This is a genomic window from Streptomyces albus subsp. albus, from assembly GCF_000719865.1.
Taxonomy (GTDB): Bacteria; Actinomycetota; Actinomycetes; order Streptomycetales; family Streptomycetaceae; genus Streptomyces; species Streptomyces albus_E.
On record NZ_JOID01000003.1, the window covers coordinates 57,304 to 112,101 of the forward strand.

General features: G+C 72.8%; 59 protein-coding genes and 1 pseudogene (2 of these 60 cut by a window edge). 47 read left to right on the top strand and 13 right to left on the bottom strand.

The window, feature by feature from the left end:
- The 24 genes from rpsQ to pip form a co-directional block, all read left to right on the top strand.
- Window positions 1-118: the end of a 30S ribosomal protein S17 gene (rpsQ, locus tag IF83_RS0103785; protein WP_030542569.1), read on the top strand. Its footprint begins 167 nt before the window's first position; only the last 118 of its 285 coding nucleotides appear in the window; its start codon lies off the left edge, out of view; it ends in the stop codon at window positions 116-118.
- 125 nt (window positions 119-243) lie between these two features.
- On the top strand, window positions 244-612 hold the full coding sequence (gene rplN / locus IF83_RS0103790; protein WP_019707831.1) for a 50S ribosomal protein L14: 369 nt from the start codon (window positions 244-246) through the stop codon (window positions 610-612).
- A gap of 3 nt (window positions 613-615) precedes the next feature.
- A complete protein-coding gene (gene rplX, locus IF83_RS0103795; protein WP_019707832.1) occupies window positions 616-939 on the top strand; it encodes a 50S ribosomal protein L24 in 324 nt (107 codons plus the stop codon).
- On the top strand, window positions 939-1,499 hold the full coding sequence (rplE, locus tag IF83_RS0103800; protein WP_019707833.1) for a 50S ribosomal protein L5: 561 nt from the start codon (window positions 939-941) through the stop codon (window positions 1,497-1,499). Before rplX ends, rplE begins: the two co-directional genes overlap by 1 nt.
- 2 nt (window positions 1,500-1,501) lie before the next feature.
- Window positions 1,502-1,687: a type Z 30S ribosomal protein S14 gene (locus tag IF83_RS0103805; protein WP_003956452.1), complete on the top strand. Its 186-nt coding sequence runs from the start codon at window positions 1,502-1,504 to the stop codon at window positions 1,685-1,687.
- Window positions 1,688-1,977: 290 nt separating this feature from the next.
- Complete coding sequence (gene rpsH / locus IF83_RS0103810; protein WP_019707834.1) at window positions 1,978-2,376, top strand: 30S ribosomal protein S8; 399 nt, start codon at window positions 1,978-1,980, stop codon at window positions 2,374-2,376.
- 19 nt (window positions 2,377-2,395) lie between these two features.
- The gene (gene rplF / locus IF83_RS0103815; RefSeq protein ID WP_030542570.1) at window positions 2,396-2,935 is read left to right on the top strand and encodes a 50S ribosomal protein L6; all 540 of its coding nucleotides are present in this window, start codon (window positions 2,396-2,398) and stop codon (window positions 2,933-2,935) included.
- 3 nt (window positions 2,936-2,938) lie between these two features.
- Window positions 2,939-3,322 carry a 50S ribosomal protein L18 gene (rplR, locus tag IF83_RS0103820; protein WP_030542571.1) on the top strand — a complete coding sequence of 128 codons (384 nt, stop codon included), beginning with the start codon at window positions 2,939-2,941 and terminating at the stop codon, window positions 3,320-3,322.
- Between the two features lie 44 nt (window positions 3,323-3,366).
- Window positions 3,367-3,969 (top strand): 30S ribosomal protein S5, encoded by a 603-nt coding sequence (gene rpsE, locus IF83_RS0103825; RefSeq protein WP_019707837.1) that lies wholly within the window; start codon window positions 3,367-3,369, stop codon window positions 3,967-3,969.
- Complete coding sequence (gene rpmD / locus IF83_RS0103830; protein WP_019707838.1) at window positions 3,969-4,151, top strand: 50S ribosomal protein L30; 183 nt, start codon at window positions 3,969-3,971, stop codon at window positions 4,149-4,151. Before rpsE ends, rpmD begins: the two co-directional genes overlap by 1 nt.
- A gap of 1 nt (window position 4,152) precedes the next feature.
- Entirely contained in the window at window positions 4,153-4,608 is a 456-nt protein-coding gene (gene rplO / locus IF83_RS0103835) for a 50S ribosomal protein L15 (protein WP_019707839.1), read from the top strand.
- 207 nt (window positions 4,609-4,815) lie between these two features.
- Window positions 4,816-6,132, top strand: a complete 1,317-nt coding sequence (gene secY, locus IF83_RS0103840; RefSeq protein ID WP_030542572.1) for a preprotein translocase subunit SecY — start codon at window positions 4,816-4,818, stop codon at window positions 6,130-6,132.
- Window positions 6,132-6,788, top strand: coding sequence for an adenylate kinase (locus tag IF83_RS0103845; RefSeq protein WP_030542573.1), 657 nt, complete (start codon window positions 6,132-6,134; stop codon window positions 6,786-6,788). Before secY ends, IF83_RS0103845 begins: the two co-directional genes overlap by 1 nt.
- 123 nt (window positions 6,789-6,911) lie before the next feature.
- Window positions 6,912-7,754 carry a type I methionyl aminopeptidase gene (map, locus tag IF83_RS0103850; RefSeq protein WP_030542574.1) on the top strand — a complete coding sequence of 281 codons (843 nt, stop codon included), beginning with the start codon at window positions 6,912-6,914 and terminating at the stop codon, window positions 7,752-7,754.
- Between the two features lie 202 nt (window positions 7,755-7,956).
- Window positions 7,957-8,178: a translation initiation factor IF-1 gene (gene infA, locus IF83_RS0103855; RefSeq protein WP_003956442.1), complete on the top strand. Its 222-nt coding sequence runs from the start codon at window positions 7,957-7,959 to the stop codon at window positions 8,176-8,178.
- Between the two features lie 61 nt (window positions 8,179-8,239).
- Window positions 8,240-8,353 (top strand): 50S ribosomal protein L36, encoded by a 114-nt coding sequence (gene rpmJ / locus IF83_RS0103860; protein WP_003956441.1) that lies wholly within the window; start codon window positions 8,240-8,242, stop codon window positions 8,351-8,353.
- 163 nt (window positions 8,354-8,516) lie between these two features.
- Window positions 8,517-8,897: a 30S ribosomal protein S13 gene (gene rpsM / locus IF83_RS0103865; RefSeq protein ID WP_030542575.1), complete on the top strand. Its 381-nt coding sequence runs from the start codon at window positions 8,517-8,519 to the stop codon at window positions 8,895-8,897.
- A gap of 103 nt (window positions 8,898-9,000) precedes the next feature.
- Complete coding sequence (gene rpsK, locus IF83_RS0103870) at window positions 9,001-9,405, top strand: 30S ribosomal protein S11 (RefSeq protein ID WP_009715860.1); 405 nt, start codon at window positions 9,001-9,003, stop codon at window positions 9,403-9,405.
- Window positions 9,406-9,433: 28 nt separating this feature from the next.
- Window positions 9,434-10,060 (top strand): 30S ribosomal protein S4, encoded by a 627-nt coding sequence (gene rpsD / locus IF83_RS0103875; protein ID WP_030542576.1) that lies wholly within the window; start codon window positions 9,434-9,436, stop codon window positions 10,058-10,060.
- Between the two features lie 260 nt (window positions 10,061-10,320).
- Window positions 10,321-11,343 (top strand): DNA-directed RNA polymerase subunit alpha, encoded by a 1,023-nt coding sequence (locus tag IF83_RS0103885; protein ID WP_010473911.1) that lies wholly within the window; start codon window positions 10,321-10,323, stop codon window positions 11,341-11,343.
- Window positions 11,344-11,570: 227 nt separating this feature from the next.
- The gene (rplQ, locus tag IF83_RS0103890) at window positions 11,571-12,104 is read left to right on the top strand and encodes a 50S ribosomal protein L17 (RefSeq protein WP_030542577.1); all 534 of its coding nucleotides are present in this window, start codon (window positions 11,571-11,573) and stop codon (window positions 12,102-12,104) included.
- Between the two features lie 111 nt (window positions 12,105-12,215).
- Window positions 12,216-13,103, top strand: coding sequence for a tRNA pseudouridine(38-40) synthase TruA (truA, locus tag IF83_RS0103895; protein ID WP_030542578.1), 888 nt, complete (start codon window positions 12,216-12,218; stop codon window positions 13,101-13,103).
- 261 nt (window positions 13,104-13,364) lie between these two features.
- Complete coding sequence (locus IF83_RS0103900) at window positions 13,365-13,847, top strand: VOC family protein (RefSeq protein ID WP_030542579.1); 483 nt, start codon at window positions 13,365-13,367, stop codon at window positions 13,845-13,847.
- Window positions 13,848-13,951: 104 nt separating this feature from the next.
- Window positions 13,952-14,908 carry a prolyl aminopeptidase gene (gene pip, locus IF83_RS0103905; RefSeq protein ID WP_030542580.1) on the top strand — a complete coding sequence of 319 codons (957 nt, stop codon included), beginning with the start codon at window positions 13,952-13,954 and terminating at the stop codon, window positions 14,906-14,908.
- A gap of 417 nt (window positions 14,909-15,325) precedes the next feature.
- On the opposite strand, the gene IF83_RS0103915 is transcribed toward pip, so the two are convergent.
- Entirely contained in the window at window positions 15,326-18,553 is a 3,228-nt protein-coding gene (locus IF83_RS0103915; RefSeq protein WP_051722430.1) for a helix-turn-helix transcriptional regulator, read from the bottom strand.
- Window positions 18,554-19,062: 509 nt separating this feature from the next.
- Window positions 19,063-19,902: a hypothetical protein gene (locus tag IF83_RS0103920; protein WP_030542583.1), complete on the bottom strand. Its 840-nt coding sequence runs from the start codon at window positions 19,900-19,902 to the stop codon at window positions 19,063-19,065.
- Window positions 19,903-19,958: 56 nt separating this feature from the next.
- Here IF83_RS0103920 and IF83_RS0103925 point away from each other — a divergent pair, with 56 nt between their 5' ends.
- Window positions 19,959-21,578 (top strand): ATP-binding cassette domain-containing protein, encoded by a 1,620-nt coding sequence (locus IF83_RS0103925; RefSeq protein ID WP_030542584.1) that lies wholly within the window; start codon window positions 19,959-19,961, stop codon window positions 21,576-21,578.
- Between the two features lie 121 nt (window positions 21,579-21,699).
- Here IF83_RS0103925 and IF83_RS0103930 read toward each other — a convergent pair whose 3' ends face one another.
- Complete coding sequence (locus IF83_RS0103930) at window positions 21,700-22,659, bottom strand: EamA family transporter (RefSeq protein ID WP_030542585.1); 960 nt, start codon at window positions 22,657-22,659, stop codon at window positions 21,700-21,702.
- 74 nt (window positions 22,660-22,733) lie between these two features.
- On the opposite strand from IF83_RS0103930, the gene IF83_RS0103935 reads away from it, so the two are divergent.
- The 4 genes from IF83_RS0103935 to glmM all read left to right on the top strand — a co-directional run bounded on the left by IF83_RS0103935 (window position 22,734) and on the right by glmM (window position 26,449).
- On the top strand, window positions 22,734-23,675 hold the full coding sequence (locus tag IF83_RS0103935) for a LysR family transcriptional regulator (protein WP_030542586.1): 942 nt from the start codon (window positions 22,734-22,736) through the stop codon (window positions 23,673-23,675).
- 236 nt (window positions 23,676-23,911) lie between these two features.
- On the top strand, window positions 23,912-24,355 hold the full coding sequence (gene rplM / locus IF83_RS0103940) for a 50S ribosomal protein L13 (protein ID WP_030542587.1): 444 nt from the start codon (window positions 23,912-23,914) through the stop codon (window positions 24,353-24,355).
- Between the two features lie 38 nt (window positions 24,356-24,393).
- Complete coding sequence (gene rpsI, locus IF83_RS0103945) at window positions 24,394-24,882, top strand: 30S ribosomal protein S9 (RefSeq protein WP_030542588.1); 489 nt, start codon at window positions 24,394-24,396, stop codon at window positions 24,880-24,882.
- A 208-nt stretch (window positions 24,883-25,090) separates the two neighbouring features.
- Window positions 25,091-26,449, top strand: coding sequence for a phosphoglucosamine mutase (glmM, locus tag IF83_RS0103950; RefSeq protein WP_030542589.1), 1,359 nt, complete (start codon window positions 25,091-25,093; stop codon window positions 26,447-26,449).
- A gap of 81 nt (window positions 26,450-26,530) precedes the next feature.
- Here the strand turns inward: glmM and IF83_RS0103955 are convergent, their stop codons facing one another.
- Together IF83_RS0103955 and coaA are read right to left on the bottom strand one after the other, a co-directional pair.
- Entirely contained in the window at window positions 26,531-27,502 is a 972-nt protein-coding gene (locus IF83_RS0103955) for a DUF389 domain-containing protein (protein ID WP_030542590.1), read from the bottom strand.
- A gap of 34 nt (window positions 27,503-27,536) precedes the next feature.
- The gene (gene coaA, locus IF83_RS0103960; RefSeq protein ID WP_030542591.1) at window positions 27,537-28,532 is read right to left on the bottom strand and encodes a type I pantothenate kinase; all 996 of its coding nucleotides are present in this window, start codon (window positions 28,530-28,532) and stop codon (window positions 27,537-27,539) included.
- Window positions 28,533-28,756: 224 nt separating this feature from the next.
- Between coaA and IF83_RS0103965 the strand changes: the two genes are divergently transcribed.
- The 10 genes from IF83_RS0103965 (at window position 28,757) to IF83_RS0104010 (ending at window position 40,185) form a co-directional block, all read left to right on the top strand.
- A complete protein-coding gene (locus IF83_RS0103965; RefSeq protein WP_078843142.1) occupies window positions 28,757-29,044 on the top strand; it encodes a hypothetical protein in 288 nt (95 codons plus the stop codon).
- Between the two features lie 116 nt (window positions 29,045-29,160).
- Entirely contained in the window at window positions 29,161-31,008 is a 1,848-nt protein-coding gene (gene glmS / locus IF83_RS0103970) for a glutamine--fructose-6-phosphate transaminase (isomerizing) (RefSeq protein WP_030542593.1), read from the top strand.
- Entirely contained in the window at window positions 31,005-31,373 is a 369-nt protein-coding gene (locus tag IF83_RS0103975) for a holo-ACP synthase (protein WP_030542594.1), read from the top strand. The genes glmS and IF83_RS0103975 overlap by 4 nt, the downstream gene beginning before the upstream one ends.
- Before the next feature lie 207 nt (window positions 31,374-31,580).
- Complete coding sequence (locus IF83_RS0103980) at window positions 31,581-31,865, top strand: DUF1540 domain-containing protein (protein WP_030542595.1); 285 nt, start codon at window positions 31,581-31,583, stop codon at window positions 31,863-31,865.
- An 81-nt stretch (window positions 31,866-31,946) separates the two neighbouring features.
- Window positions 31,947-33,614, top strand: coding sequence for an NAD(P)H-hydrate dehydratase (locus IF83_RS0103985; RefSeq protein WP_051722431.1), 1,668 nt, complete (start codon window positions 31,947-31,949; stop codon window positions 33,612-33,614).
- 511 nt (window positions 33,615-34,125) lie between these two features.
- Entirely contained in the window at window positions 34,126-35,001 is an 876-nt protein-coding gene (locus IF83_RS0103990; RefSeq protein WP_078843143.1) for a L,D-transpeptidase, read from the top strand.
- Between the two features lie 236 nt (window positions 35,002-35,237).
- Window positions 35,238-36,380, top strand: a complete 1,143-nt coding sequence (alr, locus tag IF83_RS0103995; protein ID WP_030542598.1) for an alanine racemase — start codon at window positions 35,238-35,240, stop codon at window positions 36,378-36,380.
- Between the two features lie 759 nt (window positions 36,381-37,139).
- A complete protein-coding gene (locus tag IF83_RS0104000) occupies window positions 37,140-38,399 on the top strand; it encodes an alpha/beta hydrolase (protein ID WP_051722432.1) in 1,260 nt (419 codons plus the stop codon).
- Between the two features lie 414 nt (window positions 38,400-38,813).
- The gene (tsaE, locus tag IF83_RS0104005) at window positions 38,814-39,416 is read left to right on the top strand and encodes a tRNA (adenosine(37)-N6)-threonylcarbamoyltransferase complex ATPase subunit type 1 TsaE (protein WP_078843144.1); all 603 of its coding nucleotides are present in this window, start codon (window positions 38,814-38,816) and stop codon (window positions 39,414-39,416) included.
- A gap of 553 nt (window positions 39,417-39,969) precedes the next feature.
- Window positions 39,970-40,185, top strand: a complete 216-nt coding sequence (locus IF83_RS0104010; RefSeq protein WP_030542601.1) for a hypothetical protein — start codon at window positions 39,970-39,972, stop codon at window positions 40,183-40,185.
- 510 nt (window positions 40,186-40,695) lie between these two features.
- Here IF83_RS0104010 and IF83_RS0104015 read toward each other — a convergent pair.
- Entirely contained in the window at window positions 40,696-41,304 is a 609-nt protein-coding gene (locus IF83_RS0104015; protein WP_030542602.1) for a L,D-transpeptidase, read from the bottom strand.
- A 499-nt stretch (window positions 41,305-41,803) separates the two neighbouring features.
- Here IF83_RS0104015 and tsaB point away from each other — a divergent pair, with 499 nt between their 5' ends.
- From tsaB to IF83_RS0104035, 4 genes and pseudogenes are all read left to right on the top strand, one after another.
- The gene (gene tsaB, locus IF83_RS0104020; RefSeq protein ID WP_030542603.1) at window positions 41,804-42,490 is read left to right on the top strand and encodes a tRNA (adenosine(37)-N6)-threonylcarbamoyltransferase complex dimerization subunit type 1 TsaB; all 687 of its coding nucleotides are present in this window, start codon (window positions 41,804-41,806) and stop codon (window positions 42,488-42,490) included.
- A gap of 74 nt (window positions 42,491-42,564) precedes the next feature.
- Window positions 42,565-43,176, top strand: a pseudogene (locus IF83_RS29825) (GNAT family N-acetyltransferase); the annotation flags it as partial.
- 76 nt (window positions 43,177-43,252) lie between these two features.
- Window positions 43,253-44,383 carry a tRNA (adenosine(37)-N6)-threonylcarbamoyltransferase complex transferase subunit TsaD gene (tsaD, locus tag IF83_RS0104030; RefSeq protein ID WP_030542605.1) on the top strand — a complete coding sequence of 377 codons (1,131 nt, stop codon included), beginning with the start codon at window positions 43,253-43,255 and terminating at the stop codon, window positions 44,381-44,383.
- Window positions 44,380-44,643, top strand: a complete 264-nt coding sequence (locus IF83_RS0104035; RefSeq protein WP_030542606.1) for a hypothetical protein — start codon at window positions 44,380-44,382, stop codon at window positions 44,641-44,643. The genes tsaD and IF83_RS0104035 overlap by 4 nt, the downstream gene beginning before the upstream one ends.
- A gap of 190 nt (window positions 44,644-44,833) precedes the next feature.
- Here IF83_RS0104035 and IF83_RS0104040 read toward each other — a convergent pair whose 3' ends face one another.
- Window positions 44,834-45,670 carry a FadR/GntR family transcriptional regulator gene (locus IF83_RS0104040; RefSeq protein WP_078843146.1) on the bottom strand — a complete coding sequence of 279 codons (837 nt, stop codon included), beginning with the start codon at window positions 45,668-45,670 and terminating at the stop codon, window positions 44,834-44,836.
- A gap of 211 nt (window positions 45,671-45,881) precedes the next feature.
- On the opposite strand from IF83_RS0104040, the gene IF83_RS0104045 reads away from it, so the two are divergent.
- The 4 genes from IF83_RS0104045 to IF83_RS0104060 are packed head-to-tail and all read left to right on the top strand — an operon-like array spanning window position 45,882 to window position 50,736.
- Window positions 45,882-47,543: an L-lactate permease gene (locus IF83_RS0104045; protein ID WP_030542608.1), complete on the top strand. Its 1,662-nt coding sequence runs from the start codon at window positions 45,882-45,884 to the stop codon at window positions 47,541-47,543.
- 21 nt (window positions 47,544-47,564) lie between these two features.
- On the top strand, window positions 47,565-48,374 hold the full coding sequence (locus tag IF83_RS0104050) for a (Fe-S)-binding protein (protein ID WP_078843147.1): 810 nt from the start codon (window positions 47,565-47,567) through the stop codon (window positions 48,372-48,374).
- The gene (locus IF83_RS0104055; protein ID WP_030542610.1) at window positions 48,371-49,933 is read left to right on the top strand and encodes a lactate utilization protein B; all 1,563 of its coding nucleotides are present in this window, start codon (window positions 48,371-48,373) and stop codon (window positions 49,931-49,933) included. Before IF83_RS0104050 ends, IF83_RS0104055 begins: the two co-directional genes overlap by 4 nt.
- Window positions 49,930-50,736, top strand: a complete 807-nt coding sequence (locus IF83_RS0104060; RefSeq protein WP_078843148.1) for a LutC/YkgG family protein — start codon at window positions 49,930-49,932, stop codon at window positions 50,734-50,736. The genes IF83_RS0104055 and IF83_RS0104060 overlap by 4 nt, the downstream gene beginning before the upstream one ends.
- A 301-nt stretch (window positions 50,737-51,037) precedes the next feature.
- Here IF83_RS0104060 and IF83_RS0104065 read toward each other — a convergent pair whose 3' ends face one another.
- The 6 genes in view from IF83_RS0104065 to IF83_RS32915 are tightly spaced (at most 48 nt apart) and all read right to left on the bottom strand, a layout consistent with a single transcriptional unit that may run on beyond the window.
- A complete protein-coding gene (locus IF83_RS0104065; protein ID WP_030542612.1) occupies window positions 51,038-51,724 on the bottom strand; it encodes a contact-dependent growth inhibition system immunity protein in 687 nt (228 codons plus the stop codon).
- Window positions 51,725-51,733: 9 nt separating this feature from the next.
- A complete protein-coding gene (locus IF83_RS0104070) occupies window positions 51,734-52,033 on the bottom strand; it encodes a WXG100 family type VII secretion target (RefSeq protein ID WP_030542613.1) in 300 nt (99 codons plus the stop codon).
- A gap of 48 nt (window positions 52,034-52,081) precedes the next feature.
- Window positions 52,082-52,540: a WXG100 family type VII secretion target gene (locus IF83_RS0104075; RefSeq protein ID WP_244176818.1), complete on the bottom strand. Its 459-nt coding sequence runs from the start codon at window positions 52,538-52,540 to the stop codon at window positions 52,082-52,084.
- Between the two features lie 16 nt (window positions 52,541-52,556).
- The gene (locus tag IF83_RS0104080) at window positions 52,557-52,856 is read right to left on the bottom strand and encodes an RNase A-like domain-containing protein (RefSeq protein ID WP_030542615.1); all 300 of its coding nucleotides are present in this window, start codon (window positions 52,854-52,856) and stop codon (window positions 52,557-52,559) included.
- Between the two features lie 22 nt (window positions 52,857-52,878).
- A complete protein-coding gene (locus tag IF83_RS0104085; RefSeq protein WP_030542616.1) occupies window positions 52,879-53,406 on the bottom strand; it encodes a hypothetical protein in 528 nt (175 codons plus the stop codon).
- Between the two features lie 11 nt (window positions 53,407-53,417).
- Window positions 53,418-54,798, bottom strand: the 3' portion of a protein-coding gene (locus IF83_RS32915; RefSeq protein WP_158710993.1) for an RNase A-like domain-containing protein. It continues 299 nt past the right edge of the window; 1,381 of the gene's 1,680 nt are visible here — the last part of the coding sequence; the start codon falls outside the window, past its right edge — the gene reads right to left on this strand; the stop codon is at window positions 53,418-53,420.

A 54,798-nucleotide genomic window follows, 5' to 3' on the forward strand; every position in this document is an offset into this window, starting at 1 on the left:
GGCGCACGACGAGCAGAACGCTGCCGGTGTCGGCGACCGCGTCCTCCTGATGGAGACCCGGCCGCTGTCCGCCACCAAGCGCTGGCGCATCGTCGAGATCCTCGAGAAGGCCAAGTAGGCCATTCCCGCCCGGGAATGCCTCGTAATACATCCTGAGGTCTCTCCTCAGGACAGTTCCGCCAGGCTCGGCGGGGGCTCCCACGGAGCCCCCGCCGGGAACCGGCAGACGATCAGGAGATAGACGTGATCCAGCAGGAGTCGCGACTGCGGGTCGCCGACAACACTGGTGCGAAGGAGATCCTTTGCATCCGTGTTCTCGGTGGCTCCGGTCGTCGCTACGCGGGCATCGGTGACGTCATCGTCGCCACCGTGAAGGATGCGATTCCCGGCGGCAACGTGAAGAAGGGTGACGTCATCAAGGCGGTCATCGTTCGCACGGTGAAGGAGCGCCGCCGCGCCGACGGCTCGTACATCCGCTTCGACGAGAACGCGGCCGTCATCCTCAAGAACGACGGTGACCCCCGCGGCACCCGCATCTTCGGCCCCGTGGGCCGGGAGCTGCGCGAGAAGAAGTTCATGAAGATCATCTCGCTCGCGCCGGAGGTGCTGTAACCGATGAAGATCAAGAAGGGCGACCTGGTCCAGGTCATCACCGGTAAGGACAAGGGCAAGCAGGGCAAGGTCATCCAGGCCTTCCCCCGCGAGGACCGCGTCCTGGTCGAGGGTGTCAACCGGGTCAAGAAGCACACCAAGGCCGGCCAGACCGCCCGCGGTTCGAAGACCGGCGGCATCGTCACGACCGAGGCCCCCATCCACGTGAGCAACGTTCAGCTCGTGGTGGAGAAGGACGGCAAGAAGGTCGTCTCGCGTGTCGGCTACCGCTTCGACGACGAAGGCAACAAGATCCGCGTTGCCAAGCGGACCGGTGAGGACATCTGATGAGTGCCACCACAGTGACCCCGCGCCTCAAGCAGCGCTACCGCGAGGAGATCACGGGCAAGCTGCGTGAGGAGTTCTCCTACGAGAACGTCATGCAGATCCCGGGCCTCACCAAGATCGTGGTCAACATGGGTGTGGGCGACGCCGCCCGCGACTCCAAGCTGATCGAGGGCGCCATCCGCGACCTCGCCACGATCACCGGCCAGAAGCCGTCGGTCACCAAGGCCCGTAAGTCCATCGCGCAGTTCAAGCTGCGCGAGGGCCAGCCGATCGGCGCCCACGTCACCCTCCGCGGTGACCGCATGTGGGAGTTCCTGGACCGGCTGCTGTCGCTCGCGCTGCCGCGCATCCGCGACTTCCGCGGTCTGTCGCCGAAGCAGTTCGACGGCCGGGGCAACTACACCTTCGGTCTCACGGAGCAGGTCATGTTCCACGAGATCGACCAGGACAAGATCGACCGGGTCCGGGGCATGGACATCACCGTGGTCACCACGGCGACCAACGACGACGAGGGCCGTGCCCTGCTGCGTCACCTCGGCTTCCCGTTCAAGGAGAACTGACCGTGGCGAAGAAGGCTCTGATCGCTAAGGCCGCCCGCAAGCCGAAGTTCGGCGTGCGCGCGTACACCCGCTGCCAGCGCTGTGGCCGGCCGCACTCCGTCTACCGCAAGTTCGGCCTCTGCCGTGTGTGCCTCCGTGAGATGGCGCACCGCGGCGAGCTGCCGGGCGTGACCAAGAGCTCCTGGTAATCCCTCCCGCCGCCCGGCCCGCCCCTCGCGGGTGGTCACCGGGCGACGGGACGCAGGGACCAGCCAGGACTCTCGGTAAGCACGTGGCCGGCGAGGGCCCGGCCCGGACCACTCCGCGGTTCCCGTAGAGTGGAAGGGTTGGGCGTTCGCCGTCCATGGCCGTCCGCGGGCACAGCCCGCTATGACACTTACTACGCCGTAGGTCCCCGCGCCGCACCCGTCCCGGAACACATTCCGGGGAGAGGGATGGCGCAGATAGGAAACCCCGGCGAGAGAGGCCGAAGGCCATCATGACCATGACCGATCCGATCGCAGACATGCTGACTCGTCTGCGAAACGCCAACTCGGCTTATCACGACACCGTCGTGATGCCGCACAGCAAGATCAAGTCGCACATCGCGGAGATCCTCCAGCAGGAGGGCTTCATCACCGGCTGGAAGACCGAGGACGCCGAGGTGGGCAAGAACCTCGTTCTCGAGCTGAAGTTCGGCCCCAACCGCGAGCGCTCGATCGCCGGCATCAAGCGGATTTCGAAGCCGGGCCTGCGGGTCTACGCAAAGTCCACCAATCTGCCGAAGGTGCTCGGCGGCCTGGGCGTGGCGATCATCTCCACGTCCCACGGGCTGCTCACCGGCCAGCAGGCGCAGAAGAAGGGCGTGGGTGGGGAAGTCCTCGCCTACGTCTGGTAGTCGGGAAGGAGGAACTGCAATGTCGCGCATCGGCAAGCTCCCCATCCCGGTTCCCGCCGGCGTGGACGTCACCATCGATGGCCGTACGGTCGCCGTGAAGGGTCCCAAGGGCTCCCTCTCGCACACCGTCGCCGCGCCCATCGAGGTCAGCAAGGGCGACGACGGTCTCATCACCGTCTCCCGCCCCAATGACGAGCGTCAGAACAAGGCCCTGCACGGCCTGTCCCGCACGCTGGTGGCGAACATGATCACCGGGGTGACCCAGGGATACAGCAAGAAGCTCGAAATCAGCGGTGTTGGTTACCGTGTCCAGGCGAAGGGCTCCAACCTGGAGTTCGCGCTGGGCTACAGCCACCCGATCGTGATCGAGGCCCCGGAGGGCATCACCTTCAAGGTGGAGTCCCCGACCAAGCTGAGTGTCGAGGGCATCGACAAGCAGAAGGTCGGCGAGGTCGCGGCCAACATCCGCAAGCTGCGGAAGCCCGACCCGTACAAGGCCAAGGGCGTGAAGTACGCCGGCGAGGTCATCCGGCGCAAGGTCGGAAAGGCTGGTAAGTAAGCCATGGCATTCGGCGTGAAGATCGCCAAGGGCGACGCCCGCAAGCGCGCCGCCATCAAGCGTCGCCACATCCGCGTCCGCAAGCGGATCTCCGGTACCCCGGAGCGTCCCCGCCTGGTCGTGACGCGCACCAACCGTCACATGACCGCCCAGGTCATCGACGACATCGCGGGCCACACGCTGGCCTCCGCGTCGACCCTGGACGAGTCCATCCGCGGTAACGAGGGCGACAAGAGCTCCCAGGCTCAGAAGGTCGGCGCCCTGGTGGCCGAGCGGGCCAAGGCCGCCGGCATCGAGGCCGTCGTGTTCGACCGCGGTGGCAACCAGTACGCCGGGCGGATCGCCGCTCTGGCCGACGCCGCCCGCGAGGCCGGGCTCAAGTTCTGAGCACGGTTCCGTAGCAGCGGACGTAAACGAGAGAGGTAAATCCAATGGCTGGACCCCAGCGCCGCGGTGGCGGCGCCGGTGGCGGCGAGCGGCGGGACCGTAAGGGCCGGGACGGCGGCGCTGCCGCCGAGAAGACCGCGTACGTTGAGCGCGTTGTCGCGATCAACCGTGTTGCCAAGGTTGTGAAGGGTGGTCGTCGCTTCAGCTTCACCGCGCTGGTCGTGGTGGGCGATGGTGACGGCACCGTGGGCGTCGGATACGGCAAGGCCAAGGAGGTGCCGGCCGCCATCGCCAAGGGTGTGGAGGAGGCCAAGAAGCACTTCTTCAAGGTCCCCCGGATCCAGGGCACCATCCCGCACCCGATCCAGGGCGAGAAGGCCGCGGGCGTCGTCCTGCTCAAGCCTGCTTCCCCCGGTACCGGTGTGATCGCGGGTGGCCCGGTGCGCGCCGTGCTGGAGTGCGCGGGCATCCACGACGTGCTGAGCAAGTCCCTCGGTTCGTCGAACCCGATCAACATCGTGCACGCCACGGTGACGGCTCTCCGCGGGCTGCAGCGCCCGGAGGAGATCGCCGCCCGCCGCGGCCTGCCCCTGGAGGACGTCGCCCCCGCGGCTCTGCTGCGGGCGCGTGCGGGAGCGGGTGCGTAATGGCCCGTCTCAAGATCACGCAGAAGAAGTCCTACATCGGCAGCAAGCAGAACCACCGCGACACCCTTCGTTCGCTCGGCCTGAAGCGCGTGAACGACGTGGTCGTCAAGGAGGACCGTCCCGAGATCCGCGGCATGGCGCAGACCGTGCGGCACCTCGTCACGGTTGAGGAGGTCGACTGACATGGCGGACGACAAGCCGCTGAAGGTCCACAACCTCCGGCCCGCCCCGGGCGCCAAGACCGCCAAGACCCGTGTGGGTCGTGGTGAGGCGTCCAAGGGTAAGACCGCTGGTCGTGGCACCAAGGGTACGAAGGCCCGCTACCAGGTTCCGGAGCGCTTCGAGGGCGGGCAGATGCCCCTCCACATGCGTCTTCCGAAGCTGAAGGGCTTCAAGAACCCGTTCCGCACCGAGTACCAGGTCGTGAACCTGGACAAGCTGGCCGCGCTCTACCCGCAGGGTGGCGAGGTCACGGTGGCCGATCTGGTCGCCAAGGGCGCGGTTCGCAAGAACCAGCTCGTGAAGGTGCTCGGCACCGGTGAGGTGTCCGTGGCGCTGCAGGTGACGGTGGACGCCGTCTCCGGCTCCGCCAAGGAGAAGATCACCGCCGCCGGTGGCTCCGTGACCGAACTCGTCTGAGTTCGCCGGGCCGCTTGAACGGACCAACCGGGGATGCCCTAACGGGGCATCCCCGGTTGGTCGTTCCGCCCGGGGCACGTCCGCCGGTAAGGTGGCGTGCGTTACTGTCCGCGTGGCGTGTGCCTCCGCGGCTATTGACTGCTTTGTATCCGTCGACCCTCAAGACCGTCACCTCTCGCGCCTGGCGCGGGGGGCGCAGGAGGCACCGTGCTCACCGCGTTCGCCCGGGCGTTCAAGACGCCCGACCTGCGCAAGAAGCTGCTGTTCACGTTGGGCATCATCGTGCTCTTCCGACTCGGGGCCCATATTCCGGTCCCCGGGGTCAGCTACGTCAACGTCAACTACTGCATGGATGCGGCGAAGGGCCAGGGCGGGGATCTCTTCGGCCTGGTCAACATGTTCAGCGGCGGCGCACTGCTGCAGCTGACGGTTTTCGCGCTCGGCATCATGCCGTACATCACGGCCAGCATCATTCTGCAGCTGCTCGTGGTGGTGATTCCGCGTCTCGAGGCCCTGAAGAAGGAGGGCCAGAGCGGCCAGGCGAAGATCACGCAGTACACCCGCTATCTGACCGTGGCGCTCGGTGTCCTGCAGGGCACCGGTCTGGTGGCCACCGCCCGCAGCGGCTCGCTCTTCCCGGGCTGTGACCGGGCGTCCGAGATCATCCCGGACCAGTCGATCTTCACGACCGCCGTCATGGTCATCACCATGACCGCCGGCACCGCCCTGGTGATGTGGCTCGGCGAGCTCATCACGGACCGCGGCATCGGCAACGGCATGTCGATCCTGATGTTCATCGCGATCGCCGCCGGCTTCACCGGTTCGCTGTGGCAGATCAAGCTGTCGGGCAAGATCGTCGACGGCTGGGTGGAATTCGGCGCCGTGATCCTGGTGGGTCTGGCGATGGTCGCCCTGGTGGTCTTCGTCGAGCAGGCCCAGCGGCGCATTCCGGTGCAGTACGCGAAGCGCATGATCGGCCGCCGGTCCTACGGCGGTACGTCCACGTACATTCCGTTGAAGGTGAACCAGGCGGGTGTGATTCCCGTCATCTTCGCGGCTTCGCTGCTCTACATTCCGGCCCTGCTGGTGCAGTTCAGCAACTCGACTGCCGGCTGGGCGACTTGGGTTCAGGCGAATCTGGTCTCACCCGACAGCGCGATGTACATCATCACCTACTTTGTGATGATTATCTTCTTCGCGTTCTTCTACGTGGCGATCACCTTCAACCCCGAAGAAGTCGCCGACAACATGAAGAAGTATGGTGGCTTCATCCCGGGCATCCGGGCTGGACGTCCGACCGCTGAGTACTTGAGCTACGTGCTCAACCGCATCACGTGGCCGGGCTCGCTGTACCTGGGCTTGATCGCATTGGTGCCAACGGTGGCACTGGTTCTGTTCAACGCCGATCAGAACTTCCCCTTCGGCGGAACGAGCATCCTCATCATCGTGGGTGTCGGTCTGGAGACGGTGAAGCAGATCGAGAGCCAGCTTCAGCAGCGTAACTACGAAGGGTTCCTCCGCTGATGCGAATCGTCCTCGTCGGGCCGCCTGGCGCCGGAAAGGGTACGCAGGCCGCGTACCTGGCCAAGAATCTCTCCATTCCGCACATCTCCACCGGTGATCTCTTCCGCGCCAACATCAGCCAGGGCACGCCCCTCGGCAAGCAGGCGCAGGAGTTCATGAAGGCCGGGGAGCTCGTCCCCGACGAGGTGACCGTCGGAATGGCGAGGGACCGGATGAGCCAGGCGGACGCCGCCGAGGGCTTCCTGCTGGACGGCTTCCCGCGCAACCTGGACCAGGCCAAGGCGCTCGACGAGATCCTCGCCGCGGAGGGCACCGCCCTCGACGGCGTGCTGGACCTGGAGGTCCCCGAGGACGAGGTCGTGAAGCGGATCGCCGGCCGGCGGACCTGCCGCAGCGACAGCTCGCACACCTACCACGTCGAATACAAGAAGCCGAAGACCGACGGCGTCTGCGACGAGTGCGGTGGCGAGCTCTACCAGCGTGAGGACGACCGCGAGGAGACCGTCCGCAAGCGGCTGGAGGTCTACCACCGGGAGACCGAGCCGATCATCGACTACTACCGGGCCCAGGGCCTGGTGGTGACGATCTCGGCGCTCGGCAAGGTCGCCGAGGTGACCGAGCGGGCGATGGCCGCACTCAGCCGGGAAGCGGTCTGAGAACAGAGAAGTACGGTACGGCCGCGGCGCCCCCCTCGGGGCATCGCGGCCGTACCGTTGTTGTGTACGCACGGACCGGGCGGTGCCCGGGTCCGGTGAGGACGGAAGGCGGAAGGCGCCCCCATGGTGGAGATCAAGACTCCGGAGCAGATCGCGAAGATGCGTGAGGCCGGGCTGGTCGTCGCGCGCATCCATGAGGCGTGCCGGGCGGCGGCGGTCCCGGGGGCGACGACCAAGGACCTCGACGACATCGCCCGCAAGGTGCTGGCCGAGCACGGCGCCAAGTCGAACTTCCTCGGCTACGGCGGCTTCCCGGCGACCATCTGCACCTCGGTCAACGACGTGGTGGTGCACGGCATCCCGGACACCGCGACCGTGCTGCGCGACGGGGACATCATCTCCATCGACGCCGGCGCGGTGATCGACGGCTGGCACGGAGACGCGGCCCTCACCGTCTTCGTCGGCGGCGGGCACGCCCCCGAGCTGGTGGAGCTCAGCCGGGTCACCGAGGAGTCGATGTGGGCCGGCATCGCCGCGGTGAAGCAGGGCAACCGCCTGGTGGACATCTCCAAGGCGATCGAGGGCTACATCCGCCGCCAGCCCCGCCCGTCCGGCGGCAAGTACGGGATCGTCCAGGACTACGGCGGCCACGGCATCGGCTCGCAGATGCACATGGACCCGCATCTGCTGAACTACGTCGACCGCAAGCGCGGCCGCGGCCCGCGCCTCGTGCCCGGCTTCTGCATCGCGATCGAGCCGATGGTGAGCCTCGGCACCCCCAGGACGCACGTCCTCCCCGACGAGTGGACCGTGAAGACCGACGACGGCAGCTGGAGCAGCCACTGGGAGCACTCGGTGGCCCTCACCGAGGAGGGCCCGCTGGTGCTCACCGCCTTCGACGGCGGACGGGCCAAGCTGGCGGAGTACGGCGTCACGACCGCTCCGGACCCCTGCGCCGGGTCCTGAGACCCGGGCGGCAGCGGGCCGGGCCGGGGCCGGAACGGGGCCGGCCCGGAAGATCCGCGGCGGCGCGGAGGCATAAGGATCTCCGCAGGAGGGAAGCTAGATTAGTCTTTCCGGTTGCCGTCGCGTAGACTGACACGTCGGATCACGCCTGTCCTCGGGCATGCCGTGAGCCGATCAAGGTAGCCGATTCGAAAGGCGAAGCGTGGCCAAGAAGCAAGGTGCCATCGAGATCGAGGGCACCGTGATCGAGTCTCTGCCGAACGCCATGTTCAAGGTGGAGCTCCAGAACGGTCACAAGGTCCTCGCGCACATCAGCGGCAAGATGCGGATGCACTACATCCGTATCCTTCCCGACGACCGGGTCGTGGTGGAGCTCTCTCCGTACGACCTGACGCGCGGCCGGATCGTCTACCGCTACAAGTAGATCTCGTGATCGTTCCGCCTTCGGGCGGGGTGGTCGCACGACCCGGAGAACCTCACATCCCATGAAGGTCAAGCCGAGCGTCAAGAAGATCTGCGACAAGTGCAAGGTGATCCGCCGTCACGGCCGGGTCATGGTCATCTGTGACAACCTGCGCCACAAGCAGCGCCAGGGCTGACACCGACTCGCACTGAAGCAGTTCGCGCGACGCACCACAGACAGAACCGCAGTCATCCGTCCCTCGCGCAGGGGCGACACCCCCGGCGGAGGCCGGGGACCCGGCGGCCGAGCCGCCGGGAGAGATGCTGTGGAAGACCTCCGATGCAATCAGGAGCCAATCGATGGCACGCCTTTCCGGCGTTGACCTCCCGCGCGAGAAGCGCGTCGAGGTCGCCCTCACCTACGTTTTCGGTATCGGGCGCTCCCTGGCCCAGCAGACGCTGGACGCCACGGGCGTGAACCCGGACACCCGTGTCCGGGACCTGGCCGAAGAGGATCTGATCAAGATCCGCGAGTACGTGGACGCCAACCTCAAGACCGAGGGTGACCTCCGCCGCGAGATCCAGGCCGACATCCGCCGCAAGGTCGAGATCGGCAGCTACCAGGGTCTGCGCCACCGCCGCGGTCTGCCCGTGCGCGGTCAGCGCACGAGCACCAACGCCCGCACCCGCAAGGGCCCGCGTCGCGCGATCGCCGGCAAGAAGAAGCCGGGCAAGAAGTAGTCCGCTCCGGACGCCACCGCGGTCCTCCGGGATGCGTCCCGGAAGTCCGCTGTCACCGCGGTCCGGCAGGTAGGACCGACCACCTCCACAGGAGTTTCTGAGTATGCCTCCGAAGAGCCGTACGGCCGGCGCCAAGAAGGTGCGCCGCAAGGAGAAGAAGAACGTCGCCCACGGGCACGCTCACATCAAGAGCACGTTCAACAACACGATCGTCTCGATCACCGACCCCACGGGCAACGTGATCTCCTGGGCCTCGGCCGGCCACGTCGGCTTCAAGGGCTCGCGCAAGTCGACCCCGTTCGCCGCGCAGATGGCCGCCGAGTCGGCCGCGCGCCGCGCGCAGGAGCACGGCATGCGCAAGGTCGACGTCTTCGTCAAGGGTCCCGGCTCCGGCCGTGAGACCGCGATCCGCTCCCTCCAGGCCACCGGCCTCGAGGTCGGCTCGATCCAGGACGTGACCCCCACCCCGCACAACGGATGCCGGCCGCCCAAGCGCCGCCGCGTCTGAGCCGGCTGAAGTAGGAGACAAACAAACAATGGCGCGTTACACCGGGGCCGACTGCAAGCGATGCCGTCGGGAGAAGCAGAAGCTCTTCCTCAAGGGGAGCAAGTGCGAGAGCGCGAAGTGCCCGATCGAGATCCGTCCTTACCCCCCGGGTGAGCACGGTCGCGGGCGCACCAAGGACAGCGAGTACCTGCTGCAGAAGCGTGAGAAGCAGAAGGCCGCTCGCATCTACGGTGTCCTTGAGAAGCAGTTCCGTGGTTACTTCGAGGAAGCCAACCGCAAGCAGGGCAAGACCGGCGAGAACCTGCTGCGCATCCTCGAGACCCGGCTGGACAACGTGGTCTACCGCGCGGGCTTCGCCAAGTCCCGCGACCACGCCCGCCAGCTGGTCAAGCACGGTCACATCACCATCAACGGCCGCAAGAACGACATCCCGTCGTCCCGCGTGTCCGTGAACGACATCATCGAGGTCCGCAAGTCCTCGCTGGAGCTGACGCCGTTCGTCGTCGCTCGGGCGGAGGCCGGCGAGAAGACCGTTCCGGCGTGGCTGGAGGCCATCCCGTCGAAGATGCGGATCCTCGTGCACAGCCTGCCCGAGCGCCAGGTGATCGACACCCAGGTGCAGGAGCAGCTGATCGTCGAGCTCTACTCGAAGTAACCCGGGTGAGCCGGCAGCTCCTGCGGCCTTGCTCCGGGCGGTGCCACGCGCGCTGCTTGGGGTACGGGGATTACTCCCCGGGGGATCGCAGCATCGACACCCAGGTGCAGGAGCAGCTGATCGTCGAGCTCTACTCGAAGTAAGGGCTCGTAACAGCTGAGGGGCGGGCGGCCGAAGCGGGGAATCCCGCGGCGGCCGCCCGTATCCTTGGCACTGTCCGGCATCAAATAGCGGGTGCCGAAGACTGAAGGAGTACATCCATGCTGATCGCTCAGCGCCCCTCGTTGACCGAAGAGGTCGTCGACGAATACCGCTCCCGGTTCGTGATCGAGCCGCTGGAGCCGGGCTTCGGCTACACCCTCGGCAACTCCCTCCGCCGCACGCTGCTCTCCTCGATCCCCGGTGCCGCCGTCACCAGCATCCGGATCGACGGGGTCCTGCACGAGTTCACCACCGTGCCGGGCGTCAAGGAGGACGTCACTGACCTCATCCTCAACATCAAGCAGCTCGTCGTCTCCTCCGAGCACGACGAGCCCGTGGTGATGTACCTGCGCAAGCAGGGCCCGGGGCTGGTCACGGCCGCGGACATCGCCCCGCCGGCCGGTGTCGAGGTGCACAACCCGGACCTCGTCCTCGCCACGCTGAACGGCAAGGGCAAGCTGGAGATGGAGCTGACCGTCGAGCGCGGCCGCGGCTACGTCTCCGCCGTCCAGAACAAGCAGCTGGGCCAGGAGATCGGCCGGATCCCGGTGGACTCCATCTACAGCCCGGTGCTCAAGGTCACCTACAAGGTCGAGGCGACCCGTGTCGAGCAGCGCACCGACTTCGACAAGCTGATCGTCGACGTCGAGACCAAGCAGGCCATGCGCCCCCGTGACGCCATGGCCTCGGCCGGCAAGACCCTGGTCGAGCTGTTCGGTCTGGCCCGCGAGCTCAACATCGACGCCGAGGGCATCGACATGGGCCCGTCCCCGACGGACGCCGCCCTGGCCGCCGATCTGGCGCTGCCGATCGAGGAGCTGGAGCTCACGGTCCGTTCGTACAACTGTCTCAAGCGTGAGGGCATCCACTCCGTGGGTGAGCTCGTGGCGCGCAGTGAGGCCGATCTGCTGGACATCCGCAACTTCGGTGCCAAGTCGATCGACGAGGTCAAGGCGAAGCTGGCCGGCATGGGCCTGGCCCTCAAGGACAGCCCGCCCGGATTCGACCCGACCGCCGCCGCGGACGCCTTCGGGGCGGACGACGACGCGGACGCGGGCTTCGTGGAGACCGAGCAGTACTGAGTCCGCCTCCGGCGGGGCGGCGGTTCGGCACCCTTGGTGCCGTGATTCCGCCCCGCCGGCCGCGGGCGTCGTCCTCACGGCTGAGGTGAGGGCGGAGCCGCCCGGCGCTCCGAGCCCGGACGCAAGCCTCCGGGAACCGCCGGTTCCCGGGTTCCGGCGGGCATCAGCCCGTACGGACACTGACACCGGTACCTGATACGGCCGGTGCAGAGACTGAGGAGAAACACATGCCGAAGCCCGCCAAGGGTGCCCGTCTGGGCGGCAGCGCCGCGCACGAGCGGCTGATGCTGGCGAACCTCGCCACCGCGCTCTTCGAGCACGGCCGCATCACCACCACCGAGGCCAAGGCCCGCCGGCTGCGCCCGGTGGCCGAGCGTCTGATCACCAAGGCGAAGAAGGGTGACCTTCACAACCGCCGCCAGGTGCTCCAGACGGTCCGCGACAAGGGTGTCGTCCACACCCTGTTCACGGAGATCGGCCCGCGGTACGAGAACCGTCCGGGTGGCTACACCCGGATCACCAAGATCGGCAACCGTCGTGGTGACAACGCCTCGATGGCCGTCATCGAGCTGGTCGAGGCGCTGACCGTGCAGCAGACCGCTGTCGGTGAGGCCGAGGCCGCCACCAAGCGTTCCGCCAAGGACGCCGCCGGTGACCAGGCTGTCGCGGACCTCAAGAAGGACCAGGGCGAGGCCGCGGCCGCCGAGTCCGAGGCTCCGGCCGCCGAGGCCGAGGCCGGCGAGGAGAAGAAGGACGCCTGATCCAGGCGCCGCCTTCCGCTTCCCGGCCGGCTGTCACGGCCGGCTGTACGGACGGGCCCGCTCCAGTTCTCTGGGGCGGGCCCGTTCCGCGTCTGGTGAGAGGATCTTCGGATGAGTGACGACGTTGAGCCGGGGCACGTACGGGTGCGGCTGGATCTTTCCTACGACGGGAAGGACTTCTCGGGCTGGGCGCGGCAGCGCGGGCGGCGCACGGTCCAGGGCGAGCTGGAGGACGCGCTGCGCGTGGTGATGCGGCTGCCGTATCCGGTGGAGCTCACCGTGGCGGGCCGTACGGACGCCGGGGTGCACGCGCGGGGCCAGGTCGCCCATGTCGACCTGGCGGAGGAGGTCTGGGCCGAGCACGGCGAGAAGCTGCTGCGGCGGCTCGCGGGGCGGCTGCCGCACGATGTGCGGGTGTGGCGGGTGGGCGTGGCGCCGCCGCACTTCAACGCCCGCTTCTCGGCGGTCTGGCGTCGTTACGCGTACCGGGTCGGCGATCACCGCGGGGGCGTGGACCCGCTGCGGCGCGGTCACGTGCTGTGGCACGACCGGCCGGTCGACGTCGGTCTGATGAACGAGGCGGCGGCCAAGCTGCTCGGGGAGCACGACTTCGCCGCGTACTGCAAGAAGCGCGAGGGCGCGACCACCATCCGGACGCTGCTCGACCTGCACTGGGAGCGGCCGGGCCCGGGGGAGGAGGACGCCGGGCTCGCGGTGGCCACCGTGCGGGCGGACGCCTTCTGCCACAACATGGTCCGCGCGCTGGTGGGGTCCATGCTGCTGGTCGGCGACGGGCACCGGCCGGTGGGATTCCCGGCCGAGGTACTGGCGGGGCGGGTCCGGCACTCGGCCGTCAACGTCGTACGGCCGCACGGGCTGACGCTGGAGGAGGTCGGTTACCCGGCGGACGACCAGCTTGCCGCTCGCAACCTCGCGGCCCGCAACAGGCGGACGCTTCCGGGCGGCGGGGGGAGCGGCGAGGCCTCGCCGGAGTCCTGAGGGCGCAGCCCGGGGCCGGAGTCCTGGGGCCGGAGTCCTGAGACGGCGGACGGGGTGCGGATTTCTTCCGCCGGGGTGCCGAACGGTTTCCCGTCCGGGGCGGCCGGTCCGGGGGTTCCCAGGCCGGGGGCCCGCGGCCGGAACCGCCGGCTGACGGCGCCGGAGCCGCTCGCCGCGGGGTTCACCGCCGGAGCAGCGATGAGTTTGCCCGCCCGGGGCGGTCGGTATGGGTAAACACTCTCGCGCTCCAGGAGGCGTCCCATGATCGCTCACGGCTTCACCACGTGCCTGTGGTTCGACGGCAGGGCCGAGGAGGCGGCCCGGTTCTACACCTCCGTCTTCGAGGACGGCCGGATCGGCGGCGTCAGCCACTACAACGAGGCCATGCCGGACTCCGCCGGGAAAGTGATGACCGTTGACTTCGAGATCAACGGGCAGAAGTTCGTCGGCCTGAACGGCGGACCGCAGTTCCTCTTGAACGAGGCCGTCTCGTTCCAGATCCACTGCGAGACCCAGGACGAGGTGGACCACTACTGGGACCGGCTGATCGAGGACGGCGGGGAGGAAGGCCCCTGCGGCTGGCTCAAGGACAAGTTCGGGCTGTCCTGGCAGGTCATCCCCACCGCGCTCCTCGACATGGTCACCGATCCGGACCCGGAGAAGGCCAAGCGCGCCACGGAGGCGATGCTCGGCATGAAGAAGCTGGACATCCGGGGGCTGCGGGCGGCGTACGAGGGGGCATAGCCCCTGCCGCACGCGGCGGTGACGTCTGTCCGGTGCGGCGCGCGCCGGCGGGCCGGCCGCGCGGGCCGCATCGGCGCCGTCAACTCCGTGCCAGGATGAGGGACATGGCAGATCTTCATCCGCCCGTCGAGCCGTACGACCGGGGCATGCTAGATGTCGGTGACGGTCAGCTCGTGTACTGGGAGACCTGCGGCAATCCGCGGGGCAAGCCGGCGCTCGTGGTGCACGGCGGCCCGGGGTCGGGCTGCTCGGACCGGGCGCGGCGGTACTTCGACCCGCGGCGGTACCGGATCGTCCTCTTCGACCAGCGGGGCTGCGGCCGGAGCACCCCGCATGCCGGTGATCCCGCCACCGGCATGCGCCACAACACCACCGGACACCTGGTCGCCGACATGGAGCGGCTGCGCGAGCACCTCGGAATCGAGAGCTGGCTGCTGTACGGCGGTTCGTGGGGTTCGACGCTGATCCTCGCCTATGCGGAACGCCATCCGCGGCGGGTGTCGGAGATCGTCATCGCCGGTGTGACGACGACCCGGCGGTCCGAGATCGACTGGCTCTACCGGGGCGCCGGGCGCTTCTTCCCCGCCGAATGGGAGCGTTTCCGGGCGGCGGCCGGAGCGGAGCGGGACGGCGGTGTCGTCGGGGCGTACGCCCGGCTGATGGAGGACCTGGACCCGGCGGTGCGGGAGAAGGCCGCCGGCGACTGGTGCGCCTGGGAGGACACCGTGCTGTCCCTGGAACCGCAGGGCGCGTCCGCCCCGTACAGCGGCCGGCCCTCGCGGGACCGGATGGCGATGGTGCGGATCTGCGCGCACTACTTCGCGCACGGGGCGTGGCTGGAGGAGGGCGCGCTGCTGCGCGACGCCGGGCGGCTGGCGGGCATCCCGGGTGTGCTCGTGCACGGAAGGTTCGATCTGAGCGCGCCGCTCGACACCGCGTGGGAATTGCGACGTGCCTGGCCGGACGCCGAGTTGATCGTCGTCGGTGAGGAGGGGCACCAGGGCGGCGCGGTGACCCGCGGGCATGTGCTGGCGGCCCTGGAGCGGTTCGCCCGTCGGTGAGGGCACGCGACGGGCGGGCCGGGGTGGGACCGTGGCCCGGCTTGCGCTGGCTTGGCCCGGTCCGGCCGGTTCGGCCGGTTCGGCCGGTTCGGTCCGGGCGCCCCGTCCCGTGTGGCGGCTCGTCCTGGCCCGGCGGTACGGCCCGGCCCCGGTCCGGGCCTGGCCGGCCTGGCTCGGCTCGGTCCCGATCGGCTCGGCCTGGCAAGGGCCGGCCCGCAATGGCTCGGCGTGCGTCCTGCACGGCCCGTGCGGCCGGGGCGTGCCGGGCGGAAGGTGGCCGGCGGGCGCGGTCCGGTCCGGCCGGGTGGGCGCCGCGGGACTGTGGAGCCGGACCCCGGCCGGTTCGGGCCGGTTCGGGCCGGTTCCGTCCGGGCGCCGGGGCGTCCCGGCCGCGCCTCCGGAGGGTACGCGCCTGGGTCAGGCGTGCGGTGAGGCCGGTGGCCACGGGCCGTCCGACAGGCCGTACGCGGAACTCAGCCAGGAGCTGAGCTGGGTGCGGGAGCGGATGCCGAGCTTGCGGTAAATCCTGGTCAGCGAGGCCTCGATGGTCTTGACGCTGAGGAACATCCGCGCCGCGACCTCCTGGTTGGTCGCCCCCTCACCGACGAGGACGGCGATCCGCTCCTCGGAGTCCGTCAGCACGGCGAACGCGGTGGTTCCGTTACCGCTTCCGTGGCCCGGGGCCGCGCCGGGTTCGCGGACCGGGGCGGCCGTGCCGGCACCGGCCGGGACGCCGCGTGCCGGGACGCCGAGTGCCGCGCCCCCGCCCGCGCTCGTCCGGCCGGGCTCCGCCGACGTGCCGTCGACCTGGGCGAGCAGCCGGCCCGCCTGCTCCGTCCACGGCTTCGCGCCGTGGCGGGTGAAGAGGACCAGCGCTTCGCCGACGGCCGTACGGGCCGCGGCGGTGCGGCGCCGCCTGCGTTCGATGCCGGCGCGGACCAGCAGGCAGTGGCCGCGTTCGAGCGGCTGGCCCAGTGCCTCGAAGTGGCGCGCGGCTCCGTCGAGCAGACGTACGGCCACGTCGGGGTGGCCCTGCGCGGCTAGCAGCGCGGCCTCGGCACGGTCCAGCTGTGCCATGACACCGGCGCCGGGCGGCAGGGCCTCCGGCGTCTCCTGTGCTCCGAAACCACCGCCGGAACCGCCGGAACCGCCGGGGCCTCCGGGGGTCCGGGGCGCCCCGGGCACCGCGGTGCCCGGGCGGTGCTCCGTACGGGGGTTCGCGCCGCCGTGCCGGTCACCGGCGAGGGCGCCGCCGGGGGCATCCGGGGCGCCGGCGTCCGGGCCGTCCCGCCGGCCGCCGAGCTCCCCGGCGATCGCCTCCCGCGCCGAGGCGATGATCTCCGCCGCCTCCTCGTGTCGCCCGAGCGCCGTCAGCCCGGCCGCCAGATCGCCGTGCCAGCGGAGCACCAGGGGCGCCGACACGCCCTGTTCGCGCTCCAGGTCGCGGATGCGGAGCAGGGCCTCGACCCCGCGGCGTACGTCCCCGGTGCGCAGCCGGGCCTGGCCCAGCACGTGCAGGTGCCGTCCCAGGAAGATGGAGTCGCGCTCCTGTTCGGAGGCGCGCACGCCGCGCTCCGCGTAGGCGACGGCCCGCTGGACGCTGCCGCCCGCCAGCTCCGCGACGGCCGCGTTGTACCAGGCGGGGCCGGGGCTGAGCGCGGCGTCCTCGGCGACGCGGATCGCGCGGTCGGCGAAGTGCAGCGCGTCCGCGCAGCGGCCGAGCCGGGCGGAGACCTCGGAGAGGCTGCGGAGCACCTCCATGACCTCCTCGCCGTGACCGCGCTCGGTGAGGGCGAGCATGCGCAGCAGGTCCTGCCGGGCCTCCTTCAGCCGGTCGTCGAAGACGGCGAAGCGGGCGGCGTGGAAGCGCGGCGCCATGTGCAGCCGGCCGTCGACGGCGGGCTGCGGGAGGGCCAGTGCGGCATCCATGATCGCCCGGTGGTCGGGGCGGCTCATGACGCGGGCGGCGACGGCCCGGATGCAGAGCGCCATGGCCTCGGTGTCGGTGTCCCCGGTGGTGCGGGCCAGTTCGGCGGCCCGCCCCGCCTCCTCCGCGCCGGGGCCCGGACGACCGTCGACCAGGGCGGCCCAGGAGAGCCGCAGCCGGAGGGGTGCCAGCAGGGACGGGTCGTCGCCCGCGTCGACGAGGGCGGCGGCGAACACCTCGTCGCGTTCGGCGAGTGCCTGCCCGGACAGGTCGATCAGCGCCAGCCGGACCCGTACCCGCCGGCCGCGGTGGGTGTCGGCGGCGAGCACGGCGTCGGCCGCGCGGTGCACGATGCCGGGGAGGCCCGCCGCCGCTCCGACCTCCGCGGCCGCCACGAGCCATTCCAGGCGCTCGGCCTCGAACTCGCAGGGTGTGCGGTCGGCGGCCAGCAGGTACAGCTCGGCGGCCAGCCGGTGCGAGCCCTGGCGGCGGGCGGCCTCGGCCGCCGTCACCAGGGAACGGGCCACCTCGGCGTCGGGATCGGCCGAGGCCAGGGCGCGGTGCCGGACGCGGCCCGCCGCGTCGGTCACGACCCCGGCGAGCACGGTGTGCGTGGCGGCCCGGTGCGCGGCGGACGCGGACTCCGCGAGAACGGTGCCGACCGCCGGCGGGGTGAACCGCAGCGTGCCGCTCTCGTCGACCAGCAGCCCGGCCTCGACGGCGCGGCGGATGTCCCGCTCGGCGTCCGCGCGGCCCGCCCGCAGCAGCAGGTCGGCGGTGGGATGCGCGGCGAGCGCGGCGACCAGCAGCGTCTCGCGGGTCCGGGAGGGCAGCGCGGCGACCCGCTCGCTGATGAGCGCGTGGACGTGACGGGGAAGCGGGACGGGGCGGCCGTGCCGGGGGAGGCGGTCGGTGAACGCGCCACCCAGGGCCAGGGCGAGGTACGGGTTGCCGCCCGAATCGGCGTGCACGGTGTTCGCGACCCGGGCCGGCAGGCCGTACTGGTCCAGGAGTTCGGCCACGTCGTCCGGCGCGAGCGGGGGTACGGCGATCTCGGGGGTCCCGGGCGGCACGGGCCAGGGGGCCGGGCGGACCCGGCCGGGCCCGGGGGGCGTGCCCGTACCCGTACCGGAGGGCGGCTCGGGGGCCCGGCCGCCGTGGGCGGGGGAGCCGGGAGCGGGGGTGTCCGCACCGGCACCGGACGGGGCCGGGTCCACGGCCTGCTCCGGCCGCTGGCCGGCCAGCAGGGTGCGCACCGCGCCGCCGGTCAGCCGCCGCGCCGCGTAGGCGAGGGTGTCGGCGGAGGCCGTGTCCAGCCACTCCGCGTCGTCCAGGAGCAGCAGCACCGGTCCCGCCTCCGCGCACCGGGTGAGCAGCGTCTGCCACGCGAGCCGGCAGGCGAACTGCGCGCGGCCCCCGGTGACGGCGGGACGGTCGCGCAGCAGCACCCCGTCCATGGCGGCGCGCTGCGGCCCCGGAAGCGCGTCCAGCCACGCGGCGGGCACCTGGCTCAGCAGCTCGGCGAGCGCCGCGTACGGGATCCAGCGCTCGGTCTCGGCACCGGCGGCGCGCAGCACCAGCTCGCCGCGCGCGGCGGCGGCCGCACCGGCGGCTTCCAGCAGGGCGGTCTTGCCGATACCGCTCGGGCCGGTCAGGACGACGCTGCCGCCCGCGGCGATGCGGGTCTCGACGGAGGCGAGAAGGGCCGCCCGGCCCACCAGACGGGGCGCGGACCGGAGGGCGGCTGCGGCCGGAGCGGCCGGGATGCCTGCGATGGTGTCCTCCCGGCTCGGAGCGGGACGGGACGGGGCGGAACGGGATGGGACGACGCGCCGACCTTAACCAGCCCGGTGCGCGAGCGGCAATGGCCCGGCCGCTATTGCCGGAACCGGGCCGTACCGGATCGGGCCTGATCGGACCGGTCGCGGCCGGGACGGGAAGCGGGGGAGGGCCGCCGCCGGCGAGGACCGGACGGAGCCGGCGGGCGGACGGACGGAAGCGTCCGGGACCGCGGCTCCGAGCCGGACCGGAAGCGGCTCGGGCCGCGCGCGCCTGCGCGCCCGGTTCGAGGTGATCCCGCTCGCCGCGGCCAGGGGACCGGGTCGTCCGGCACGGCGGGCCGGTGAAACGCGAGGCCGGGACGACCGGAGCCGCGGGACCGGGCCGACCGGGGCCGCCGGCGGACCGGCGGGCCCGGAGAGCGGCCCGGAGCCGCCCCGTGCGCCGGTCAGCCGGCCTGGGCCGTGGCCGCCTTCGCCGCCTGGGCCTCGCCCCGGTTGACGATGCTGTTGAACGTGTAGTCGGCGACGTCCTTGCCGGCCTGCCGCGCCCGGGTGTCGGCGGTGGTGACGTCCTTGCCGGAGGTGTAGCCGGCGACCGTGAAGTAGGCGTAGCGGCCGATGGAGTTGGCCGTCAGCCGGCAGGCCGTGGCCCGGCAGAAGGCGGGCACCCCGTCGCCGGGCAGCGACCGGATGTTGCCGCTCGCGTCCTCCTTGGCCTTCGCCGCCTGCGCCTCGGTGCCGAAGACGGCGACACCCACGGTGACCGCGACGCCGTCCCGCACGTACGTGGCGCGGATGACCTGGTCGCAGCCGTTCTCCGTGAGCGCGGGCGCGAGCCGGCTGGAGGCGGCCGCGGCGCAGTTGGTGACGGAGTCGGTGGCCCCCTTGCCGTACGCCCGGCTGGCCATGGTCATCCGGGTGTCCGGGAACAGCGTGGTCGCGGTGAGCGGCGCGGTGTCCTTGTCGGCGTCGGAGATGAACTCGCGCGGGTCCGGCGGAGGCGGCGGCTTGACTTCCGAGAAGGACGGTTCCGGTTGCTGTGGCTCGCTGGGCAGCGTCTCCGGTGCGGGGAGACCCTGCTGTTTGCCCTCGGCGTTGCCCCCGTTGACGACGCCGAAAGCGACGATGGTGCCGACAATGACCGTGGCTGCGGCCCCGCCGCCGATCAGCAGCAGCTTGCGGCGGCGGTTGCGGGCGGCGGTCCGGTCCGCCATGGCGCCCCAGTCGGGCGTGGAAGAATCGAAGGAACTCCCGGGCCCCGAAAAGCCCCTTTGCCCAAAGCTCATGCGGTGCATCCTAAACCGGTTGGTACACGGGCTGCTGTCTTGTGACAATCGCCCGCATGGGGCATGTGGACGTGGCGCACGTCGAGTATTTCCTGCCGGACGGCAGACCTCTGCTGGTCGACGCCTCGTTCCGGGTCGGTGAGGGATCGGCCGTGGCCCTCGTCGGGGCCAATGGCGCGGGAAAGACGACTCTACTAAAACTCATCGAGGGTCAACTGAAGCCGCACGGCGGCTCGGTGACGGTGGGCGGCGGCCTGGGGGTGATGCCGCAGTTCGTCGGCTCGGTGCGGGACGAGCGCACGGTGCGCGATCTGCTGGTGTCCGTCGCCCCGCCGCGCATCCGCACGGCGGCGCTGGCGGTGGACGAGGCGGAGCACGCCATCATGACCACCGACGACGAGGCGGCGCAGCTCGCCTACGCGCAGGCGCTCAGCGACTGGGCCGAGGTTCGCGGCTATGAGGCCGAGACCCTGTGGGACATCTGCACCACGGCCGCGCTCGGCGTTCCGTACGAGCGGGCGCAGTGGCGCGAGGTGCGCACGCTCTCCGGGGGCGAGCAGAAGCGGCTGGTGCTGGAGGCCCTGCTGCGCGGCCCGGACGAGGTGCTGCTGCTCGACGAGCCGGACAACTATCTGGACGTGCCCGGCAAGCGCTGGCTGGAGGAGCGGCTGCGCGAGACGCGCAAGACGGTCCTGTTCGTCAGCCACGACCGCGAGTTGCTGGCCCGCGCCGCGAACAAGATCATCAGCGTGGAGCCGGGAGCGGCCGGCAGCGATGTCTGGGTGCACGGCGAGGGCTTCGCGACGTACCACGCCGCGCGCAAAGAGCGCTTCGCGCGCTTCGAGGAGCTGAAGCGGCGCTGGGACGAGGAGCACGCCCGGCTCAGGGCGCTCGTGCTGCGGCTGCGGCAGCAGGCGGCGAACAGCCCCGACATGGCCTCGCGCTACCGGGCGATGCAGACCCGGCTGCGCAAGTTCGAGGAGGCCGGCCCGCCGCCCGAGCCGCCGCGCGAGCAGGACATCCGGATGCGGCTGCGCGGCGGGCGTACGGGCGTACGGGCCGTCAGCTGCGAGCGGCTGGAGCTGACGGGGCTGATGAAGCCCTTCTCGCTGGAGGTCCACTACGGCGAGCGGGTCGCCGTGCTCGGTTCGAACGGCTCGGGGAAGTCGCACTTCCTGCGGCTGCTCGCCGGTGACGAGGTCGCCCACACCGGCCGCTGGAAGCTCGGCGCCCGTGTGGTGCCCGGCCACTTCGCGCAGACCCACGCCCACCCGGAGCTGGAGGGGCGCACCCTCACGGACATCCTCTGGACCGAACACGCGCGCGACCGGGGCGCCGCGATGAGCGTGCTGCGCCGGTACGAGCTGGAGCGCCAGGGCGACCAGCCGTTCGACAGGCTCTCCGGCGGGCAGCAGGCGCGCTTCCAGATCCTGCTCCTGGAGCTGTCGGGGACGACCGCCCTGCTGCTGGACGAGCCGACGGACAACCTCGACCTGGAGAGCGCCGACGCCCTCCAGCAGGGGCTGGAGGCATACGACGGCACGGTGCTCGCGGTGACGCACGACCGCTGGTTCGCCCGCTCCTTCGACCGCTTCCTGGTCTTCGGCGCGGACGGTGTCGTCCGGGAGACCCCGGAGCCGGTGTGGGACGAGACCCGGGTGGCCCGCGCCCGCTGAGGCGCGGCCGCCCCGGCGCGGCTGTTCCCGCGCACGCGTTCGGCCGACGCGCTGGAGGACCCCCGGCCGCGGCCGACGCGCCGGACGACCGCCCGGCCGGTCCCGGACCGGGCCGGGCCGCTCACCCGCCGCGCCCTTCCGCCGGGGCCGGCCCGGCCGGCGCCGCCCGGGGGCGGTCCGCCGGAGCATCGGCGAGGCTGGTGCCCGCCGGCACCTCCCCGGCGACGCGGGCGACTGCCGGCCGGCCCCGGCACCGGCCCCCGACCCGTACCACCGTCCCGGCGCTCGCCGCGCCGACGCAGCCGAGCGCCAGCCACTGCGCCGCGACCAGGTGTTCGGACAGCAGGACCGCTCCCGCGAGCCCCGCGCTCACCGGTTCGAGGCTCTGCAGCACCCCCACCGTCCGGGGCGGGATGCGGCGCAGCGCGGCCAGCTCCAGCGAGTAGGGGAGCGCGGTGGCGAAGACGGCCACCAGGGCGCCGGTGACCAGGGAGCGGGTCCCCAGCAGCGCGGTCCCGCTCTCCGCCACTCCGAAGGGCACGGTGAGCACGGCCGACCAGGCGACGGCCAGGGCCAGCGGCGCGCCGCCGGCGGACCGGGCCCCGGCCCGCCGGCTGAGCAGCAGGTAGCCGGCCATGGATGCCCCGGAGGCCAGGGCGAGCAGCACTCCGGGCAGCGGGGCCTGGCCCCCGCCCGGCAGGTGGAACATCCAGACGCCGAGCCCCGCCAGCGCGGCGAGCGCCAGGTCCGCCGTCCGCCGCGAGGCCAGCAGCGCGAGCGTCACCGGCCCGATGAGCTGCAGGGCCGAGGCCGTCCCGAGCGGCAGATACCGCAGCGCGGGATAGACGAGGTTCATGCCGGCGATGGCCGTGCCGAACCCCAGGACCAGGAGCGCGTCCGCCCGGGTGCGCGGCAGCGCGGGCCGGTGCAGGAGCAGGAGCAGGAGGGCGGCCAGCCCCAGCCGCAGGGCCACGACCCCCATCGGGCCGACCGTGCCGAACAGCTGCTTCCCCACGGCCAGACCGAAGTGGACGCTGAGCATGCTGCCCAGCACCAGAACGGGGGCGGTGGACTCCCTCATCCCCCAAGACTCCGGCGCCCCAACTGTGCACGTCCATCGAACGGTTGGGCTCGAATTCGTTTAGCATTCGCTACATGGTCGATTTACGGAGGCTGCGGGTCCTGCGCGCGCTGGCCGAGCACGGCACGGTCACGGAGACCGCGGCGGCGCTCCACCTCACTCCCTCCGCCGTCTCCCAGCAGCTGCGGCAGCTCGCCCGGGAGCTCGGCGTCGAACTGCTCCGGCCGGAGGGGCGTGGCGTACGGCTCACGCCGGCCGCGCGGATCCTGCTCCGGCACGCCGAGACGCTGCACACCCAGTGGGAGGCGGCCCGGGCCGAACTGGCCGCCGAGGGGCGGGAGATCACCGGCACCCTCCGGCTCTGCGGGGTCTCCTCGGCCCTCGCGGCGCTGGCCGCCCCGGCCGTGACGGCGCTGCGCGCCGCGCACCCGGGGCTGGCCGCCGAGACGAGGGAGGAGGAGAGCGGCGACTGCTTCCGGCTGCTGCTCGCCGGCGAGACCGATCTGGCGCTCGTCCTGCCCGGCCCCCGGGTGCCGCCGGTGCCCGACCCCCGCTTCGAGCAGTTCCCGCTGCTGGACGACCGGCAGGACCTGCTGGTGCCGGAGGGCCACCGGCTGGACCGGCCGGACGGGGTGACGCTGGCCGAGGCGGCGGCCGAGCCGTGGATCGTCAAGCGGCACGACAACGACACCTTCGGGCTGCTGTCCGCGGCCTGCGCCGCCGCCGGGTTCACGCCGCGGGTCGCGCACCAGGCCAAGGAGTGGTTCGCGGTGTCCGCGCTGGTGGCCGAGGGGCTGGGGGTGTGCCTGCTGCCCCGGCTGGTGCCGCTGCCCGCCTCGCACGCGGTGGTCCGGGTCCCGCTGACCGGGGAGCCGGTCCCGTACCGGCGGATCGTCGCGGGGACGCGGCGGGGCGGGGCGGGGCATCCGGCCGTCGCCGCCGGGCTCGACGCGCTGCGCGGGGCGGCGGCCGCGCGGGCGGGCACGGGCCCGGCCGGGGGGCGGGAGGCGTTTTGACCGGTGCGGGGGCGGGCCGGTATTCTGCGGGTTCGTTATGCGTATTGGCTTGCTCTATCTCACGTGAGGGGGCCTTACGCCGGTCCACCGGGCCGAACACCAGCGGCAGGCACGGGCTGCGTCACCCGTGGCGCCAGGGCTGTCGTGATCGTCCGGGTGACCTTGTCAGGACCTTTCCCCACAGCCCTGGCGGGCTGGGGGAGACCCCATCACTGCAGAAGCGAAGGCTAACGACCGTGCGTACGTACAGCCCCAAGCCCGGCGACGTTCAGCGTCAGTGGTACGTCATCGACGCCACCGACGTGGTTCTCGGACGCCTGGCCTCCCAGGCCGCCACCATCCTGCGTGGCAAGCACAAGCCGGTGTACGCGCCGCACGTTGACGCTGGTGACTTCGTCATCATCATCAACGCCGACAAGGTGCACCTCTCCGGCAACAAGCGGACCCAGAAGCTGGCCTACCGCCACTCCGGCTACCCGGGTGGTCTGCGGTCCGTCCGCTACGACGACCTGCTGCGGAACAACCCCGAGAAGGCCGTGGAGAAGGCCATCCGGGGCATGATCCCGAAGAACTCGCTGGGCCGCCAGGTCCTCTCGAAGCTGAAGGTCTACGCCGGCTCCGAGCACCCGCACGCCGCTCAGCAGCCGGTTCCGTTCGAGATCACCCAGGTCGCGCAGTAGTCCGGCCACCCCCAACAGAAAAGAATCTGAGGAGAATCGTGGCCGAGACCACCGCAGAAGCCCCCGTCGTCGACGTCGAGGAGACCCCCGGCGTCGAGGAGTACACCAGCGAGTCCCTCGCGTCCCGCTTCGGCGACCCGCAGCCGGCCGCCGGCCTGGGCCGCCGCAAGAACGCCATCGCCCGCGTGCGCATCGTGCCGGGCAGCGGCAAGTGGAAGATCAACGGTCGCACCCTTGAGGACTACTTCCCCAACAAGGTGCACCAGCAGGAAGTCAACGAGCCCTTCAAGGTGCTCGAGCTCGACGACCGCTACGACGTCATCGCCCGCATCAGCGGCGGCGGCATCTCCGGCCAGGCCGGTGCGCTGCGGCTCGGTGTCGCCCGCGCCCTGAACGAGGCGGACGTGGACAACAACCGCGGCCCCCTCAAGAAGGCCGGCTTCCTCAGCCGCGACGACCGCGCGGTCGAGCGGAAGAAGGCGGGTCTCAAGAAGGCCCGCAAGGCGCCGCAGTACAGCAAGCGCTAAGCGCTCGCCCCACCGTACGACTCGCCCCGGCGGCACGCTCCGTGCCCGCCGGGGCGTTCGTCATATGGTCGGCCAGAGCGTATACAGACAGCAGGGCGGCGCGGGACGGCCGGGGCCGGGCAGGCTCCCGGCACCGTGCGGCAGCGCGGCACGATCCAGCAGTGCGGCAGAACGCGGCACCTGTGTGGCAGAAAGACGGAGGACACCAGTGGGACGACTCTTCGGCACGGACGGTGTGCGCGGTGTCGCCAACGCGGACCTGACGGCGGAGCTCGCGCTCGGCCTGTCGGTCGCGGCGGCGCACGTGCTCGCCGAGGCGGGTACGTTCGAGGGCCATCGCCCGACGGCCGTGGTGGGACGTGATCCGCGCGCGTCGGGGGAGTTCCTGGAGTCGGCCGTCGTGGCCGGCCTCGCCAGCGCGGGCGTGGACGTCCTGCGCGTCGGTGTGCTGCCCACCCCCGCGGTGGCGTACCTCACCGGCGCGCTGGGCGCCGACCTCGGCGTGATGCTCTCGGCGAGCCACAATCCGATGCCCGACAACGGCATCAAGTTCTTCGCCCGCGGCGGCCACAAACTCGCCGACGAGCTGGAGGACCGCATCGAGGCCCTCTACACCTCGCACGGCGCCGGCGAGCCCTGGGACCGGCCGACCGGAGCCGGCGTCGGCCGGGTCCGCAGCTACGACGAGGGCTTCGACAACTACGTCGCGCACCTCATCGGCGTCCTCCCGAACCGTCTCGACGGTCTCAAGGTCGTCCTCGACGAGGCCAACGGCGCGGCCGCCCGGGTCTCCCCGGAGGCCTTCGCGCGGGCCGGCGCCGAGGTGATCACCATCGCCGCCGACCCCGACGGCCTCAACATCAACGACGGCTGCGGCTCCACCCATCTCGACCTGGTCCGGAGCGCCGTCCTGGAGCACGGCGCCGACCTCGGCATCGCCCACGACGGCGACGCCGACCGCTGCCTGGCCGTCGACGCCGAGGGCAACGAGGTGGACGGCGACCAGATCCTCGCCGTCCTCGCGCTCGGCCTGCGGGAGCAGGGCCATCTGCGGAAGAACACCGTGGTCGCCACCGTGATGTCGAACCTGGGCTTCAAACTCGCCATGGAGCGCGAGGGCATCGAGATGGTGCGGACCGCCGTCGGCGACCGGTACGTCCTGGAGGAGATGAAGAAGGAGGGCTTCGCTCTCGGCGGCGAGCAGTCCGGCCACGTCATCATCCTCGACCACGCGACCACCGGTGACGGCACGCTGACCGGTCTGATGCTGGCCGCCCGGATCACCGCCACCGGCCGCGGGCTGCGCGAGCTGGCCTCCGTCATGGAGCGGCTGCCGCAGGTCCTGGTGAACGTCCCGGACGTGGACAAGTCCCGGGTGGAATCCAGCGCCGAGCTGGCCGCGGCCGTCGCCGACGCGGAGCGGGAGCTGGGCGCCACCGGGCGGGTGCTGCTCCGCCCCTCGGGGACGGAACCGCTGGTCCGGGTGATGGTCGAGGCACCCGACACCGAGCAGGCCCGCTCGGTGGCCGCGCGGCTCGCCGACGCGGTGAAGTCAGCGCTCGGATAGCCGGCGCTCCGGCGGTCCGCGCCCGGCCGGCGCCGGGACGGCCCGCTCCGGGCGCTCGGCCGTGCGGCTGCCCGGCCGGGCCTACCGGCCGGCGCCGTCCGCCGCCCGCTGCTCCGCCAGGGCGCGCTCACGCCGCTTCGTCCGCTCCAGCAGCGTCTTCTGGACGAGCAGGGTGAGTGCGCCCGCGGCGACGATGCCGATCAGGTTCACCGCGAGCTGCTGGCCGGAACCGCGCAGCTCCCGCAGATCCCCGTAGGCCAGCGCGGCGGCCGCGTTGGCCGCCGCCGGGACCGTCGTCACGGAGATCGCGACGCCGATCAGCGCGCCCGACTTCTCCGAGGTCAGCGAGAGCGTTCCGGCGATGCCCGCGAGCAGCGCCACCACGAGCGAGAGGTGGCCGGGCTGCCAGACGAACTCGGTGGGCCCGTCCTCCCGGGCCAGCATGTCCGGACCGAACAGTCCGGCCGCGTCCAGCGCCAGGGTGAAGAGCGTGGTGACCGCCATGGCGACCGCGAATCCCGTGAGCAGCGCGGTGAGCGAGCGCCCGGCCTCCCGCAGGCGTCCCAGCACCAGTCCGGCGCTCACCCCCGCCAGCGGCCCGAACTCGGGGCCGACGGCCATGGCGCCCACGATCAGGATGGCGTTGTCCAGCAGCACGCCGCAGGCCGCGATCATCACCGCGACCGTCATGAAGGCCAGATAGGTGGCCGAGACGGTGGACTCCTCGTGGGTGGCCTCCAAGAGCTCCTCCCACAGCACCGCGTCCGCCGGCTCGCCCGGGGCCTCCCGCTCCGCCCGCTCGGCCCGCTTCGACAGGGAGACGGCGATGTCCTGGAGCGTGATCGACCCGTCCTCGTGCAGGCGCAGCTCCCGCAGTTCGTCCGTCAGTTCGTCGGCCGCCTCGCGCGCCACGTCGCAGGCCACCAGGTCCCCGGCCGGGTCCCGTCCGGCTCCCGGGAGGACCACCAGGTTCGCGGTGCCCACGGCCCGCCGCAGCAGCGCCGTGACCCGGTCGGTGCGGTCGGCGGGGCAGATGATCCGGAGCTGCAGCATGGGCGCAGATTACGCGGCCCGGCCGTGGCCCGGGTCACAGCTTGCGCAGGCTGAGCCGCCGCACCTTGTGGTCGGAGCCCTTGCGGAGCACGAGGTTGGCGCGGCCCCGGGTCGGGATGATGTTCTGCTCCAGGTTGGGCCGGTTGATCGTGCTCCACATCCTGCGGGCGTAGTCCAGCGCCTCCTCCTCGGAGACCCGGGTGTACTTGCGGAAGTAGGAGAACGGGTTCTGGAAGGCGGTCTCGCGCAGCTTGCGGAACCTGCCGAGGTACCACTGCTCGATGTCCTCCGTCCGCGCGTCCACGTAGACGCTGAAGTCGAAGTAGTCGGCGAGACCGACGCGGGTGCGCCCGTCGTGTCCGGGCAGCGCGGGCTGCAGGACGTTGAGCCCCTCGACGATGAGGATGTCGGGGCGGCGCACGGTCAGCCGTTCGCCCGGGACGATGTCGTAGACGAGGTGCGAGTAGACGGGCGCGGTGACCACGTCCCGGCCGGCCTTCACCTCCGCGACGAACCGGGTCAGGGCCCGCCGGTCGTAGGACTCCGGGAAGCCCTTGCGGGACATCAGGCCGCGCCGGTGCAGCTCGGCGTTGGGCAGCAGGAAGCCGTCCGTGGTGACGAGCTCGACCCGCGGGTGCTCCGGCCAGAGGGCCAGCAGGGCCTGGAGCAGCCGGGCCACGGTGGACTTGCCGACGGCGACGCTGCCCGCGACGCCGATGACGAACGGGGTGCCGGGCTGGACGCCGTGCCCGCTCGCCGTGTCGCCGAGGAAGGTGTTGAGCGCGCCGCGCAGATTGCCGGCGGCGGCCACGTAGAGGTTGAGCAGCCGGGAGAGCGGCAGATAGACCTCGCGCACCTCGTCGAGGTCGATGACGTCGCCGAGACCGCGCAGCCGTTCGACCTCCTCGGCGGTCAGCGGCAGGGGGGTCCGCTCGCGCAGGGCGCTCCACTCCGCACGGGTGAGGTCCATGTAAGGGGTGACGTCGGAACGGCGTCGCTGCTGCGGCTCGGTGAGGGACACGAGGCCCATTGTGCGGGTGCGCCCGGCGCGGGATCCGGAGCGGGGGTGGATAAGCGCTCCCGTACGCGCCCCGTCGGGCGCACATCCGTTCTCTCCCGGGCCTACACAGAATGTTCGGCACGGCATAACGTTCGGGCAACGGAACACCGGCCGGAGGGCTCTTCCGGGGAGCGGGACATGTGTGTGCCCCGCGGGCCGCCCGGCCGGCCGCACCCGCGACCAGGGGGGAACCCATGTCCGTATCCGTGCACGGCCCGGTCCGGATCTTCGGTCACACCTTCGGCAGACGGCGGGAGGGAGAAGTCCCGCGGCCCCGGCGGTCCGACGCCCGCGCCGAACGGCAGGGCGCGGCGGGGCGGATCGTCAGCGAGCTGGCCGACGAGCTGCCCGACGAGGATCTGATGGAGGACCTCGACGACTCCATAGACCTCTACCGGGCGGGCACCAAGCCCAGCTGCGAGGAGTCCGAGTATCTGTGGCTGCTGCGGGACGCCCGGGACCGGATGGAACAAGGCGGCTGACCGGGCGCGCCTCCGTGCCGGCGCCTTCGTGCCGGCGCCTTCGGACGGGGCCCCGGCGGGCCCCGCCGGGACCCCCGAGGCGCCCGGCCGCCGGTGCGGGAACGTAGGCTGCGGGCATGTGCGGAATCGTTGGGTATGTGGGAGGGCAGTCCGCCCTCGACGTTGTCATCGCCGGTCTGAAGCGCCTGGAGTACCGGGGTTATGACTCGGCCGGGGTCGCCGTGCTCTCCGACGGCGGGCTCGCCGCCGCGAAGAAGGCGGGCAAGCTGGCCAACCTGGAGAAGGAGCTGGCGGGCCGCCCGCTGCCGTCCGGCTCCACCGGCATCGGCCACACCCGTTGGGCCACCCACGGCGCCCCCACCGACGCCAACGCCCATCCGCACCTGGACAACGCGGGCCGGGTCGCCGTCGTCCACAACGGCATCATCGAGAACTTCGCCGCGCTGCGGGCCGAGCTGACCGACCGCGGTCACGAACTCCTGTCCGAGACCGACACCGAGGTCGTCTCCCATCTGCTGGCCGAGGAGTTCTCCTCCCGCGGCGACCTCGCCGAGGCCATGCGCCAGGTGTGCGGCCGGCTGGAGGGCGCCTTCACGCTGGTCGCCGTGCACGCCGACGAGCCGGACGTGGTGGTCGGCGCGCGCCGCAACTCGCCGCTGGTGGTGGGCGTCGGCGACGGCGAGTCCTTCCTCGCCTCCGATGTCGCCGCGTTCATCGCGCACACCCGCGAGGCGATCGAGCTGGGCCAGGACCAGGTCGTCGAACTCCGCCGGGACGGCGTGACGGTCACGAACTTCGACGGCAGCCCGGCCGACGTCCGCGAGTACCACGTCGACTGGGACGCCTCCGCCGCCGAGAAGGGCGGCTACGACTACTTCATGCTCAAGGAGATCGCCGAGCAGCCGAAGGCCGTCGCCGACACCCTCCTCGGCCGCATCGACGGCTCCGGCACCCTGCTGCTCGACGAGGTGCGCATCCCGCCGTCCGAGCTGCGCGAGGTCAACAAGATCGTCATCGTGGCCTGCGGCACCGCGTACCACGCCGGGATGATCGCCAAGTACGCCATCGAGCACTGGACGCGCGTCCCCTGCGAGACCGAGCTCGCCAGCGAGTTCCGCTACCGAGACCCGATCCTCGACCACCGCACCCTCGTCATCGCCATCAGCCAGTCCGGTGAGACCATGGACACCCTGATGGCGCTGCGGCACGCCCGCGAACAGGGCGCCCGCGTCCTCGCCATCTGCAACACCAACGGCTCCACGATCCCGCGCGAGTCCGACGCCGTGCTCTACACGCACGCCGGGCCGGAGGTCGCGGTCGCCTCCACCAAGGCGTTCCTCACCCAGCTCGTCGCCTGCTACCTCGTCGCGCTCTACCTCGGCCAGGTGCGCGGCACCAAGTGGGGCGACGAGATCCACTCCGTCATCCAGGAGCTGTCGGCGATCTCCGTCCAGGTCGAGCAGGTGCTCGGCACGATGGAGCCCGTACGGGAGCTGGCCCGCAGCCTCGCCGACAAGAACACCGTGCTGTTCCTCGGCCGGCACGTCGGCTTCCCCGTCGCCCTGGAGGGCGCGCTCAAGCTCAAGGAGCTCGCCTACATGCACGCCGAGGGCTTCGCCGCCGGCGAGCTCAAGCACGGTCCGATCGCGCTGATCGAGGAGGATCTGCCGGTCGTCGTGGTCGTGCCCTCGCCGCGCGGGCGGTCGGTGCTGCACGACAAGATCGTGTCCAACATCCAGGAGATCCGGGCCCGGGGCGCGCGCACCATCGTCATCGCCGAGGACGGCGACGAGACGGTCGTGCCGTACGCCGACCACCTGATCCGCATCCCGCCCACCCCGACGCTGCTCCAGCCGCTGGTCGCCACGGTGCCGCTGCAGGTCTTCGCCTGCGAACTGGCCACCGCGCGCGGCAACGAGGTGGACCAGCCGAGGAACCTCGCCAAGTCGGTGACGGTCGAGTGATCCTCGGCGTCGGCATCGACGTCGCCGAGATCGACCGCTTCGCCGAGGCGCTGGAGCGTACGCCCGCGCTGGCCGACCGGCTCTTCGTCGACCACGAGCTGACGCTGCCGAGCGGCGAGCGGCGCGGTGTCGCCTCGCTCGCCGCCCGCTTCGCCGCCAAGGAAGCCCTCGCCAAGGCGCTGGGCGCGCCCCGCGGGCTCTCCTGGACGGACGCCGAGGTCGTCACCCAGTCGAACGGACGGCCGACGCTGCGGGTGAAGGGCACGGTCGCGGCCTGCGCGGCCCGACTCGGGGTGACCGGCTGGCACGTCTCGCTGAGCCACGACGCGGGGATCGCCTCGGCGGTCGTCATCGCGGAGGGCTGAGCCGCCGTACGGGGCGGACATCCCGGCGGCACGGGCCGGACGGCCTCTGCCGCCGGGCGGGCCGGGCTCCCGGGCGGACGTGCCCCGTTCGGCGTGCTTCCGCTGGTCGGTGCGGGGGTTCCTTGCGAGGCTCGATCCGGTGAGCCCGTGTGACCGGTTGGTCCGGGTTCGCCGCCCGGACCGACCCGACACCCCCGGAGGCCCCTGATGGACATGCCGATCGTCAACGACTGCGCGGCCACCAGTTGCGCGTACAACCGGGAGAGCACCTGCCACGCGCTGGCCATCACCGTGGGAGACCCGGGCCACGCGCACTGCGACACGTTCGTCGACTCCGGTGCCCGGGGCGGCGACATGTCGGCCACCGGCCGGGTCGGCGCCTGCAAGATGTCGGAATGCCGGCACAACGAACAACTGGAGTGCCGCGCGCCCGGTATCACCGTCGGCTTCCAGCAGAACGCGGCCGACTGCCTCACCTACGCGCCCGCGTAGCCGGGGCCCGAGGCGGACGGTGGCGCGGGGCCGGCCCCGCCGGACTGCCCCGTACCGGCCCCGGACCTGGACACTGGGGGCATGAGAACTGCGTACAGCGTGGAGACCGTACGGGCAGCCGAGCGCGCGCTGATGGCGCGCCTTCCGGAAGGGGCGCTGATGCAGCGCGCGGCCGCCGGGCTGGCGGCCGCGTGCGCCGGACTGCTGGGGCCGGGACGGGTGTACGGAGCGCGGATCGCGCTGCTGGTGGGCAGCGGCGACAACGGCGGTGACGCCCTCTACGCCGGGGCCCGGCTGGCCCGGCGCGGCGCCGGGGTCACCGCCGTTCTGCTCCCCCCGGACCGCACCCATGCCGGTGGTCTCGCCACCCTGCGCGCCGCGGGCGGCCGGGCGGTGCCGGCGGCGGGGGAGCCGGAGACCGGGGCATCGGGGGAGACGGCGGAGACCGGGGGCGCGGGGAGCAGGGTCGGTGGCCGGAAGTCCCGCGCGCGGGAAACCGCCGGCAAGGAGGGCGTCAGCGGAGGCACCGGGCCGGGCGGCGGCGCGGGGTCCGGCTCCGGCGGCCGGCCGGTCGGCCGCGCCGCCCTGGCCGCCGTCCGCCGGGCGGATCTCGTCCTCGACGGGATCGTCGGCATCGGCGGGCACGGCGGACTCCGCCCCGCCGCGGCCGAACTGGTGCTCGCCGCCCGGGAGTCCGGGGCGGCGATCGTGGCGGTGGACCTCCCCAGCGGCATGGAGGCCGACACCGGCGAGGTCGCGGGAACGGCCGTACGGGCCGACGCGACGGTCACCTTCGGCACGTACAAGCCGGGCCTGCTGATCGACCCCGGGGCCGGGCACGCCGGGGCGCTGCGGCTGGTGGACATCGGCCTGGACCCGTATCTGCCGGAGGTACCCGAGCTGGAGGCCCCGCAGCACGGGGACGTGGCCGCGCTGCTGCCCGTACCCACCGGCGAGAGCGACAAGTACCGGCGCGGGGTCGTCGGTGTGGTGGCGGGCTCCGCGCGCTACCCGGGCGCCGCCGTGCTCGCCGTGGCGGGCGCCCTGCGCGGCGGGGCGGGCGCCGTACGGTACGTCGGCCCGGCCGCGGACGCGGTGATCGCCCGGTTCCCCGAGACCCTCGTGCACACGGGCCCGCCCGCGAAGGCGGGCCGGGTCCAGTCCTGGTCCATCGGCCCGGGCCTCGGGGACGGCCAGGAGGCGCGCCGGGCGATGAAGGACGTGCTCGCGTCGGACGTACCGGTGCTGGTGGACGCCGACGGGCTGCGCCTGCTGGACCGCAAGCAGGTGCGGCGCAGGACGGCGCCGACCCTGCTGACCCCGCACGCGGGCGAGGCGGCCGCGCTGCTGGGCGTGGCCCGTGAGGAGGTCGAGGCGGCGCGGCTGTCCTCGGTGCGGCGGCTGGCGGCGGAGTTCGGCGCGACCGTGCTGCTCAAGGGTTCGACGACGCTGGTGGCCGCCGCCGACGGGCCGGTGCGGGTCAACCCGACGGGCACCGGCTGGCTGGCCACGGCGGGCACCGGCGACGTGCTGTCCGGGCTGACGGCCTCCCTGCTGGCGGCGGGGCTGGAGCCCCGCGACGCGGCGTCGGCGGGCGCGTACCTGCACGGCCTGGCGGGCCGCCTGGCGGCGGGGCGCACGGGGGCGCCCGTGGGGGCGTCCGATGTGGCGGCGGCCCTGGTCGCGGCCTGGCGCGACGTCGCCTCGGCCTCCGCCTCGGCTGCCGGCCGGGCCCCGGCTTCCGGCTGACGCGACCGGCCCGGCCGAAGGGGTGTCCCGGTCGAACGGGCTGACCTGGCGGAAGGGCTGAACCGGCGACCCGGCCAACCCGCCCGACCCGCCTGACCGTGACCTGCTGACCTCGCGAAGTGGCAGGAGCGGCCGACCGGCTGTACCGGCCGAAGCGGCTCGTCCGGCCGACCCGGCGGGGCCGTCCGGCACCCCGCGTCCGCTTGTTCTGCCGGCCGGGTGGGGAGCACTGGGCGGAGCCGGGCGGGCCGGGCGGCGACATGTCTCTCGGTGCGCACCTCCTCCGTCCGGTGCCGACCCCCTCCGGCGGCGAGTGCCGCCGGGCACTGGCAGGTGGGACGGCCCGGTCCGGTGAAAGTCGTGGGACAACCGGGTGGGAGGCCGGGGGCCGCCGTGTGAGGCCGGGCGGCCGGCGGGATGGTCACTCCGTTCAGATCATCTGATGAGTCGGCCGCGCGCCGGTGATCCGCCGGGCCGTGGCGGCCGCCGTGGAGAGGTACGGGGAGCCGGTATGGGTCCTGCGGCGAGAAGATACGCGCGCTGGGCGGCCGCCGCCGCGGTGCTGCTGCCGGTGGCGGGCGGCGTCGCCGCGGTGGCGGAGCAGGGGCGGCCGTCACCAGCCGACGACGGCGGCCCCCGGCACGGGCAGCAGCACGCGCGCGCCGACGACAACGCGCCGGACCCCGGGGGGCCTTCGGCCTCTCCGGCCGTCCCGGACCGTTCCACCGATCCGTCCGGGACCGTCCGGTCCGGCGACCGCACGGACGGGGCCGTCCCGCACGGCCGGGACGCAGGCCCCTGCACCGCTCCCGCCGGCCCGTACCAGCGCCTGGTGGAGAAGTTCCTGGACCTGCGCGTCGACGGCCGGCAGTCGGCGGCGGACTGCCGGGCCATCCGCGCCTGGCAGCGGCACGAGAAGCTGCGACCGGCCATCCCCGGCTACGCGGGCACGAAGACCCGGAGCCACATCCGCGTCGTCGGGGCACGCCGTGACCCCAACGCCGGGGGCCGGTGTCCAGAGGTCCGGGACCGTATCGCCTGTGTCGATCTGCCCCGCCAGCTGATGTGGGTGCAGCAGGGGCGGAAGGTGCTGATGGGACCGGTGCCGATCCGCAGCGGCAAGGACGGCCGGCCGACCCGCACCGGCTGGAACCGGATCTCCTGGCGGAACGAGAAGCATGTGTCGACGATCTACAAGACACCGATGCCGTACGCCCAGTTCTTCAACGGCGGCCAGGCGTTCCACGGGGTGCGCGACGACATCTACGACCCGGACGGGGGTTCACACGGCTGTGTGAACCTCACCCGGCCCGACGCGGAACGGCTCTGGAAGACGCTGCGCGTGGGGGACCGGGTCTACATCTGGGGCCGCCGCGCCGGGACCTGAGCCGCGCGGGCCCGGGAGCCGTTCGGTCCGGGGCCGGTGGGTCCGGCGTCTGCCGCCGGTACGCGGCGGGGGACACCGTCGTTCTCCGGCCACCCTCGGACCCGTGCCCGCCCCGGGTGGGGGCCATGGCCCGGGCCCCCACCCGGGGCCGTGCCGCCGGCCCCGCGCCCGCCGGCCCGGCGCCTGCCGTTCCCTCGGCGGGTACGTCCCGGCGGGCCGGTGAGACACTGAACCCGATGAACGAAGAGATGCGGGCCCGTGCCGAGATCGATCTCGGCGCCCTCCGGGCCAATGTCCGGGCACTGCGGGCCCGCGCGCCCCGCTCCGAGCTGATGGCCGTCGTCAAGTCGGACGCGTACGGCCACGGCGCGCTGCCGTGTGCCCGCGCGGCACGGGAGGCCGGCGCGAGCTGGCTGGCCACCGCCACGCCGCAGGAGGCGCTGGCCCTGCGCGCGGCGGGCGACACCGGCCGCCTGCTGTGCTGGCTGTGGACCCCCGGCGGCCCCTGGCGCCAGGCGATCGAGGCCGATGTCGACGTCTCGGCCGGCGCCCTGTGGGCGCTGCGCGAGGTCGCTGACGCCGCGCGCGCGTGCGGCCGTACCGCCAGGGTGCATCTCAAGGCCGACACCGGCCTGGGCCGGGGCGGCTGCCAGCCGCACGACTGGGCCGCGCTCACCGCCGCCGCCCGGTCCGCGGAGGCCGAGGGCGTGCTGAAGGTGACCGGCATCTGGTCGCACTTCGCCTGCGCCGACGAACCGGGCCACCCGTCGATCGCCCCGCAACTGGAGTCCTTCCGGGAGGCGCTGGCGGCCGCGGAGCGCGCGGGGCTGCGGCCGGAGGTGCGGCACATGGCCAACTCCCCGGCGACGCTGACGCTGCCCGAGGCCCACTTCGACCTGGTGCGGCCCGGGATCTCCGTCTACGGGATCTCGCCGAGCCCGGAGGTCGGCCAGCCGGGCGACTTCGGGCTGCGCCCGGCCATGACGCTGTCCGCACGACTGGCGAACGTCAAGCGGGTGCCGGGCGGGCACGGCGTGAGCTACGGCCACCACTATGTGACCGCCGGGGAGACGACCCTCGCCCTGGTGCCCGTCGGCTACGCGGACGGCATCCCCCGGCACGCGTCGGGCACCGGCCCGGTGCTGGTGGGCGGCAAGTGGCGGACCGTCGCGGGGCGGGTGGCGATGGACCAGTTCGTGGTGGATCTGGGCGGTGACACCGCCGAGGCGGGCGACGAGGCCGTGCTGTTCGGGCCGGGTGACGCCGGCGAGCCGACGGCCCAGGACTGGGCGCAGGCCGCCGGCACGATCGCGTACGAGATCGTCACCAGGATCGGAGCGAGAGTGCCCCGGGTGTATGCGAACGCGGAGGACGGATAGGGGGCGCGCGGGCCCGGCGCGGGGGTGCGCCGGCGGCAGGCGCGGTGGCGCGGAAGGTGCGCCGGCGGCAGGTGCTGTCGCGGTGCTCCCGGCCCGGTGGCCGACGCTCGCCGGGCCGCGCGGTGCCGCCGCCGGAGCCCTCTCGGCGGGCCCTGCGGCCGTCCGCCGCACGCCGGGCCGGGGGCGATGCGGGCGCCTGTGCCGTTCGCCGGCCCGGGCCGGCGTCGGACGCTCGCCCGCCGGACGCCCGCCGGGTGGCCTGCCGGTTCCGCCGGCCGGCCCGGCGGCCCGCTCGTCGGACTCCTGCCAGGGGCCCCGCCGAGCGGGCCGGGAACTGAGAACGCACCCGGCGGTGTTGTCAGTACAGGACCCGCGAGGACCACGGATCCCGCCAAGCCCCACGGAACCCGCGGAGCCCGCGAACCTCACGGAGCCCACGGAACGCGCCCCCCGCCCGGCGGCCGGGCCCGTATCGTCGCTGCGCGTACGGCGCCCGGGCCCTCGGCCGTCGCGGCGCGATGCGGCGGCCTGCCGGGCGCGGGTCGTGCGGCACGGGCCGACGGCACCGCACGGCGCGGGGACGGCACCGGGACGAGACCGGGACGGCATCGGGCCGGCACCGTACGTCGGCCCGCCCCGTATCCGGGGCATACGGCCGCTGTGACGGGCGAGCCGGTGAAGAGGTGGACGGCGGAGGCCGGTCGGCGGGACGCCGGCGGGCCTCCGGGCGAGGGACGGACGACGAGGAGCGGCACGACGATGGCTGAGATCCCTGCCGGTGAGCCGGCGGCCGGTGCGGTGCAGGCCGCCGCGGCGGCCGCCGCGGCCGCGAGCGGTCATGCCGGTCCCGCCGGTCACGGCGGTCACCGGAGCCGCGTGGGCCTGGCGGGCACGGCACTGGGCGTCGTGGCGGCCACCGCCGCGGCCGGTGTCGCGATCGAACGGCTGACCGTTCACCGCGGGATGCGCCGCAAGGCCCGGCTCGCCCTCGACACCGCCGGCCCGTACGGCACGCTGCGCGGCACCCCCGGTGAGGCCGTGGCCGATGACGGCACGGTGCTCCACTACGAGGTCCACGAGGCGGAGGCCGAGCCGGTGGCCCACCGCCGCCGCAGGCTCTTCGGGCGGCGCGGACCCGGGCCGCTCACGGTGGTGTTCTGCCACGGCTACTGCCTGAACCAGGACTCCTTCCACTTCCAGCGCGCGGCGCTGAACGGTGTGGTGCGCATGGTCCACTGGGACCAGCGCAGCCACGGCCGCTCGCAGCGCGGCATGGCGCAGGCGGACGGCGTCCCGGTCACCATCGACCAGCTCGGGCGCGATCTGCGGGCCGTGCTCGACGCCGCCGTACCGCAGGGCCCGGTGGTGCTCGTCGGCCACTCGATGGGAGGTATGACGCTGATGGCGCTGGCCGCCCACTACCCGGAGTACGTGCGGGAGCGGGTCGCGGGCGCCGCCTTCGTCGGCACGTCGGCGGGCGGGCTCGGCGAGGTCAACTTCGGGCTGCCGGTGGCCGGGGTGAACGCGGTGCGGCGGGTGCTGCCCGGGGTGCTCCGGGCGCTGGGCTCGCGCGTGGACCTGGTGGAGCGGAGCCGCCGGGCGACAGCCGACCTGTTCACCGGGATCGTCAAGCGGTACTCCTTCGGTTCACGGCATGTGGACCCGGCGGTGGCCCGTTTCGCCGAGCGGATGATCGAGTCGACACCGATCGACGTGGTCGCGGAGTTCTACCCGGCGTTCCAGGAGCACGACAAGGCGGACGCGCTGGCGGTCTTCGCGGGCCTGCCCGTCCTGGTGCTGAGCGGTGACCGGGACCTGGTCACACCCGCCTCGCACAGCCAGGCGATCGCCGAGGCGCTGCCGGACGCCGAACTGGTGCTCGTCCCCGACGCGGGCCATCTGGTGATGCTCGAACACCCGGAGACGGTGAACGACCGGCTGGCCGAACTGATCGCCCGCGCCGGCGCGAAGCACGGGCCGCCGCGGAAGCGGCGGCCGCACCGCCCGGTCTGCGGCTAGCGCCGGGGCCGGGAAGGCGGGCCGGGAAGCAGCGCAAGGCGGAACGTCGTCCGCGTGCCGGATGCGCGTGGACGAGCGGCAACGTGCCTGCGCCCCCGGACGGAGGCCGGACGAGTGCCGTGCCGGGCTTGCGAACCGGTGCGTCTTCCCGGCCGCAGCACTGGCCACCGGTCCGCGGCGCCCGGGCCGGTCGCCCGGCCCGCGCGGCTCGCCCCGTTCCGCGCGGGTCGGCACGGCACGGCGCCGCCCGCCCGTGCCCGGCGGCGTCCCGGCCGCGCGGCTCGTACCATCGGCCGCAGTGCCCTTCCCGGCCCGACGGGGCGGTTCCCCCGGCTCTCCGCCGCATCGGGGCCCGGGAGGAGCGGGACGCCTCCCTCCCGTCCGACGGCGGGACGGGACCACGCAAGGAGAGAGATGGAAGCCCCGTACGACACGAGCCGCGCCCAGAGCACGGCCACCGGCGCGGACACCGTCACCCCCGCGGACCCCGACGCCGCCGCACAGGTGCGGCTGACCGTCCGCACCCCCGACGCGATGCGCGAACTCGGCCGCCGCCTCGCCCGGCTGCTGCGCCCCGGTGATCTCGTCCTCCTCACCGGGCAGTTGGGCGCCGGCAAGACGACGCTGACGCGCGGCCTGGGCGAGGGCCTCGACGTGCGCGGCGCGGTCACTTCCCCGACGTTCGTCATCGCCCGCGTCCACCCGCCGCTCGGCGCGGGCCCGGCCCTGGTCCATGTGGACGCGTACCGGCTGAGCGGTGGCCTGGACGAGATGGAGGACCTCGACCTGGACGTGTCGCTGCCGGAGTCGGTGGTCGTCGTGGAGTGGGGCGAGGGCCGGATGGAGGAGCTGTCGGAGGACCGGCTGCACGTGGTGATCGGACGCGCCGAGGGCGCCGACGGCCCGAGCCTCGACGAGGCCGTGGCCGGGGACGACGTACGGCGGGTCGCCGTGACGGGCGTCGGCCCCCGCTGGGCCGGCACGGACCTCTCGTCCCTCACCGGCCTGCCCGGCTGACCGGGCCGCCCGCGCACGGCCGCCCGGGCCGCCGGGCCCCCCGGCCACCCGGCCCGTCCGTCCGTCCGGGCCACCCGACCATGCGGCTGTCGGAGCGGTTGGCCCGGGCGTCGGGGGCACCACGGGCGGTGCGGGCCGGACGCACGGTAACGGGGCGCGGCAGCGATGTGCCGGCGGTGCGAGCGGTACGGCCGGAAAGGCCTCCCCGCGCCGGGGGCGGGCCGTTGCCCCCGGCGCGGCGGCGCCACGGAGCGGACGGGGCCCGTGCGCCTGGTGTGCCGCCATCGCATCCCCTCCGGCTGCCGGACCGGAGTCCCCGGGGGCGGCAGGGACCGCAAGGACAGGGGCCGGGGCAGGGGGGAGCAAAGGGCGCGAGGGGCGGAGGAGGCCGGAGGCGACCGGCTCCGGGGAACTCCGGTGAACGTTCCGACACCGTGTCGGCAAGATGTTGCGCGGTCGGTGCCGGGCGTGGTGACATGGGAGAGCAGCGACGGGTTAGGTAAACCTAACCCACACCCGCACCCTTCGTACCGGAAACACCTCGGGAGGCACCGTGCAGCGCCATGACCCCGCCGCCGACGCGGCGGAACCCGGCACCCGTCCCGGGGAAGAGCCGCCGTCGGTGAGCCGGCTGCTCGCCGCCGGCGCGGCGGCCACGGCCGTCTCCACTCCGCCGTCGGGGGCGGAGGAGAACCGCGCCGGGGAGGCCGGCAGCACTCAGGACGGCCCCGGCGATCCGGGCGCGCCCACCACGCGTCAAGCCGCCTGACACGGATTACGCCCTCGCCCTTTTCTTCGACAGCGGGCAGGGAGCGAACGGGGCCGCGGCTCCGGACGCGGCCCCGGACGGCGGCCGGCGAGGCCCGGGCGGCGGCCGGCGAGGCCCGGACACCGGACCGGTTCGCCCGCCGGGTACGGCGCGATAACCGGGCGGCGGCATCACACCGTCGGACACGGGCCCGAGGCCTGGCGCTGTCGTACCCCTGCCCCATCCCATCCGTGGGCAGCGGCGGCCCGGGCCGAACGGCTATCCGGATTGAACAGTGCCGGGGATCGAACGCCGGCCCGGACCTAACGCCGGCCCGGACGGAGTTGCCCGAGGAGCCGTCCGCCCCGGTCGTCGGCCAGGTGGAGCGGATGAGGAGCGCCACGGGCCCCGAGCGGGACACCGAGACGCCGGCCCGGACGGAACGACGGCGCGAGCCGAACGGCAGCCGGACCGAACAGTGCCCGGGATCAAACGCCGGCCCGGACGGAACGAAGGCCCCGGCCCAACCGCTCAGGGAACCACGACGACCTTCGTGCCGACCGGTGCGAACTTCCACATCGCCGCGCCGTCCTTGCGCGGAGCCCGTATCCCGCCGGTCTTCCGCTCCGCGCCCGGATCCGGCTTCGAGCCGTCCACCGCGGCGCTGAAGCCGATGACCACACCCTCGGCCGTCGTGAACACCACCGAGTGCTCGATCGGCACCCCGTCCGATCCGGCGACGCTCTCTGCGCGGGACACCACCGCGTACTCGCCCGGCTCCGGGCTCACGGCGCTGGGCCAGACCTCATAGGTCCGGGTCGGCTGCTCGTCCTCGCCGACCAGCCACACGCGCTTCGCGCTCAGCGAGTAGACGACGCGCAGCCCGGTACCGGAGTCCGCGGGCACGGGCGGCTGCTTGTCGGCCGTCTCCCCGCTCTCCGGTCCGGCGTCCTTGCCGGAGCCGGAGCCGGAGCCGGAGCCGGCGCCGGGCTCGGGTGAGGACGAGGCGGCGGCGCGGTCCTTGGGGACGGCCGGCCGGTCGGAGGCGCTGGCGGCAGCCTGGTAGGTCAGGAATCCGACCGCGGCGAGAGCCGCCGCGGTCAGCCCGGCCACGATCTTCCCCGAGCTGCTCACTGCCACCCCTGCGACCACCTTTTCGTACCGTCGTACGTGCGTGTGCCTGACGTTAGCACCGCCGCACCCCCGCCCCGCGCCCGCGCCGGAGCCCTGCCCCGCCCGCGCCGGAGCCGTGCCCACGGCCTGAGCCCCAGCCCCGCCGGTCGCCCCGCGCCGGAGCCCCGCCCGGTGCCCGGGCCCCGGCACTGCCAGGGCCCGCGCCGGAGCCATCTCCTCGGCCCGGGAGTCCCAGCCCCGGCCCGCGGTCGCCCCGCGCCGGAACCCCGCCCCGTGCCTGAGCCCGGCCCGCCCGCGCAACTGCGCCGCATCCGGCCCCTCCCCCCTCCCGGCCCGCGCCCGCGCCTCGCTTCGGCTACTGCGCCGCACCCGGCCCCTCCCCCTCCCGGCCCGCGCACGCGCCTCGCTTCGGCTCTCGAACGGTGGACCGGGCGGCCCGGTGTCCCGGGTGGGGCAGGGCCCCGGGCCGGGCCGGGCCCCGTGCGGAGCGCCGTAGGCTGTACCCGTGCTGCTGCTCGCTCTTGACACCGCGACCCCCGCCGTCACCGTCGCCCTGCACGACGGTGAGCGCGTCCTCGCCGAGGCGTCCCGCGTGGACGCCCGGCGCCACGGGGAGCTGCTGATCCCCGCCGTGGACCGCGTGCTCGCCGAGGCCGGGGTGAAGCTGCCCTCGGTGACCGGCATCGTCGTCGGGGCCGGCCCGGGCCCGTACACCGGGCTGCGCGTCGGCCTGGTCACGGCCGCCGCCTTCGGCGCCGCGACCGGCGCCCCGGTGTACGGACTGTGCACCCTTGACGGCATCGCGTACGCCGCCGGGGCGGCAGGGCTGGAGGGGCCGTTCACCGTGGCCACCGACGCCCGCCGCAAAGAGGTCTACTGGGCCCGCTACGCCGACCCCCGCACCCGCCTCACCGCACCCGCCGTGGACCGCCCCGCCGAGATCGCGGAGCAGGTCGCGGACGGGCCGGCGGTCGGCGCGGGCGCGCTGCTCTACCCGGACGTCTTCCGCGACGTGCCGGAGGGCATGCCCGAGCACCAGTCGGCGGCCGCGCTGGCCGCTCTCGCCGCCGAGCGGCTGGCGGCCGGGGACGCGGAGTTCCTGGCGAGCGCCGAGGAGCCGGTCCGGCCGCTCTATCTGCGCCGCCCGGACGCGCAGGTGCCGGCCCACTACAAGGTGGTCACACCACGGTGACCGACGCGGCGACCACCGGAGCCACCGGCGGAACGGCGGCCGAGCCCGCGCCGCCCGCCGTCGTCCTGCGCGAGATGCGCTGGTGGGACATCCCCGCCGTGCTCGCCCTGGAGCGCGAGATGTTCCCGGAGGACGCCTGGACGGAGGGCATGTTCTGGTCGGAGCTCGCGCATGCCCGCGGCCGGGCGTCCTCCCGCCACTACGCCGTCGCCGAGGAGACCGGCCGGAACGGGCGGAACGGCGAGAACGGGCGGAACGGCGAGCCCGGTACGGCCGTCGGCCGGATCGTCGGCTACGGCGGCCTCGCGGCCTCCGGCGGCACCGGCGACGTGCAGACCATCGCCGTCACCCGCACCCACTGGGGTACCGGTCTCGGCGCCCGCCTGCTGTCGGAACTGCTCGCCGCCGCCTCGGCGTTCGAATGCGACGAGGTGCTCCTGGAAGTCCGCGTCGACAACACCCGCGCGCAGCGTCTCTACGAACGCTTCGGTTTCCAGCCCATCGGCATCCGCCGCGGCTACTACCAGCCGGGAAACGTGGACGCCCTGGTGATGCGCCGCACGGCACCGGGCCCCGCCGCCGATGCCGCCCACGACCTGCCGCTCACGGAGGCCGGGGACCCCGCCGCGGCCCACACCCCCGCCGCGGCCCACACCCCCGAGCCCGACGCCGTGCCCACCGCCGGCCACGCCACCACCGAAGACACCACCGAACCCCCAGCCGCCCCGGCAGCGGACCCAGACGAACAGGGAACGACCATCCATGGCTGACGAGCCCCTTGTCCTCGGCATCGAGACCTCCTGCGACGAGACCGGCGTCGGCATCGTCCGCGGCCACACCCTCCTCGCCGACGCCGTCGCCTCCAGCGTCGACGAGCACGCCCGCTTCGGCGGGGTCGTGCCGGAGGTCGCCAGCCGCGCCCATCTGGAGGCGATGGTTCCGACGATCGAGCGCGCGCTGAAGGAGGCCGGGGTCGCGCCCGGCGACCTCGACGGGATCGCCGTCACGGCCGGCCCCGGTCTGGCGGGTGCCCTGCTGGTCGGCGTCTCGGCTGCCAAGGCGTACGCGTACGCCCTCGGCAAGCCGCTGTACGGGGTCAACCACCTCGCCTCGCACATCGCCGTGGACCAGCTGGAGCACGGCGCGCTGCCCGAGCCGACGATGGCCCTGCTCGTCTCCGGCGGCCATTCCTCCCTGCTGCTCGCCCCGGACATCACCAGCGACGTCCGGCCGCTCGGCTCGACCATCGACGACGCGGCGGGCGAGGCGTTCGACAAGGTCGCCCGGGTGCTGAACCTCGGCTTCCCCGGCGGCCCCGTCATCGACCGCGTGGCGCGCGACGGCGACCCGGACGCCATCGCCTTCCCGCGCGGCCTGACCGGCCCCCGTGACGCCGCCTACGACTTCTCCTTCTCCGGGCTCAAGACGGCCGTCGCCCGCTGGATCGAGGCCAAGCGGAACGCGGGCGAGGAGGTGCCGGTGGCGGATGTGTCGGCGTCCTTCCAGGAGGCGGTCGCCGACGTCCTCACCCGCAAGGCCGTCCGGGCCTGCCGGGACAACGGCGTCGACCACCTCATGATCGGCGGCGGTGTCGCGGCCAACTCCCGGCTGCGCGCCCTGGCCGCGCGCCGCTGCGAGGACGCGGGCATCACGCTGCGTGTGCCGCGGCCGAAGCTCTGCACCGACAACGGGGCGATGGTCGCCGCGCTGGGGGCCGAGATGGTCGCCCGGGGCCGGGCGGCCTCGGCCTGGGACCTCTCCGCGGACTCCTCGCTCCCGGTCACGGAACCGCACGTGCCGGGCGAGGCGCCCGCGGAAGCGGAGCACGGCCACAGCCACAGCCACAGCCACGATCACGTCCACGAGCTGAGCAAGGGGAATCTGTACTCATGACCGTGGCCCTGATGTGGGAGGCCCGCGCCGCCGAGGGCCGCGCCGCGGAGCTGCTGGCCTGGGTGCGGGAGCAGCGGCTCGACGGCGAGCGGGCGCCGCTGCGCCGCGAGACCTTCGCGGCGTCCGGCGAGCGGGTGCTGGTGATCACTTGGTGGGACGCCCCGCTGGACGCCGCTGTTCCCGAACTCCCCGACCCCAGACCGGAGTTGGCCGCCCGTCCGGTACACCGCTGGCGCTTCGAGTCCCTCGGCGTCAGCTGAGTCGGCCCGCGCGCCCCGGCGCGAGAAGGGGCGGGCGTCCGGCGCCGTGGGCCTGGCGGTCCGCGCCGTACCGCCCCGCGCCCCGGTCTCGTCCGGCTGCGGTGCCGGGCCGCCGTACCAACCCGGCCCGGCGCGGTACGCAGCGCCTCGCCCCGGCGCGTGGAGCGCCGCGGCGCCCCGGCCGCGCGCCTCAGCGCCGTCCGGTCCCGGTCCCGCTCGGCACGCCGCCGGTCCCGCTCCCGTTACCGCCGCTGTCGCTGTCGCTGTCGCTGTCGCCGCCGCTCAGGTCGGAGTCGTCCAGCTTCCCCCGCATGACGTCACCGTGGAAGCCGCGGATATGGGCCTCCACGAGATCACCGGCGCGCTCCGGATCCCCGGCGGCGATCGCGTCGTAGATGGCCCGGTGCTCGCCGCGCAGCCGCCGCGCCACCGCGTCCCAGTCCTCGAGCTTGTTGAACGCCTTGAGCAGGACGTGCCGGAAGGCGTTGCGCACGGCGACGGTCATGTCCGTCATCAGCCGGTTGCCGCCGGCCTCGGCGATGGCGACGTGGAAGGCGGTGTCGTGGTCGTTGAAGCGCTCCCGGGGCAGCCCGGGCTGGTCCATCGCGTCCAGCTCGGCCCGCATCCGCGTGAGGTGCTCGACGGTGGCGCGCCGGGCGGCGAGGCGGGCGCTGGCGCGTTCGAGCGTGGCGCGTGATTCGACGACGTCGTCGAGCGGGAAGTTCGCCAGGGCCATGTGCAGCCGGAGGAGCTGGGTGAGCCCTTCGCTGGGCATGGCCGCGATCACGCTGCCGGAGGACGGCCCCGTGCCGACCCGGGCGCGCAGCACGCCGTGGGCCTCCAGGACGCGCAGCGCCTCGCGGACGGCCGCGCGGCTGACGCCCAGCAGGTCGACGAGCTCCCGCTCCGGGGGCAGCCGGTCCCCGACCCGCAGATTGCCCGCGAGGATCTGCTCCTCGATGCGGGCCAGCACGAGCTCGAAGGTGCGGGAACGCGGCACCGGCTCCCAGGCCGCGGCGTCAGGCATAGAACGCTTCTTCCCTTTCGGAGGGCCGTCGTTGGCTGTCGTGGGACGGGGCGGATCCCGTCGCCCCCACCGGCGAGCATACGTGAGGTCAAGGAGGTGAAAGGTCTGACCATAAAAATTGTGATGGTCGAACCTATGGACACCTCGCGATCGGCTGCATAGCGTGTGCGCGCCCCATCCGTATGGTCTGACCAAACCCTCAGAGGACCGTATGTACCAGCCTGACCTCTCTCCCATCGCGGACAGCCTCGGCCTGTCCGCCCTCGTGGCGGCCCTTCCCCTGCTCACTCTCTTCGTCCTGCTCGGCGGCCTGAAGATGAAGGCGCACTGGGCGGGCCTGGCCTCGCTCGGCGTGGCCCTCCTCGTAGCCGTCGCGGGCTACGGCATGGCCCCCGGCCTCGCCTTCCTCTCGGCGACCCAGGGCGCTGCCTTCGGCCTCTTCCCCATCATGTGGATCGTGCTGACCGCGATCTGGGTCTACCAGCTCACCGTGGTCAGCGGCCGGTTCGAGGATCTCCGCCGGGCCTTCGGCCTGATCAGCGACGACCCCCGGATACAGGCGATCATCATCGCCTTCTGCTTCGGCGGTCTGCTGGAGGCCCTCGCCGGCTTCGGCGCGCCCGTCGCGATCACCGGTGTGATGCTGATGGCCCTGGGCTTCTCCCCGGTCCGCGCGGCGATCACCGTGCTGGTGGCCAACACCGCGCCGGTCGCCTTCGGCGCGATCGCCATCCCGATCATCACCGCCGGTGAACTCACCAAGATCCCCTACACCGAGATCGGCGCCTACGTGGGCCGGCAGACCCCGCTGCTCGCCCTCTTCGTGCCGCTGCTGCTGGTGGCGCTCGTCGACGGCAAGCGCGGTATGCGGCAGACCTGGCCCGCGGCCCTCGTCTCCGGTGCCGCCTTCGGCCTCGCCCAGTTCGTCAGCGCCAACTACATCTCCGTCGAGCTCACCGACATCGTCGCCTCGCTCGTCGGCCTCGCCGCGCTGGTCGTCTTCCTCCGCGTCTGGAAGCCGCAGGGCGGCCAGGACGCCAAGGCGGCGCTGAAGCTCGCCACCGAGAAGGAGCTCGGCAAGGAGGCCGCCGCGGCGCAGGAGACCGCGAACGCCACCACGGACCGCCGCGAGGGCTCCATCCTCATGGCCTTCGTGCCCTACCTGATCATCATCGCGATCTTCTCGATGGCCAAGCTGTGGACGCCGTTCAAGGAGTTCCTGGCCTCGACGGACGTGAAGATCCCCTGGCCCGGCCTGGACGGCAACATCCTCAACGCCGCGGGCGACGTGGTCGGCAGCACCGTCTACACCCTGCCCTGGCTGTCCTCCCCGGGCACCCTGCTGCTGATCTCCGGTGTGCTGGTCGCGCTCGTCTACAAGGTCAACCCGGTCATCTCCGCGCGGGAGTTCGGCTCCACCGTCTTCAATCTGCGCTGGGCCCTGCTCACCGTCGCCTCGGTGCTCGCCCTCGCCTACGTCCTCAACATGTCCGGGCAGACCATCACCATGGGCACCTGGATCGCCGGAACCGGCGCGGCCTTCGCCTTCCTGTCCCCGATCCTGGGCTGGCTCGGCGTGGCGGTCACCGGCTCCGACACCTCGGCCAACGCCCTGTTCGCCACCCTCCAGCAGGCGGCCGCCGCCAAGGCGGGCATCGACCCGACCCTGCTCGTCGCCGCCAACACCTCCGGCGGCGTGGTCGGCAAGATGATCAGCCCGCAGAACCTCACCATCGCCGCCACGGCGGTCGGCCTGGTCGGCAAGGAGTCCCAGCTCTTCCGCGGCGCCATCAAGTGGAGCCTCGGACTGCTGCTGGCCATGTGCGTCCTGGTCTACCTCCAGTCCAACGTGCTGGCCTGGATGCTGCCGTAACGGCGGACGGAGAATCCCCTCATGCGCATCGCCCTGTTCATCACCTGCTTCAACGACACCCTCTTCCCGGCCACCGGCCGGGCGATGGTGACGTTGCTGGAGCGGCTCGGCTGCACGGTGGAGTTCCCACCGGAGCAGACCTGCTGCGGCCAGATGCACTTCAACACCGGCTACCAGCGGGACTGTATTCCGCTCGTCCGCTCCTTCGGCGAGGTCTTCGCCGGCTACGACGCCGTCGTGACCCCGTCCGGCTCCTGCGCCGGCATGGTGCGCGAGAACCACGGCCGGGTCGCCGAGATCTCCGGCGACCCGGGGCTGGCCGCCTCCGTGGCGGCCGCGCCGAAGGTGTACGAGCTGTCCGAGTTCCTGGTGGACGTACTGAAGGTCACCGATGTCGGGGCGTACTTTCCCCACCGGGTCACCTACCACCCCACCTGCCACTCCCTGCGCATGCTCCGGGTCGGCGACAAGCCGCTCCGACTGCTGCGCGCGGTCCGCGGGATCGACCTGGTGGAACTGCCCGAGGCCGATCAGTGCTGCGGCTTCGGCGGAACGTTCGCGCTGAAGAACGCGGACACCTCGGTCGCCATGTGCTCCGACAAGGTCCGCCATGTGCGGAGCACGGGCGCCGAGGTCCTCTGCGCGGGGGACAACTCCTGCCTCATGCACATCGCCGGTGCGCTGTCCCGGCAGCGCACCGGCGTGCGCACCCTGCACCTGGCGGAGATCCTGGCCAGTACGGAGGCGGACCCGGCACCCGGGAAGCCGGCCGCCGCCGGCCCGGCACACCGCGGAACGGCGTCCGGTACGGCGAAGGGGGCGAAGCGATGAGCGGCGGAACCTTCGTCGGCATGCCGGCCTTCCCCGAGGGGGCCGCGACCGCACTCGGCGACACCCAGCTGCGCCGCAATCTCGCGCACGCCACCGGCACCATCCGGGACAAGCGGGCGGCGGTCGTCGGCGAACTCGGCGACTGGGAGGAGCTGCGCGAGGCCGGCCGCGCCGTCAAGGAGCACACGCTGCGCCATCTCGACCGCTATCTCCTCCAGTTGGAGGAGAAGGTCACCGCGGCCGGCGGCGTGGTGCACTGGGCCCGGGACGGCGACGAGGCCAACCGCATCGTCACCGAACTGGTCCGGGCCACCGGCGAGACCGAGGTCGTCAAGGTCAAGTCGATGGTCACCCAGGAGATCGGGCTCAACGAGGCCCTGGCCGAGGCCGGGATCGCCGCGTACGAGACGGACCTCGCCGAGCTGATCGTCCAGCTCGGCGACGACCTCCCCTCGCACATCCTCGTCCCGGCCATCCACCGCAACCGCTCGGAGATCCGCGAGACCTTCCTCCGCTCCATGGGCGACTACGGCACCCCGGCCCCGGACGGCCTCACCGACGAGCCCCGCGATCTGGCGGGCGCCGCCCGCCGCCATCTGCGGGAGAAGTTCCTCCGGGCCAAGGTCGGCATCTCCGGCGCCAACTTCCTCGTCGCCGAGACCGGCACCGCCGTGGTCGTCGAGTCCGAGGGCAACGGGCGGATGTGCCTCACCCTCCCCGAGACCCTGATCTCCGTCGTCGGCATCGAGAAGCTGGTGCCGACCTGGCAGGACCTGGAGGTCTTCTTCCAGCTCCTGCCCCGCTCCTCCACCGGGGAGCGGATGAACCCCTACACCTCCACCTGGACCGGCACCGCCGACGGCGACGGTCCGAGCACCTTCCACCTGGTGCTCCTCGACGGCGGGCGCACCGACGTCCTCACCGACGAGATCGGCCGCCAGGCCCTCAACTGCATCCGCTGCTCGGCCTGTCTGAACGTCTGCCCGGTCTACGAGCGGGTCGGCGGCCACGCCTACGGCTCGGTCTACCCGGGCCCGATCGGCGCGATCCTCGGCCCGCAGCTCCGCGGCATCCAGTCGGACGTGGACAAGTCCCTGCCCTACGCCTCCACGCTCTGCGGTGCCTGCTATGACGTCTGCCCGGTGAAGATCAACATCCCGGAGGTGCTGGTCCATCTGCGGGCCAGGGTCGCCGACGGGCCACCGGGCGGCGACGCGCCCCGCCGGGCCGCCGGGAGCGGCGGCGGCCCGGCCGGGGACGCGGACGGCGAGCGGGGTGCGAGCGGGGGCGGTAAGGGAGACACAGGCGGCCGGCGCGGCGCGTTCTCCGAACGCATGGCGATGAAGGCCGCCCGCTGGGTGCTCTCCGACGCCCGCCGGCTGGCCGCCGCACAGCGGCTCGGCTCCCTCGGCGGACGGCTGCTCGCCGGACGGGGCCACACGCCCCCGGGGAGGATCGGCCGGCTGCCCGGACCGCTGTCCGCCTGGAGCGACGCCCGCGACACCCCGGCCCCGCCACAGGAATCGTTCCGCGCCTGGTGGAAGAGGACCCACGGATGACCACCCCCGACACCCCCGGACCCACCCCCGCACCGGGCTCGCCCGCGCCGGGCTCCGGTGCGCCGTCCTCCGGCGCACCGGCCTCCCGCCCCCCGGCGGACGGGCGCGACGCCCGCAACGACGAGGCCCGCGCGGCGATCCTGGGCCGCGTCCGCCGCGCGCTGTCCGACGTACCCGGAGCCTCCGGACCGGGCCCGGTGCCGGCGGCCGTCCCGGTGGAACGCGCTTACTCCCAGGCCGGCCCCGAGGCCCCCGGCTCCCCCGAGGCGCTGCGGCTCCTCGAAGACCGTCTCGTCGACTACAAGGCGACGGTAAGGACGGTCGCGGACGACGCGGTGGCGGGCGCCATCGCCGAGTCCCTGGCCGCGCGGGGCGCCGCCCGGGTCGTCCTGCCCGAGGGCTTCCCGGAGCACTGGTACCCGGAGCTGCCCCCCGGCTCGGTCCCGGGCCTCGCGCCCCGTCTGCTCCCGGACGGCGACCCGCCGCTGACCGTGGCGGAACTCGACGCGGTGGACGGGGTGGTGACCACGGCGGTCACCGCCATCGCCGCCACGGGCACCCTCGTCCTCGACGGCGGCCCAGGCCAGGGTCGGCGCGCGCTGACCCTGGTGCCGGACCACCACCTGTGCGTGATCCGCGCGGACCAGGTGGTGGCCTCCGTACCGGAGGGAATGGCGCGGCTCGACCCGGCCCGCCCGCTCACCTTCGTCTCGGGCCCGTCGGCCACCAGCGACATCGAACTCCGGCGCGTCGAGGGCGTCCACGGCCCGCGCACCCTGGAGGTCCTGCTGGTGACCGGCTGACCGAGTGACCGGCCGAGGGCTGACGGCCCTGGAACCGGCCGCCTCCACGCCTCCTCCCCGACCGGGGCAGGGCGTCGGGGACCCCGCGCGCACAGCGTCCCGATACCCGCGCCCACCGGGACCGGCCCGACTTCTGCCGCACGGAAGCCGGGCCGGTCCGCCTTTTCCGTTACGGAGACGGGGTGCCCCGCACCCAAGCCGCAACCGGTGCGGGATGCCCCGGTGTTCGTCCGGCGCGGTGCCGCAGGGCGATCCCCGGGTGACCGTGTGCGGTGGCCGGCGTGCCGGTCAGGTGTGTCGGTTACTCCGGAGTTGTCCCCGTCGCGGACTCGGGTGTCCCACCCCCGAGCCGGGCCGCGAGTGACGCGAGCCAGCCGCCGGGGGAGTACGGGGCCGGGGGATCGACCTCCATGCCCAGCTCGGCCACCGCCAGCGCGTAGTCGGACTCCTCCAGGTCGAGGGCCAGCAGTTCGGCCAGCTCCCCGGCGAGGCGTGCGGTGACGGCCGGGTCCGTGCCCGCGAGATAGTCGTCGAAGGCGGCACCGTGACCGCCGAACTCGTCCGGCATGTCCTGGGAGAACCACCCGCCGAGGAACTGGCCCAGCTCGGGGAAGCGGGCGTGCCACTCCCAGTGTGTCTCGGGGACGGCCACGGGCGGCGGCACGTCGCCCACGTCGACGCTCCGTGCGAGGTGGTCGGCGACCAGGAGCAACCAGTCCTGGATCTCCGCCTCGGCGAGCCCGGGATCCGGTACCGGGTAGAACTCGCCGAGCCGCAGCCGGAGCCGGCCGGGAGGGTTCCGGGCGTACTCGCGGAGCTGCCGCTCGGCGGTGGCCACGGCCCACGGCCGGGTGTGCCAGGTGTGGCGGAGATACGCGGTGAGGGCGGTGCTGCGGTGTTCCGGCGAGTCGTCGGCGGCCCGGCCGAGGTAGGCACGGATGACCTGGTCCAACTCGCCGTAGCGGCGATCGTGTTCGAGCGGTTTCATCGCCTGGCGTCAGCCTCTCCAGCCGCGGAGCACGGCTTGGTGCGCGGCGCTGTAGTTGATGTGTCCGGTGGTCACGACCTCGTGCAGCCAGCGCTGGGCGCCCTCCAGGTCCTGCAGGGACCGGTCCCAGCGGTCGAGGCTGTCCACGAACATGTCACGGGCCTCGCCCTCCCAGCTCAGCACCACCTCCTCGGTCCGCTCGTACAGGGACTCCAAGCCGCGGTTGAGATCCTTGAGGATGCCCTCCAGCTCGGAGGAGACGGAACGGAGCGTGGCGAAGCCGACCTCGATGTGGTCGTCACCGGACATGTGGCCCCCTGGGGTGGTCGGTCTGCTCTGGTCTGGTCTCGTCTGATCTCAGAGATCGAGGATGGCGCTCCGTGCGGCCGGCGGCGTGTCCCCCGGGCTGCCGTCCCCGCCGCCCTCCATCAACTCCTCCGCCCGGCCCGGCACATCCACGGACGCCTGCACCTGCCGGAAGCGCTGCATGACCTCCAGTTCCTGCTCGGTGAAGCCGTCCCGGCTGAGCCGGACGGCCTCTTCGAGCAGGGCGAGGGACTGGCCGATCCGGACCAGGTCCTCGGAGACGCCGGTCTGCAGGTCCTGGTAGGCGCGTGCCGCCCCGCTCCGCCAGCCGGCCCCGACGGAGTCGATGAGCTCGCCCATGCGGCGCGCCTGCCGCTCCAGGTGGCGCTGCATCGCGTCGAGGTCGTTCGCGAGACGGGTCAGCTTCTGCCCGGAGGCATTCAGCCTCTGGCCGCTGCCGTTGCTGCTGCCGGTGTCGTCGCCGTTGCCGTTGCCGTTGCCGGTGGTCACGGTGCTCCGTCCGCCGCTACAGGTAGATCGGGAAGGTGGACCGCACGGTGAAGCCGTGCGGCTGTGAAGGGTCCCGCTTGAGCACGACCCGCGCGGCCCGCACATCCACGGGGCCGCGCCCGGCGAACAGCATCGCCTGCAGCAGGACCCGCCCGACGGGCTCGGGGCGGGACGGCCAGGCGGCCTCGATGACGAGCCGCTGCCGGGTGCCCTGCGCCAGCCAGCGGTGGATCACCTGTTCGTTGCGGGTGACCACTTGCTGGGTGCACCACTGGGCGGTATCCCGGTCGGGATAGGTCGCGGATCGCGTCAGCACGGCCTTGCCCTCCTTTCGTGGGCTAATCCTGTTCGAAGCGCCAGGCGACGAGAATGCGGGACGATGAAATGGCCACCAGTGCCACATCCAGCAGGGACGAAGTCATCGCGCTGAAATGGAACGTACGGCTCAGTAGACTTTCCTCATCTCCGTCTTCGGCGTGGCCATGGTTCGTCAGGTACAGGTCGTCCTCCGAAAAATCCCGCAGCAACTGCTGAATGCAGTCATCCCGTCGGTTGTCCGGAGTGAACGCCGACGCGTCCAAGCCGCCGAGCAAGGAACCCACTGCGATGATCTTCAGCAGGTCGGCCGCTCCGAGCCGTGAAATCTTCCATAGGTTCCCGTGCAACGTCGTGCCGGATACGCTGCTGATCTCCGCCGGAGGGCGCCGGGTTTCCCGGTCCGGTGGGGTACTGGAATCGGGGGCCAGCGCGGTGACGATGTCCGTTGCCCAATCCCGTTCCATGCGCGGCAACAGGGTGAGGTAAGTGAAACGTGGATCGAAGAGATCGAGCGCGCAACTCGGCAGGCTAAATTCCTTCTGTTGCATACGTGGCGGCCTTACGGAAGAGCGGGCATGGAAGTGTAGACGACAAAGGGCGGATCGATACCGTTCTTGTACTTGAGTACAACCTTCACGCTGTGGGTATCCCTGGCGTGGGCCGTCTCCGGATCATCGGTGGTGACTGTTCTTCCCGTCGCGTAGTCGAACTCGACCGCATCCAAAGGCAGGATGGAGTTGTCCTGCCGTGGCCGCGACAGCCATTTCTCGATCTTTTCGGGGTTGTTGACTCCTCGGTTGGCCTCCCCCTGGGTGCTGGGGTCGCCGGCATCAGGACCTATGTGATCCATGGCGTCTTGAGTGGCCCGTTGGGCAACGGCCAGGTTGTCGAAGGCCGATGATGCCGCAATTCCCTCCTGGTCGCGCAGGCGCTGGGCCAGTTGCTCGTCCGTCTTGCCGACGTGCTTGTCGATGACGTGGCTGTTGTGGATCCCTTCCTGGTTGGCGAGGTCCACCGCATAGAAGTGATTCTCTTTGTCTCCGTCGGGGATGGTGTAGTGGTGTTCCGTTCGGAACTCCCGCAATGAGCGTGCGCCGAACCCCTGGGCCCGTGCCGCCTCGGCGTTGAAGGTCGGAGCGCTCAGGTACGCCTCGTCCAACTCGGGCAGGCAGCCGCGAAGCAGCTCTGCCGCTTCGTCGCACGAGGCGTGGTAGGCGTCGATGGCCGCGTTGGCGGTGGCCGTGTCCATGTGGGAACGGAAGGTCATCACGATCTCGCCGAAGGCCATGGTCGAACCCAGCCGGGTCAGCTCCCAGAAGTCGAGGTTCACAGTGAGGTCCTTCACCGTGGCCCGGGCTGCCTGCTTGCCCAGCTCCGTGGTGATCCCCCGCACCGTGACGATCGCCGCGGCCACGGCGTCGCATGCCTTCTGGACGGTCTCGGCGGTCTTCTTGAGCACCTCGATGACCGGCCGCCGCTGTGCCGGGGAGACCGCCTTGTTGGTCCGCCAGTCCCGTCCGTCACCATCCCGGACCGGCTCGTTGGCCTCGTTCCGCTTCTGTCCCCAGGCGGTGGTGCCCCAGATGGACTGGCAGAAGGCGTTCATCGCCTCCTGCCACTCGTTGTTGCGGCCGTCGGTGATCCCGCCGACGGTCTTCGCGAAGCCGTCCGCCGCCTTCTCGGCGGCCCGGCCCGCCGCGCCCCAGGCCGCGCCGACGCTCTTGAGTTCGTCCTCCTTCGCGCCCGGAGTGATTTCGTGCATCCGCCCCAGCCGCAGCCCGTGCTCGATCGCCGGGCGGATGACATCGGCCAGGAAGTCCGGGATCTCGCCGAGGATCCCGGCGATCTCCCAGTCGGAGTCCTCGCCCGTGCCGGTCCACCGGAGACCGGACACCGGCCCGTAGGACGGCTCCTTCTCGATGACCCAGGGCGGGTCACGG

Bases quoted from the DNA above. Each gene is read 5' to 3' on its own strand.
- rplX (WP_019707832.1), top strand. From the start codon at position 616: ATGAAGATCAAGAAGGGCGACCTGGTCCAGGTCATCACCGGTAAGGAC.
- rplE (WP_019707833.1), top strand. From the start codon at position 939: ATGAGTGCCACCACAGTGACCCCGCGCCTCAAGCAGCGCTACCGCGAG.
- rpsH (WP_019707834.1), top strand. From the start codon at position 1,978: ATGACCATGACCGATCCGATCGCAGACATGCTGACTCGTCTGCGAAAC.
- rplF (WP_030542570.1), top strand. From the start codon at position 2,396: ATGTCGCGCATCGGCAAGCTCCCCATCCCGGTTCCCGCCGGCGTGGAC.
- rplR (WP_030542571.1), top strand. From the start codon at position 2,939: ATGGCATTCGGCGTGAAGATCGCCAAGGGCGACGCCCGCAAGCGCGCC.
- rpsE (WP_019707837.1), top strand. From the start codon at position 3,367: ATGGCTGGACCCCAGCGCCGCGGTGGCGGCGCCGGTGGCGGCGAGCGG.
- rpmD (WP_019707838.1), top strand. From the start codon at position 3,969: ATGGCCCGTCTCAAGATCACGCAGAAGAAGTCCTACATCGGCAGCAAG.
- rplO (WP_019707839.1), top strand. From the start codon at position 4,153: ATGGCGGACGACAAGCCGCTGAAGGTCCACAACCTCCGGCCCGCCCCG.
- IF83_RS0103845 (WP_030542573.1), top strand. From the start codon at position 6,132: ATGCGAATCGTCCTCGTCGGGCCGCCTGGCGCCGGAAAGGGTACGCAG.
- map (WP_030542574.1), top strand. From the start codon at position 6,912: ATGGTGGAGATCAAGACTCCGGAGCAGATCGCGAAGATGCGTGAGGCC.
- rpmJ (WP_003956441.1), top strand. From the start codon at position 8,240: ATGAAGGTCAAGCCGAGCGTCAAGAAGATCTGCGACAAGTGCAAGGTG.
- rpsM (WP_030542575.1), top strand. From the start codon at position 8,517: ATGGCACGCCTTTCCGGCGTTGACCTCCCGCGCGAGAAGCGCGTCGAG.
- rpsK (WP_009715860.1), top strand. From the start codon at position 9,001: ATGCCTCCGAAGAGCCGTACGGCCGGCGCCAAGAAGGTGCGCCGCAAG.
- rpsD (WP_030542576.1), top strand. From the start codon at position 9,434: ATGGCGCGTTACACCGGGGCCGACTGCAAGCGATGCCGTCGGGAGAAG.
- IF83_RS0103885 (WP_010473911.1), top strand. From the start codon at position 10,321: ATGCTGATCGCTCAGCGCCCCTCGTTGACCGAAGAGGTCGTCGACGAA.
- rplQ (WP_030542577.1), top strand. From the start codon at position 11,571: ATGCCGAAGCCCGCCAAGGGTGCCCGTCTGGGCGGCAGCGCCGCGCAC.
- truA (WP_030542578.1), top strand. From the start codon at position 12,216: ATGAGTGACGACGTTGAGCCGGGGCACGTACGGGTGCGGCTGGATCTT.
- IF83_RS0103900 (WP_030542579.1), top strand. From the start codon at position 13,365: ATGATCGCTCACGGCTTCACCACGTGCCTGTGGTTCGACGGCAGGGCC.
- pip (WP_030542580.1), top strand. From the start codon at position 13,952: ATGGCAGATCTTCATCCGCCCGTCGAGCCGTACGACCGGGGCATGCTA.
- IF83_RS0103920 (WP_030542583.1), bottom strand. From the start codon at position 19,902: ATGAGCTTTGGGCAAAGGGGCTTTTCGGGGCCCGGGAGTTCCTTCGAT.
- IF83_RS0103925 (WP_030542584.1), top strand. From the start codon at position 19,959: ATGGGGCATGTGGACGTGGCGCACGTCGAGTATTTCCTGCCGGACGGC.
- IF83_RS0103930 (WP_030542585.1), bottom strand. From the start codon at position 22,659: ATGAGGGAGTCCACCGCCCCCGTTCTGGTGCTGGGCAGCATGCTCAGC.
- IF83_RS0103935 (WP_030542586.1), top strand. From the start codon at position 22,734: ATGGTCGATTTACGGAGGCTGCGGGTCCTGCGCGCGCTGGCCGAGCAC.
- IF83_RS0103955 (WP_030542590.1), bottom strand. From the start codon at position 27,502: ATGCTGCAGCTCCGGATCATCTGCCCCGCCGACCGCACCGACCGGGTC.
- coaA (WP_030542591.1), bottom strand. From the start codon at position 28,532: ATGGGCCTCGTGTCCCTCACCGAGCCGCAGCAGCGACGCCGTTCCGAC.
- IF83_RS0103965 (WP_078843142.1), top strand. From the start codon at position 28,757: ATGTCCGTATCCGTGCACGGCCCGGTCCGGATCTTCGGTCACACCTTC.
- glmS (WP_030542593.1), top strand. From the start codon at position 29,161: ATGTGCGGAATCGTTGGGTATGTGGGAGGGCAGTCCGCCCTCGACGTT.
- IF83_RS0103980 (WP_030542595.1), top strand. From the start codon at position 31,581: ATGGACATGCCGATCGTCAACGACTGCGCGGCCACCAGTTGCGCGTAC.
- IF83_RS0103985 (WP_051722431.1), top strand. From the start codon at position 31,947: ATGAGAACTGCGTACAGCGTGGAGACCGTACGGGCAGCCGAGCGCGCG.
- IF83_RS0103990 (WP_078843143.1), top strand. From the start codon at position 34,126: ATGGGTCCTGCGGCGAGAAGATACGCGCGCTGGGCGGCCGCCGCCGCG.
- alr (WP_030542598.1), top strand. From the start codon at position 35,238: ATGAACGAAGAGATGCGGGCCCGTGCCGAGATCGATCTCGGCGCCCTC.
- IF83_RS0104000 (WP_051722432.1), top strand. From the start codon at position 37,140: ATGGCTGAGATCCCTGCCGGTGAGCCGGCGGCCGGTGCGGTGCAGGCC.
- tsaE (WP_078843144.1), top strand. From the start codon at position 38,814: ATGGAAGCCCCGTACGACACGAGCCGCGCCCAGAGCACGGCCACCGGC.
- tsaD (WP_030542605.1), top strand. From the start codon at position 43,253: ATGGCTGACGAGCCCCTTGTCCTCGGCATCGAGACCTCCTGCGACGAG.
- IF83_RS0104035 (WP_030542606.1), top strand. From the start codon at position 44,380: ATGACCGTGGCCCTGATGTGGGAGGCCCGCGCCGCCGAGGGCCGCGCC.
- IF83_RS0104040 (WP_078843146.1), bottom strand. From the start codon at position 45,670: ATGCCTGACGCCGCGGCCTGGGAGCCGGTGCCGCGTTCCCGCACCTTC.
- IF83_RS0104045 (WP_030542608.1), top strand. From the start codon at position 45,882: ATGTACCAGCCTGACCTCTCTCCCATCGCGGACAGCCTCGGCCTGTCC.
- IF83_RS0104050 (WP_078843147.1), top strand. From the start codon at position 47,565: ATGCGCATCGCCCTGTTCATCACCTGCTTCAACGACACCCTCTTCCCG.
- IF83_RS0104055 (WP_030542610.1), top strand. From the start codon at position 48,371: ATGAGCGGCGGAACCTTCGTCGGCATGCCGGCCTTCCCCGAGGGGGCC.
- IF83_RS0104060 (WP_078843148.1), top strand. From the start codon at position 49,930: ATGACCACCCCCGACACCCCCGGACCCACCCCCGCACCGGGCTCGCCC.
- IF83_RS0104065 (WP_030542612.1), bottom strand. From the start codon at position 51,724: ATGAAACCGCTCGAACACGATCGCCGCTACGGCGAGTTGGACCAGGTC.
- IF83_RS0104070 (WP_030542613.1), bottom strand. From the start codon at position 52,033: ATGTCCGGTGACGACCACATCGAGGTCGGCTTCGCCACGCTCCGTTCC.
- IF83_RS0104085 (WP_030542616.1), bottom strand. From the start codon at position 53,406: ATGCAACAGAAGGAATTTAGCCTGCCGAGTTGCGCGCTCGATCTCTTC.